Annotated in this window: 72 protein-coding genes and 5 tRNA genes (1 of these 77 only partly in view); 75 read left to right on the top strand and 2 right to left on the bottom strand. The window is 45.5% G+C overall.

Features of this window, described 5'->3' with window-relative positions:
- On the bottom strand, positions 1-593 hold the beginning of the coding sequence (locus A3Q3_RS0110790; protein WP_152604026.1) for a HAMP domain-containing sensor histidine kinase. It extends 1138 nt beyond the left edge of the window; 593 of the gene's 1731 nt are visible here — the first part of the coding sequence; its start codon is at positions 591-593; its stop codon lies beyond the left edge, outside the window.
- A gap of 232 nt (positions 594-825) precedes the next feature.
- On the opposite strand from A3Q3_RS0110790, the gene A3Q3_RS0110795 reads away from it, so the two are divergent.
- From A3Q3_RS0110795 to tatC, 25 genes are all read left to right on the top strand, one after another.
- Positions 826-1467, top strand: coding sequence for a prepilin-type N-terminal cleavage/methylation domain-containing protein (locus A3Q3_RS0110795; protein WP_020183606.1), 642 nt, complete (start codon positions 826-828; stop codon positions 1465-1467).
- A gap of 123 nt (positions 1468-1590) precedes the next feature.
- Entirely contained in the window at positions 1591-2394 is an 804-nt protein-coding gene (locus A3Q3_RS0110800) for an ABC transporter ATP-binding protein (protein ID WP_026361883.1), read from the top strand.
- Positions 2391-3197 (top strand): lipid asymmetry maintenance ABC transporter permease subunit MlaE, encoded by an 807-nt coding sequence (gene mlaE / locus A3Q3_RS0110805; protein ID WP_020183608.1) that lies wholly within the window; start codon positions 2391-2393, stop codon positions 3195-3197. The genes A3Q3_RS0110800 and mlaE overlap by 4 nt, the downstream gene beginning before the upstream one ends.
- 16 nt (positions 3198-3213) lie before the next feature.
- Positions 3214-3783 (top strand): outer membrane lipid asymmetry maintenance protein MlaD, encoded by a 570-nt coding sequence (gene mlaD / locus A3Q3_RS0110810; protein WP_020183609.1) that lies wholly within the window; start codon positions 3214-3216, stop codon positions 3781-3783.
- 36 nt (positions 3784-3819) lie between these two features.
- Positions 3820-4428: a phospholipid-binding protein MlaC gene (locus A3Q3_RS0110815; protein WP_020183610.1), complete on the top strand. Its 609-nt coding sequence runs from the start codon at positions 3820-3822 to the stop codon at positions 4426-4428.
- Between the two features lie 53 nt (positions 4429-4481).
- Positions 4482-4769, top strand: coding sequence for a lipid asymmetry maintenance protein MlaB (locus A3Q3_RS0110820; protein ID WP_020183611.1), 288 nt, complete (start codon positions 4482-4484; stop codon positions 4767-4769).
- Between the two features lie 112 nt (positions 4770-4881).
- Positions 4882-5787 (top strand): ABC transporter ATP-binding protein, encoded by a 906-nt coding sequence (locus A3Q3_RS0110825; protein ID WP_020183612.1) that lies wholly within the window; start codon positions 4882-4884, stop codon positions 5785-5787.
- On the top strand, positions 5784-6572 hold the full coding sequence (locus tag A3Q3_RS0110830; RefSeq protein ID WP_020183613.1) for an ABC transporter permease: 789 nt from the start codon (positions 5784-5786) through the stop codon (positions 6570-6572). The genes A3Q3_RS0110825 and A3Q3_RS0110830 overlap by 4 nt, the downstream gene beginning before the upstream one ends.
- A gap of 38 nt (positions 6573-6610) precedes the next feature.
- Positions 6611-6862, top strand: coding sequence for a BolA family protein (locus A3Q3_RS0110835; RefSeq protein WP_020183614.1), 252 nt, complete (start codon positions 6611-6613; stop codon positions 6860-6862).
- A 44-nt stretch (positions 6863-6906) separates the two neighbouring features.
- Positions 6907-7221: a Grx4 family monothiol glutaredoxin gene (grxD, locus tag A3Q3_RS0110840; RefSeq protein WP_020183615.1), complete on the top strand. Its 315-nt coding sequence runs from the start codon at positions 6907-6909 to the stop codon at positions 7219-7221.
- 22 nt (positions 7222-7243) lie between these two features.
- The gene (gene murA, locus A3Q3_RS0110845; protein ID WP_020183616.1) at positions 7244-8509 is read left to right on the top strand and encodes a UDP-N-acetylglucosamine 1-carboxyvinyltransferase; all 1266 of its coding nucleotides are present in this window, start codon (positions 7244-7246) and stop codon (positions 8507-8509) included.
- Between the two features lies 1 nt (position 8510).
- On the top strand, positions 8511-9146 hold the full coding sequence (gene hisG, locus A3Q3_RS0110850; protein WP_020183617.1) for an ATP phosphoribosyltransferase: 636 nt from the start codon (positions 8511-8513) through the stop codon (positions 9144-9146).
- 19 nt (positions 9147-9165) lie between these two features.
- Positions 9166-10461, top strand: a complete 1296-nt coding sequence (hisD, locus tag A3Q3_RS0110855) for a histidinol dehydrogenase (RefSeq protein WP_020183618.1) — start codon at positions 9166-9168, stop codon at positions 10459-10461.
- A gap of 10 nt (positions 10462-10471) precedes the next feature.
- Positions 10472-11530 carry a histidinol-phosphate transaminase gene (gene hisC / locus A3Q3_RS0110860; protein ID WP_020183619.1) on the top strand — a complete coding sequence of 353 codons (1059 nt, stop codon included), beginning with the start codon at positions 10472-10474 and terminating at the stop codon, positions 11528-11530.
- Positions 11531-11741: 211 nt separating this feature from the next.
- The gene (gene hxlA / locus A3Q3_RS0110865) at positions 11742-12623 is read left to right on the top strand and encodes a 3-hexulose-6-phosphate synthase (protein WP_020183620.1); all 882 of its coding nucleotides are present in this window, start codon (positions 11742-11744) and stop codon (positions 12621-12623) included.
- A 142-nt stretch (positions 12624-12765) separates the two neighbouring features.
- Positions 12766-13353 (top strand): imidazoleglycerol-phosphate dehydratase HisB, encoded by a 588-nt coding sequence (gene hisB / locus A3Q3_RS0110870; RefSeq protein ID WP_026361884.1) that lies wholly within the window; start codon positions 12766-12768, stop codon positions 13351-13353.
- Between the two features lie 17 nt (positions 13354-13370).
- Positions 13371-14015 (top strand): imidazole glycerol phosphate synthase subunit HisH, encoded by a 645-nt coding sequence (hisH, locus tag A3Q3_RS0110875; protein ID WP_020183622.1) that lies wholly within the window; start codon positions 13371-13373, stop codon positions 14013-14015.
- Between the two features lie 49 nt (positions 14016-14064).
- On the top strand, positions 14065-14805 hold the full coding sequence (hisA, locus tag A3Q3_RS0110880; RefSeq protein WP_025223652.1) for a 1-(5-phosphoribosyl)-5-[(5-phosphoribosylamino)methylideneamino]imidazole-4-carboxamide isomerase: 741 nt from the start codon (positions 14065-14067) through the stop codon (positions 14803-14805).
- A complete protein-coding gene (gene hisF, locus A3Q3_RS0110885) occupies positions 14805-15569 on the top strand; it encodes an imidazole glycerol phosphate synthase subunit HisF (protein WP_020183624.1) in 765 nt (254 codons plus the stop codon). The genes hisA and hisF overlap by 1 nt, the downstream gene beginning before the upstream one ends.
- Entirely contained in the window at positions 15569-15952 is a 384-nt protein-coding gene (gene hisI, locus A3Q3_RS0110890) for a phosphoribosyl-AMP cyclohydrolase (protein ID WP_020183625.1), read from the top strand. Before hisF ends, hisI begins: the two co-directional genes overlap by 1 nt.
- Positions 15945-16265, top strand: coding sequence for a phosphoribosyl-ATP diphosphatase (locus A3Q3_RS0110895; protein WP_020183626.1), 321 nt, complete (start codon positions 15945-15947; stop codon positions 16263-16265). The genes hisI and A3Q3_RS0110895 overlap by 8 nt, the downstream gene beginning before the upstream one ends.
- A gap of 69 nt (positions 16266-16334) precedes the next feature.
- The gene (locus A3Q3_RS0110900) at positions 16335-16667 is read left to right on the top strand and encodes a histidine triad nucleotide-binding protein (protein ID WP_020183627.1); all 333 of its coding nucleotides are present in this window, start codon (positions 16335-16337) and stop codon (positions 16665-16667) included.
- A 39-nt stretch (positions 16668-16706) separates the two neighbouring features.
- Positions 16707-16919: a Sec-independent protein translocase subunit TatA gene (gene tatA / locus A3Q3_RS0110905; RefSeq protein WP_020183628.1), complete on the top strand. Its 213-nt coding sequence runs from the start codon at positions 16707-16709 to the stop codon at positions 16917-16919.
- Between the two features lie 5 nt (positions 16920-16924).
- Positions 16925-17344: a Sec-independent protein translocase protein TatB gene (gene tatB, locus A3Q3_RS0110910; RefSeq protein WP_020183629.1), complete on the top strand. Its 420-nt coding sequence runs from the start codon at positions 16925-16927 to the stop codon at positions 17342-17344.
- A 22-nt stretch (positions 17345-17366) separates the two neighbouring features.
- Positions 17367-18098: a twin-arginine translocase subunit TatC gene (gene tatC / locus A3Q3_RS0110915; RefSeq protein WP_020183630.1), complete on the top strand. Its 732-nt coding sequence runs from the start codon at positions 17367-17369 to the stop codon at positions 18096-18098.
- 4 nt (positions 18099-18102) lie between these two features.
- On the opposite strand, the gene A3Q3_RS0110920 is transcribed toward tatC, so the two are convergent.
- Positions 18103-19257, bottom strand: a complete 1155-nt coding sequence (locus tag A3Q3_RS0110920) for a Do family serine endopeptidase (RefSeq protein ID WP_020183631.1) — start codon at positions 19255-19257, stop codon at positions 18103-18105.
- A 45-nt stretch (positions 19258-19302) separates the two neighbouring features.
- Between A3Q3_RS0110920 and A3Q3_RS0110925 the strand changes: the two genes are divergently transcribed.
- The 50 genes from A3Q3_RS0110925 to rpsK all read left to right on the top strand — a co-directional run bounded on the left by A3Q3_RS0110925 (position 19303) and on the right by rpsK (position 54740).
- Positions 19303-20049 carry a Nif3-like dinuclear metal center hexameric protein gene (locus tag A3Q3_RS0110925; RefSeq protein WP_020183632.1) on the top strand — a complete coding sequence of 249 codons (747 nt, stop codon included), beginning with the start codon at positions 19303-19305 and terminating at the stop codon, positions 20047-20049.
- A 116-nt stretch (positions 20050-20165) separates the two neighbouring features.
- Positions 20166-20786, top strand: coding sequence for a ubiquinol-cytochrome c reductase iron-sulfur subunit (gene petA, locus A3Q3_RS0110930; protein ID WP_020183633.1), 621 nt, complete (start codon positions 20166-20168; stop codon positions 20784-20786).
- Between the two features lie 17 nt (positions 20787-20803).
- Positions 20804-22105 (top strand): cytochrome b N-terminal domain-containing protein, encoded by a 1302-nt coding sequence (locus A3Q3_RS0110935; protein WP_088177912.1) that lies wholly within the window; start codon positions 20804-20806, stop codon positions 22103-22105.
- Position 22106: 1 nt separating this feature from the next.
- Positions 22107-22799 carry a cytochrome c1 gene (locus A3Q3_RS0110940; protein WP_020183635.1) on the top strand — a complete coding sequence of 231 codons (693 nt, stop codon included), beginning with the start codon at positions 22107-22109 and terminating at the stop codon, positions 22797-22799.
- Positions 22800-22861: 62 nt separating this feature from the next.
- Positions 22862-23461, top strand: coding sequence for a glutathione S-transferase N-terminal domain-containing protein (locus A3Q3_RS0110945; protein WP_020183636.1), 600 nt, complete (start codon positions 22862-22864; stop codon positions 23459-23461).
- A gap of 119 nt (positions 23462-23580) precedes the next feature.
- Positions 23581-24003 carry a ClpXP protease specificity-enhancing factor gene (locus A3Q3_RS0110950; protein ID WP_020183637.1) on the top strand — a complete coding sequence of 141 codons (423 nt, stop codon included), beginning with the start codon at positions 23581-23583 and terminating at the stop codon, positions 24001-24003.
- 117 nt (positions 24004-24120) lie between these two features.
- A tRNA-Thr gene (locus tag A3Q3_RS0110955) sits at positions 24121-24196 on the top strand.
- A 108-nt stretch (positions 24197-24304) separates the two neighbouring features.
- Positions 24305-24389: transfer RNA gene (locus A3Q3_RS0110960), tRNA-Tyr, on the top strand.
- Between the two features lie 93 nt (positions 24390-24482).
- A tRNA-Gly gene (locus tag A3Q3_RS0110965) sits at positions 24483-24558 on the top strand.
- Positions 24559-24593: 35 nt separating this feature from the next.
- A tRNA-Thr gene (locus A3Q3_RS0110970) sits at positions 24594-24668 on the top strand.
- Positions 24669-24816: 148 nt separating this feature from the next.
- Positions 24817-26007 carry an elongation factor Tu gene (gene tuf / locus A3Q3_RS0110975; RefSeq protein ID WP_020183638.1) on the top strand — a complete coding sequence of 397 codons (1191 nt, stop codon included), beginning with the start codon at positions 24817-24819 and terminating at the stop codon, positions 26005-26007.
- Between the two features lie 63 nt (positions 26008-26070).
- Positions 26071-26146: transfer RNA gene (locus tag A3Q3_RS0110980), tRNA-Trp, on the top strand.
- Between the two features lie 58 nt (positions 26147-26204).
- A complete protein-coding gene (gene secE / locus A3Q3_RS0110985; RefSeq protein ID WP_020183639.1) occupies positions 26205-26552 on the top strand; it encodes a preprotein translocase subunit SecE in 348 nt (115 codons plus the stop codon).
- On the top strand, positions 26552-27088 hold the full coding sequence (nusG, locus tag A3Q3_RS0110990) for a transcription termination/antitermination protein NusG (RefSeq protein WP_020183640.1): 537 nt from the start codon (positions 26552-26554) through the stop codon (positions 27086-27088). Before secE ends, nusG begins: the two co-directional genes overlap by 1 nt.
- A gap of 86 nt (positions 27089-27174) precedes the next feature.
- Positions 27175-27606, top strand: a complete 432-nt coding sequence (gene rplK / locus A3Q3_RS0110995) for a 50S ribosomal protein L11 (protein WP_020183641.1) — start codon at positions 27175-27177, stop codon at positions 27604-27606.
- A gap of 1 nt (position 27607) precedes the next feature.
- Positions 27608-28291: a 50S ribosomal protein L1 gene (rplA, locus tag A3Q3_RS0111000; RefSeq protein WP_020183642.1), complete on the top strand. Its 684-nt coding sequence runs from the start codon at positions 27608-27610 to the stop codon at positions 28289-28291.
- A gap of 288 nt (positions 28292-28579) precedes the next feature.
- A complete protein-coding gene (rplJ, locus tag A3Q3_RS0111005) occupies positions 28580-29071 on the top strand; it encodes a 50S ribosomal protein L10 (protein ID WP_020183643.1) in 492 nt (163 codons plus the stop codon).
- Between the two features lie 38 nt (positions 29072-29109).
- Positions 29110-29487 (top strand): 50S ribosomal protein L7/L12, encoded by a 378-nt coding sequence (gene rplL / locus A3Q3_RS0111010; protein WP_020183644.1) that lies wholly within the window; start codon positions 29110-29112, stop codon positions 29485-29487.
- Between the two features lie 221 nt (positions 29488-29708).
- On the top strand, positions 29709-33881 hold the full coding sequence (gene rpoB, locus A3Q3_RS0111015) for a DNA-directed RNA polymerase subunit beta (protein ID WP_020183645.1): 4173 nt from the start codon (positions 29709-29711) through the stop codon (positions 33879-33881).
- Between the two features lie 11 nt (positions 33882-33892).
- A complete protein-coding gene (gene rpoC, locus A3Q3_RS0111020) occupies positions 33893-38155 on the top strand; it encodes a DNA-directed RNA polymerase subunit beta' (protein ID WP_020183646.1) in 4263 nt (1420 codons plus the stop codon).
- A gap of 174 nt (positions 38156-38329) precedes the next feature.
- A complete protein-coding gene (gene rpsL / locus A3Q3_RS0111025; protein ID WP_020183647.1) occupies positions 38330-38716 on the top strand; it encodes a 30S ribosomal protein S12 in 387 nt (128 codons plus the stop codon).
- 94 nt (positions 38717-38810) lie between these two features.
- Positions 38811-39281, top strand: a complete 471-nt coding sequence (rpsG, locus tag A3Q3_RS0111030; RefSeq protein ID WP_020183648.1) for a 30S ribosomal protein S7 — start codon at positions 38811-38813, stop codon at positions 39279-39281.
- Between the two features lie 76 nt (positions 39282-39357).
- The gene (fusA, locus tag A3Q3_RS0111035) at positions 39358-41448 is read left to right on the top strand and encodes an elongation factor G (RefSeq protein ID WP_020183649.1); all 2091 of its coding nucleotides are present in this window, start codon (positions 39358-39360) and stop codon (positions 41446-41448) included.
- A gap of 37 nt (positions 41449-41485) precedes the next feature.
- Positions 41486-42676 (top strand): elongation factor Tu, encoded by a 1191-nt coding sequence (gene tuf / locus A3Q3_RS0111040; protein ID WP_020183638.1) that lies wholly within the window; start codon positions 41486-41488, stop codon positions 42674-42676.
- A 62-nt stretch (positions 42677-42738) separates the two neighbouring features.
- On the top strand, positions 42739-43047 hold the full coding sequence (rpsJ, locus tag A3Q3_RS0111045; RefSeq protein ID WP_011478646.1) for a 30S ribosomal protein S10: 309 nt from the start codon (positions 42739-42741) through the stop codon (positions 43045-43047).
- A 113-nt stretch (positions 43048-43160) separates the two neighbouring features.
- Positions 43161-43811 (top strand): 50S ribosomal protein L3, encoded by a 651-nt coding sequence (rplC, locus tag A3Q3_RS0111050; protein WP_020183650.1) that lies wholly within the window; start codon positions 43161-43163, stop codon positions 43809-43811.
- Positions 43811-44437 (top strand): 50S ribosomal protein L4, encoded by a 627-nt coding sequence (gene rplD / locus A3Q3_RS0111055; RefSeq protein WP_020183651.1) that lies wholly within the window; start codon positions 43811-43813, stop codon positions 44435-44437. The genes rplC and rplD overlap by 1 nt, the downstream gene beginning before the upstream one ends.
- Complete coding sequence (gene rplW, locus A3Q3_RS0111060) at positions 44434-44748, top strand: 50S ribosomal protein L23 (RefSeq protein WP_020183652.1); 315 nt, start codon at positions 44434-44436, stop codon at positions 44746-44748. The genes rplD and rplW overlap by 4 nt, the downstream gene beginning before the upstream one ends.
- An 11-nt stretch (positions 44749-44759) precedes the next feature.
- On the top strand, positions 44760-45593 hold the full coding sequence (rplB, locus tag A3Q3_RS0111065; protein WP_020183653.1) for a 50S ribosomal protein L2: 834 nt from the start codon (positions 44760-44762) through the stop codon (positions 45591-45593).
- A 5-nt stretch (positions 45594-45598) separates the two neighbouring features.
- The gene (gene rpsS, locus A3Q3_RS0111070; protein ID WP_020183654.1) at positions 45599-45874 is read left to right on the top strand and encodes a 30S ribosomal protein S19; all 276 of its coding nucleotides are present in this window, start codon (positions 45599-45601) and stop codon (positions 45872-45874) included.
- A gap of 10 nt (positions 45875-45884) precedes the next feature.
- The gene (rplV, locus tag A3Q3_RS0111075) at positions 45885-46223 is read left to right on the top strand and encodes a 50S ribosomal protein L22 (RefSeq protein ID WP_020183655.1); all 339 of its coding nucleotides are present in this window, start codon (positions 45885-45887) and stop codon (positions 46221-46223) included.
- A 1-nt stretch (position 46224) separates the two neighbouring features.
- The gene (rpsC, locus tag A3Q3_RS0111080; protein WP_020183656.1) at positions 46225-46947 is read left to right on the top strand and encodes a 30S ribosomal protein S3; all 723 of its coding nucleotides are present in this window, start codon (positions 46225-46227) and stop codon (positions 46945-46947) included.
- Entirely contained in the window at positions 46931-47347 is a 417-nt protein-coding gene (rplP, locus tag A3Q3_RS0111085) for a 50S ribosomal protein L16 (protein ID WP_020166872.1), read from the top strand. The genes rpsC and rplP overlap by 17 nt, the downstream gene beginning before the upstream one ends.
- Before the next feature lie 16 nt (positions 47348-47363).
- Positions 47364-47558 (top strand): 50S ribosomal protein L29, encoded by a 195-nt coding sequence (rpmC, locus tag A3Q3_RS0111090; RefSeq protein WP_015831303.1) that lies wholly within the window; start codon positions 47364-47366, stop codon positions 47556-47558.
- A gap of 2 nt (positions 47559-47560) precedes the next feature.
- A complete protein-coding gene (gene rpsQ / locus A3Q3_RS0111095; protein WP_020183657.1) occupies positions 47561-47818 on the top strand; it encodes a 30S ribosomal protein S17 in 258 nt (85 codons plus the stop codon).
- A gap of 214 nt (positions 47819-48032) precedes the next feature.
- Complete coding sequence (gene rplN / locus A3Q3_RS0111100) at positions 48033-48401, top strand: 50S ribosomal protein L14 (protein ID WP_020183658.1); 369 nt, start codon at positions 48033-48035, stop codon at positions 48399-48401.
- A 23-nt stretch (positions 48402-48424) separates the two neighbouring features.
- Positions 48425-48742: a 50S ribosomal protein L24 gene (gene rplX / locus A3Q3_RS0111105; protein WP_020183659.1), complete on the top strand. Its 318-nt coding sequence runs from the start codon at positions 48425-48427 to the stop codon at positions 48740-48742.
- 8 nt (positions 48743-48750) lie between these two features.
- Positions 48751-49290: a 50S ribosomal protein L5 gene (rplE, locus tag A3Q3_RS0111110; RefSeq protein ID WP_020183660.1), complete on the top strand. Its 540-nt coding sequence runs from the start codon at positions 48751-48753 to the stop codon at positions 49288-49290.
- Between the two features lie 3 nt (positions 49291-49293).
- Positions 49294-49599 (top strand): 30S ribosomal protein S14, encoded by a 306-nt coding sequence (gene rpsN, locus A3Q3_RS0111115; RefSeq protein WP_025223666.1) that lies wholly within the window; start codon positions 49294-49296, stop codon positions 49597-49599.
- A gap of 15 nt (positions 49600-49614) precedes the next feature.
- Positions 49615-50010, top strand: coding sequence for a 30S ribosomal protein S8 (rpsH, locus tag A3Q3_RS0111120; protein WP_020183662.1), 396 nt, complete (start codon positions 49615-49617; stop codon positions 50008-50010).
- Between the two features lie 10 nt (positions 50011-50020).
- On the top strand, positions 50021-50554 hold the full coding sequence (gene rplF, locus A3Q3_RS0111125) for a 50S ribosomal protein L6 (protein WP_020183663.1): 534 nt from the start codon (positions 50021-50023) through the stop codon (positions 50552-50554).
- Positions 50555-50597: 43 nt separating this feature from the next.
- A complete protein-coding gene (gene rplR, locus A3Q3_RS0111130) occupies positions 50598-50951 on the top strand; it encodes a 50S ribosomal protein L18 (protein WP_020183664.1) in 354 nt (117 codons plus the stop codon).
- Positions 50952-50966: 15 nt separating this feature from the next.
- Positions 50967-51476 carry a 30S ribosomal protein S5 gene (gene rpsE / locus A3Q3_RS0111135; RefSeq protein WP_020183665.1) on the top strand — a complete coding sequence of 170 codons (510 nt, stop codon included), beginning with the start codon at positions 50967-50969 and terminating at the stop codon, positions 51474-51476.
- A 2-nt stretch (positions 51477-51478) separates the two neighbouring features.
- Positions 51479-51676: a 50S ribosomal protein L30 gene (rpmD, locus tag A3Q3_RS0111140; RefSeq protein WP_020183666.1), complete on the top strand. Its 198-nt coding sequence runs from the start codon at positions 51479-51481 to the stop codon at positions 51674-51676.
- Positions 51676-52113, top strand: a complete 438-nt coding sequence (rplO, locus tag A3Q3_RS0111145) for a 50S ribosomal protein L15 (protein WP_020183667.1) — start codon at positions 51676-51678, stop codon at positions 52111-52113. The genes rpmD and rplO overlap by 1 nt, the downstream gene beginning before the upstream one ends.
- A 16-nt stretch (positions 52114-52129) precedes the next feature.
- Complete coding sequence (gene secY, locus A3Q3_RS0111150) at positions 52130-53449, top strand: preprotein translocase subunit SecY (RefSeq protein WP_020183668.1); 1320 nt, start codon at positions 52130-52132, stop codon at positions 53447-53449.
- An 11-nt stretch (positions 53450-53460) separates the two neighbouring features.
- Positions 53461-53679, top strand: a complete 219-nt coding sequence (gene infA, locus A3Q3_RS0111155; RefSeq protein WP_020183669.1) for a translation initiation factor IF-1 — start codon at positions 53461-53463, stop codon at positions 53677-53679.
- A 30-nt stretch (positions 53680-53709) separates the two neighbouring features.
- Positions 53710-53823, top strand: a complete 114-nt coding sequence (rpmJ, locus tag A3Q3_RS14340) for a 50S ribosomal protein L36 (protein WP_081620790.1) — start codon at positions 53710-53712, stop codon at positions 53821-53823.
- Positions 53824-53932: 109 nt separating this feature from the next.
- Positions 53933-54295, top strand: coding sequence for a 30S ribosomal protein S13 (gene rpsM / locus A3Q3_RS0111160; RefSeq protein ID WP_020183670.1), 363 nt, complete (start codon positions 53933-53935; stop codon positions 54293-54295).
- A 55-nt stretch (positions 54296-54350) separates the two neighbouring features.
- A complete protein-coding gene (gene rpsK, locus A3Q3_RS0111165) occupies positions 54351-54740 on the top strand; it encodes a 30S ribosomal protein S11 (protein ID WP_020166857.1) in 390 nt (129 codons plus the stop codon).
- The last annotated feature ends 9 nt before the right edge of the window (positions 54741-54749 follow it).

The raw sequence follows: 54749 nt of genomic DNA on the forward strand, positions 1-54749 counted from the left end.
TAGCTGCCTAACACAATAATAATCGCCAGCATAAATAGCACAAGCGTGTAGAAAAAGTCGACTACCGGCGTGTTGTCAGTTGGTCCGGCGCTATTTTTTATAAACAGAATGGCCACAGGCAATAATGGCATAAAGTAGAAAATGACAAACTCAGCAGCTAATAAATCGTTAGATGCATTCAGTAGTTTTGGTACCACCCAAAGTAAGAGCATGGCGAGCAAATAACTCGCAGCCAAAATATGAATCAGTCGATTCTTTTTAGAATCACCCGAGAAAATCCGGCCGCCCAATAAGCCAAATAATATGGCTAACCAAATGGCGGTAAGCCACCAATTAAAGTATAAAAATCCTAATAGCCCCACTCCAACCAGTGCAATAGAAGCAATGATGGAAAGTTTTTGGCTGCCGCGCCAAATCGGCTGCCAAATGAGAAAGATGCCAAACGATAAAAAGTAAAACATTTGCCGATACACTTCATCTTGGTCAAAAAAGATGAGGAATGCATGCAGTGATAGCAACATCAACGCCATGACACGGTGAGAGTTTTTGAGTAGCTGTTGACTAATATTGCGTTTATTTAGAAAATTCATCATAGTGAAAGTGTTATAAATTAAAGTAACTTACGGTCAACAGTTAAAGTTCGGTGTCATCAAGTCAACACTATTGACGAAATTTCAACAAAGCCTGTCATGAAATCTGCGATTTAAGTCCTAATTTTATGCTTTATTTGGTTTTTTGATTGGCATAAAACTTGCAAGTTACGAACTAACAATAATAATGCTTTTAAGTGACATAACTAAAAAAACAAACAATTAGGATACCACAATGAAAAAACAAACAGGGTTTACCTTGATCGAGCTGGCGATTGTGCTAGTGATTATAGGTTTGCTACTAGGCGGAGTGCTGAGGGGGCAGGAGCTAATTAATAGTGCTAAAGTTAAAAACATGGCACGCGATTTTCAAAATGTCCAAGTATATATTTATGGCTATCAAGATAAATATAGAGCGTTACCTGGGGATGATGCAGCCGCTAAGGCGCATTTAGGTACAGCAGCCGATCAAGCTGGTACAGGTTCTGGAAACGGACAAATAGGTGGAAATTGGGACTCGACGACAATCACTGATGAGTCTGTAATTTTTTGGCAGCATGTAAGGCTGGCCGGATTGGCTCCAGGTTCAACAGTGGTGGGGGCTGGTGGGTATTACCCAACTAATGCCGATGGTGGTAAGTTGGGGGTTCAAGGTTTGGCTTCCGCGGCGAATATACCAAGCGGATTGAGCGGTTCTTATGTAGTTTGCTCCGGCGCTATATTGGGGAAATTCGCTAAGCAGTTAGATACTACTTTGGATGATAGTGAAACATCAACTGGATCAATGAGGATTTATGCTGCAGGTAGTGCAACAACTTGGGTTACATCGGCAAATGCTACTGATTCAAGCGTTTTTAATGTTTGCATGGCTTTCTGAAAAGCATAGCTTTTAAATTTAACAAAACCCGCGTAAGCGGGTTTTTTGTTTTCCGAACCTATTTATATTTTTGCGTGTCAGTCATTTTGATTTAGAATAAGTCAAATTCAAATTAACGCACAAATGACTCCCAATATCGTCGAAATAGATAATCTTTCCTTTGGTTACAAAGGACGCATGTTGCATCAAGGCATCAATATGGTGTTCCCACGTGGTAAGGTCACTGCCATTATGGGCGGTAGTGGCAGTGGTAAAACTACGTTATTGCGCCTCATTGGCGGGCAAATCAGACCTACTAAGGGGCAGGTGCGTGTAGATGGTGATGTAGTACATCAGCAGGATCGCACCGGAATTTATCGTATACGCCGTAAAATGGGCATGCTGTTTCAACAAGGTGCTTTATTCACAGATCTGTCTGTGTTTGAAAACGTTGCTTTTCCCATGCGTGAACATACCGATTTACCGGAAAGCATGATTCGCGATTTGGTGTTGATGAAACTGAATGCCGTAGGTTTGCGTGGCGCGCATCAACTGATGCCTACTGAATTGTCAGGGGGAATGGCTAGACGCGTGGCATTAGCACGGGCGATTGCATTAGATCCCAGTATTATTATGTATGATGAACCATTTGCCGGCTTAGACCCTATTTCAATGGGGGTGATTTGTCATTTGATTCGTACACTGAACGATGCGCTTGGAGCAACCTCTATCATTGTCACGCACGATGTTGAAGAAACCTTCCGTTTTGCTGACTATATTTATTTTGTGGCCAATGGCGTGGTAGCGGCAGAGGGTACGCCGGATGAACTCAGAAACTCTAACTTGCCGTTTGTACATCAATTTGTGTATGGCGAGAAAGATGGTCCGGTGCCATTTCACTACGCAGCAGATGATTACGCACGCTCTCTATTGGAACACAAAGCATGATTAAATCAGGATTGTTGATCGGTTTAATCCGGGTGTTCAGAAACATAGGCCACAGATTTGTAGATGGTATTTGGCGTTTAGGCGCTGGTATGCGTTTGTTTTGGCTGACGCTAACATCATCTGGTGAAAGCTTTAGACGTTTTCACCTGACTATTCGTGAAATTTATTTCACTGGGGTGATGTCGCTCATTATTATTCTTGTTTCGGCTTTTTTTGTTGGTATGGTGCTTGGTTTACAGGGATATCATACTTTACAAAGATACGGCTCATCCGAGGCAATTGGTGTGTTGGTAGCATTGGCGCTGGTGCGCGAATTAGGCCCAGTAGTGACGGCTTTATTGTTTGCTGGCCGTGCCGGTACTGCAATTACTGCTGAAATTGGGTTAATGAAAGCCACAGAGCAGCTTTCAGCCATGGAGATGATGGCAGTGAACCCGATTGCGCGTGTGATTGCGCCGCGTTTCTGGGCTGGCGTAATCGCTATGCCAATCTTAGCCACTTTGTTTTCTATGGTCGGTGTTTTGGGCGGCTATCTAGTGGCTGTGCCTGTCATTGGCGTAGATGCGGGTGCATTTTGGTCGCAAATGCAGGCCAATGTGGATTGGCAACATGATATTTTGAATGGGGTAATTAAAAGCATGGTGTTTGGCGTAGCCTGCACCATGATCGCCTTATTTGAAGGATATGATGCACCCCCCACTGCGGAAGGTGTGAGTCACGCCACAACAAGAACAGTAGTGACATCTTCACTCGCAATATTGGGTCTGGATTTTATATTAACCTCATTTATGATCAACGTATAAGCAAGCAGGAGCAGCAATGGATAGAACAACAATTGATTTATGGGTGGGTGTGTTTGTAGCGTTAGGTGTTGCCGCGTTGCTTGGTTTGGCCATGAAAGTGGGCAACCTAACCACTGCTAATATTGGGGAAACCTATACGGTAACAGCCAACTTTGAAAATATTGGCGGCTTAAAGCCAAGAGCCCCAGTGAAAAGTGCGGGCGTGGTGGTGGGGCGCGTAGCGGGGATTACTTTTGATTCTGCAACTTATGAGGCAGTAGTGAGTCTGAACATCGACAAACGATATGCTTTTCCTAAAGATACCTTTGCAAATATTTACACTGCAGGCTTGTTGGGCGAGCAATATGTGGGTCTTGAGGCAGGTGGAGATGACGTACAATTAGCCAATGGCGACAAGATTACACAAACGCAAGATGCCGTTGTGTTGGAAAAAATGATTAGCCAGTTCTTGTATAACAAAGCTTCTGAATCGACAGACGACAAATCTAAGACGTCTTCCGAATCAACCAAATCGGAAGAAGATACGTTAGGTGCAAGTCCATTGGATAAGATTGGCAAGTCTTCTGCAGATAAAGCCGAAAAATAATAAATTTACAGAATCAATGAAAAGGAATTAAACAGCATGAAACAATTAATAGCAGCATTTGGCCTGTTACTGGCCAGTAGCTTAGCAATTGCGGGCGAAGGCCCTGATGAGTTGGTCAAAAGAACTGCAGATGATGTACTTGCGGTAGTAAAGTCCGACAAAGACATTCAAGCAGGTAACCAAGACAAGATTTTCAAATTGGCTGAAGAGAAAATTCTGCCTAACTTCAACTTTGAAAAAGTATCACGTTTGGTATTGGGTAAAAACTGGACCAAAGCGACGCCAGAGCAGCAAGCTGCGTTTCAAAATGAGTTTAAAACCTTATTGTTACGTACTTATGCAACAGCGCTTTCTAAATACAAAAATCAGGTGATTGAGTACAAGCCTTTGCGTTTACCTGAGGGTTCAACTTCTGCAACAGTGAAGACATCCATCGTGCAGCAAGGCGGTCAGCCGATTGCTGTAGATTATGCGCTGGAAAAGAAAGCAGACGACTGGAAAGTGTATGACATTGTGATTGAAGGCGTGAGCTTGGTCACTAACTATCGTAGCCAGTTTGCACAAGAAATCCGTCAAAATGGTTTGGATAGTTTAATTAAAAAGTTGGCCGAGAAAAATGGTGCGTCAGCTGCAAAATCAAGTTAAATGCATTCACTTGATTTGTCGCGCTTAAATTACATGTTTTGGGAGCCCTTGTTTTGATAGACATCACACAAGAAGCCAATCGCTGGCAATTGTCTGGCGATTTGGTGATTCAGAATATCAGCCAGGTATTGGATGCCAGCAGAGCGCTTACCTTAACGGATGCTACAGCGTTGGATTTTGCCAAAGTGACCGATGTGGATACTTCGGCCATCAGCTTGATTCTAGAGTTGAAGCGCCGTGCCAGTGCTGAACATGTAGCGTTGTCATTGGTCAATGTGCCAGCAAATTTGGTGAGCTTAATGCAACTGTATGGTGTAGATGATTTTGTATTGCCAAATTAATTGTAACTGAGTAGTTGTTTTGGGTGACCCCAGTCCTTATTTAAAGGGTTGGGGTTTAGTTTTTTTATCTATGCTTTAACTTTATTAACACCTAAACGGATGAACGTTTGTTTTGAAAACACCAGCAATACAAATACATGATGTACATAAGCAATTTGGGCAACTCAATGCGCTGAATGGCATTGACTTAAGCATTGAGCAGGGCGAGTTTTTTGCACTGTTAGGCCCCAACGGGGCAGGCAAATCTACGCTGATTAATATTATGGCAGGTCTGCTTAGGCCTACTATAGGTCACGTAAGTATTATGGGGCACGATGTTATAGCCGATTATCAACAGGCGCGCATGGCTTTGGGCGTGGTGCCACAGGAGTTGGTGTTCGATCCCTTTTTTAATGTGCGAGAAATGTTGCGATTTCAGGCGGGTTATTTCGGCCACGGTCCTGAAAATGATGCCTGGGTGGATCAGGTGATTGAAGGGCTCGGCCTGACCGATAAAGCACACACCAATATGCGTAAACTATCAGGCGGGATGAAGCGGCGCGCACTGATTGCGCAAGCGCTTGCGCATCGTCCCCCAGTCATTGTGCTAGATGAGCCGACCGCGGGTGTGGATGTGGAGTTGCGTCAAATGTTGTGGGGCTTTATCAAGCAACTCAATCGCGAAGGGCACACCATTATTCTCACCACGCATTATTTGGAAGAAGCGGAAACCTTGTGTGAGCGCGTGGCGATGATGAAACAAGGCAAAATAGTCGCGTTGGATACTACCGCTAATCTACTGAAATCACACGCAGGTAAAAATCTGCGCTTGACGCTCAAAGGCGCACATTTGCCGCCAGCTTTATTGCCTATGCTTAAACACGGCGAGCTTGGCGTGTTTACACTCGCGTTATCAGATTTGACGCAAGTGGAATTTGCCTTGGCGGAGTTACGTAAAGCCAATGTTGACATCGAAGATATGCAATTGATAGAAGCGGATTTGGAAGATGTGTTTATGTCGCTGGTGGGAGGGGTATGAAACTGATTGATGCAAATATTCCGTCTGCTTGGCGCGGCCCTTACACTTTGTTTAAAAAAGAATTGCTGCGTTTTTGGCGTGTTGCGTTCCAAACTGTCGCTTCTCCGGTACTTACGGCGCTGCTGTATTTGCTGATCTTTTCGCATGTACTGGCTGATCATGTGCAGGTGTATAAAGGCGTGCCTTATACCGCATTTTTGGTGCCGGGTTTGATTATGATGTCGCTATTGCAGAATTCGTTTGCCAATAGCTCGTCTAGCCTTATTCAATCTAAAGTAATGGGCAATGTGGTGTTTATTCTGCTCACGCCACTGACCTATCTGCAGTTTTTTTCAGCATTTCTAGCAGCATCTATTATTCGTGGTCTGTTTGTAGGTTTAAGTATCTATCTGGTGTCCATCTGGTTTGTGGATGTGCCACTGGTGCATCCGATGTGGATATTCGTATTTGCCTTATTGGGCAGCGCCTTGCTGGGTACCTTTGGTATTATTGCCGGCATTTGGGCGGATAAGTTTGATCAAATGGCGGCGTTTCAGAACTTTGTTATCATGCCGCTTACTTTTCTGTCGGGCGTGTTTTATTCGATTCACTCTTTGCCGCCATTTTGGCAGGTCGTATCAAAATTCAATCCGTTCTTTTACATGATTGACGGATTCCGCTATGGTTTTTTCGGTCAAGGTGATGTGTCACCATGGATTAGCCTAGTCGTGGTCATGGCATTTTTAATCGCATTAGCATGGGCATGCCTAAAAATGTTAAAATCAGGCTATAAATTGCGCGGCTAATACGTCGCCAAATGTAAATAAATTGAAGAGGTTAACGCGTGTTAAGTGCACAGCAATTAGAAAGTTATATACAGCAAGGCTTGTCCTGTGAGTTTATCCGCGTGCTGGGCGATGATGGCACCCATTTTGAGGCGGTGATTGTCAGTGCCGCGTTTGAAGGTAAACGCATGGTGCAACAACATCAGTTAGTTTATCAAGCCTTGGGCGATCGCATGCGTGCTGAAATTCATGCGTTATCCATGCAAACCTATACCCCACAACAGTGGCAACAATTAAACGCAACCGCATAAAAGCGATTGCGTAATATCAGATTCAGTTCGGAGAGTAAGTAAAAATGGATACACAAGCAAAAATCAAAGAAACCGTTACCACCAATGATGTGGTGCTATATATGAAAGGGAGCCCAAAGTTCCCACAATGTGGCTTTTCTAATTTGGCCACGCAGATTCTAGATGCATGCGGTGCACAATATACTGCGGTGGATGTGTTACAGGATCAGGAAGTTCGCGAAGGCATTAAGCAATATGCTAATTGGCCAACAATCCCACAGTTGTACGTGAAAGGTGAGTTTATCGGCGGGGCTGATATTATGCGTGCCATGTACGAGAGCGGTGAATTGCAAACCTTGCTCGGCGGCACACAAAGCTAAATATCGGAACGGATAAAACATTTTGGATAAACTCATTATTGAAGGCGGCGCCACATTAAACGGCGAGATCGTCATCTCCGGTGCTAAAAATGCAGCATTGCCTATTTTGTGTGCTGCTTTGTTGGCAGAAACACCACTGCACTTAACCAGTGTGGCTGCACTGAAAGATATTGATACCACGCTTAAATTGCTCGATACCATGGGCGTAAAAGTGACGCGCAATGCAGATAAAGTGAGTTTGGACGCAAGTGATGTGACCTCGTTTGAGGCGACCTATGAAATGGTGAAAACCATGCGCGCTTCTATTTTAGTGTTAGGTCCTTTGTTAGCGCGTTTTGGCAGTGCACGTGTGTCTTTGCCAGGCGGCTGCGCCATCGGGTCTCGTCCGGTAGATTTGCATATTAAAGGATTGCAGGCCATGGGTGCCGCGATTCATATTACGCATGGCTATATTCAAGCCAGCACCTTGCATCTGCCTAACCGCAGGTTGCAAGGTGCCAAATACTATATGGATCTGGTCACGGTGACTGGTACAGAGAACTTGATGATGGCGGCGGCGTTGGCACAAGGCACGACCGTGCTAGAAAATGCTGCTAAAGAGCCGGAAGTTGTGGATTTGGCCGAATGCCTAAATAAAATGGGTGCCAACATCAAAGGTGCGGGTACCGACACGATTACCATTGAAGGTGTCGAGCGATTAACCGGTGCAACCCATAATATTGTCTGTGATCGTATTGAGGCGGGCACTTATATGGTGGCTGCTGCCATGACTGGCGGCGATGTGACTTTGCGTAATGCACGCCCTGACTTACTGGAAGCGGTGATTGAAAAGTTGCGCGAAGCAGGGGTAACCGTGACTCAGACGGCTGACAGCATTACGGTAAAAGGTAACGGTAAACTCAAGGCAGTCAATATTCGTACAGCGCCGCATCCAGCCTTCCCAACCGATATGCAGGCGCAATTTATGGCCATGAATACTATTGCAGAAGGCGTGTCGACGGTGGTGGAAACTATCTTTGAAAATCGTTTTATGCATGTGCAAGAGTTGCAACGCATGGGCGCAGATATTAATGTAGAGGGCAATACCGCACTGGTCAAAGGCATTCCACAACTAGAAGGCGCGAATGTGATGGCCACTGACTTGCGCGCCTCTGCTGGTTTGGTATTGGCTGGCTTAGTGGCGGATGGTGAAACGGTGATTGACCGTATTTACCATTTAGACCGTGGCTACGAATTCCTAGAAGAAAAATTAACTAAACTTGGCGCCAAAGTGCGTCGTTCTCACTGATATGATTACCATCGCCTTAAGTAAAGGTCGCATTTTTGAAGAAACCACGCCACTGCTAGCAGCGGCGGGTATCCATGCATTGGAAAATCCGGAATCTTCGCGCAAACTGATTTTACCTACCAACCGTGACGATGTACGCCTGATTATTGTGCGTGCTACCGATGTCCCTACCTATGTGCAATATGGCGCAGCCGATATTGGCATTGCCGGTAAAGATGTACTGGATGAGCATGGTGGCGAAGGTTTGTATCAACCATTGGATTTAAATATTGCCAAATGCAAGATGATGGTCGCGGTGAGAGAAGGCTTTGATTACGAGGCCAGTATCCGTCAAGGTGCACGCCTAAAGGTGGTGACCAAGTACGTGAAAACCGCACGCGAGCACTTTGCAGCCAAAGGCATGCATGTCGATTTGATTAAGTTGTACGGCTCGATGGAATTGGGCCCCTTGGTAGGGTTGGCTGACGCGATTGTAGATTTGGTGAGTACTGGTGGTACTTTACGCGCCAATCATCTACAAGCAGTAGAGGAGATTGGCGCAATCAGCTCACGCTTGGTTGTCAATCAGGCTTCACTTAAGCTCAATCGCGCACAATTGCAGCCGATTATCGATAGCTTTGCACAAGCTATCCAGTAGATTTCGAAAGTAAATAAGCATGAACATCAGACGTTTATCGACCTTAGACACCTCTTTTGACCAAGATTTAAAAGCCTTGCTGGCGTTTGAAACCGCACAAGACGACAGTGTGGATACAGTTGTAGCCAATATCCTAAAGGATGTAAAAGCACGCGGCGATGCTGCGGTGTTGGAATATACCAATCGCTTTGATAAAACCAATGCTCAAGGTATGGCTGAATTAGAGCTATCCCAGGCTGAATTAATTGCGGCGTTAGAAGGTTTGCCCGCAGCGCAGCGCGAAGCTTTGCAAGCGGCTGCAGACCGTGTACGTAGCTATCATGAGAAGCAAGTGATGCAATCATGGAGCTATACAGAAGCCGATGGTACGCTGTTGGGTCAGCAAGTGACTGCATTAGACCGGGTAGGCTTGTACGTGCCCGGTGGTAAAGCGGCATACCCCTCTAGTGTATTGATGAATGCCATCCCTGCCAAAGTGGCGGGCGTAAAAGAGCTCATCATGGTGGTGCCAACGCCTAATGGTGAAAAGAATGCGTTGGTACTAGCAGCGGCAGCTATTGCTGGCGTAGACCGTGTATTCTGTATCGGCGGTGCGCAGGCGGTAGGTGCGTTGGCGTATGGTACAGAAACAGTACCGCAAGTCGATAAAATCACAGGGCCTGGCAATGCCTATGTGGCCGCGGCAAAACGTCGTGTGTTCGGCGTGGTGGGTATTGATATGGTAGCGGGTCCGTCTGAGATTTTAGTCATCTGTGATGGCAAGACTAATCCGGATTGGATTGCGATGGACTTGTTTAGTCAGGCTGAGCATGACGAATTGGCGCAATCCATATTGCTATCACCAGATGCAGACTTTCTGGATGCGGTAGCGGCGAGTATTGAAAAACAAGTGAAAGAGATGCCGCGCCAAGACATCATCCGCACTTCTTTGGAGAATCGCGGCGCACTGATTTTAGTGAAAAGTTTGGAAGAAGCGGCAGACATCAGTAACTACATTGCACCTGAGCATTTGGAGTTGTCTGTGGAGGAGCCATATGCGTTTAGCCAAAAAATCAAACACGCCGGTGCTATCTTTATGGGACGTGATACCTGTGAAGCGCTTGGCGATTACTGCGCTGGGCCTAATCACGTGTTGCCTACTTCGCGCACGGCACGCTTTAGCTCACCGTTGGGTGTATATGATTTCCAAAAGCGCTCAAGCTTGATTATGGTGTCATCTGCTGGCGCACAAACGCTAGGTAAAATCGCCTCCACACTGGCTTATGGTGAGGGCTTGCAAGCGCATGCCCGTTCTGCTGAATATCGTTTGAAGTGAGTTGTGTGTAATGAGTAAGTATTGGAGCCCAATCGTACACCAGCTGACACCTTATGTGCCAGGCGAGCAGCCTAAACTCACTAACTTGGTCAAACTGAATACCAATGAAAATCCTTATGGTCCAAGTCCTAAGGTGATTGCTGCATTGCAGGCAGAGGCGGCAGAGACACTGCGCTTGTATCCGGATCCAAATTCTGACCGGTTAAAAACCGCGATTGCCGAATATCATGGACTGCAAAACAATCAAGTGTTTGTGGGCAATGGTTCGGATGAAGTGCTCGCACACGCTTTTCATGCGCTGTTTCAGCATGAGCAACCTCTATTATTCCCAGATATTACTTATAGCTTTTACCCGGTGTATTGTGGCCTGTATGGTATTGAATATGCGCCAATTGCGCTGAATGAGCGCTTTGAAATCAACATCGACGACTATTTGCGGCCTAATGGTGGCATCATTTTCCCTAACCCGAATGCACCTACTGGCATCCCGCTCGCATTGTCAGAAATAGAGCGCTTACTTAAAGCGAATCAACATTCGGTAGTGCTGGTAGACGAGGCCTATGTCGACTTTGGTACAGAGTCTGCGGTACAGTTGATTCAACAATATCCAAATTTGCTGGTAACACACACGCTTTCTAAAGCGCGCTCGCTTGCAGGTCTGCGGGTAGGTTACGCACTTGGCCATCCGGATTTGATTGAGGCGTTGATTCGAGTAAAAGATAGCTTTAACTCCTACCCGATAGACCGTTTTGCCGAAGCCGGTGCCGTAGCGGCGATGCAAGATCATGCCTATTTTAACCAAGCTTGCGCGCAGGTCGTGGCTACACGCACCCATTTAATTAAAGAACTGCAAGCCTTGGGGTTTGAAGTGCTACCATCGGGCGCTAATTTTATTTTTGCTCAACATCCTGCGCACGCAGGTGAGGCACTCACCGCCAAACTGCGAGAGCAAAATATCATTGTGCGGCACTTCAAAAAACCATCACGTATTGCACCATATTTACGGATTACCATCGGCACCGATGCGCAATCAGAGTATCTAGTGAATGCATTAAAATCAATTGTTTAGTCAAACTGGTCCAGTAAACCGGGCTTTTGCCTTCTATTTGTAACAAAATCTTAATTTGACGTGACTAAATTGTTGAAAAAACACATCAATTGCGGTTATGATGCGAGAATGTACAAAACGTGCAAATGGTATTTTGTAAAATTTAATTCTACATACTACAAAATATTAAATTTTTAATCGAATATTGAGCGAGTTCGGAGGAAGAAGCATCATGGCACAAACCCAAATGGCATTAGATTCACTAGATTTTGACGCAACAGTTGCATTAGCGGCTAAAGTTGCTCCACATGTGGACATTTTAGAAATCGGTACACCTTGCATTAAGCATAACGGTATTGAATTACTTAAGACTTTACGCGCTAAATTCCCAAACAACAAAATCTTAGTTGACTTGAAAACAATGGATGCTGGTTTTTATGAGGCTGAGCCTTTCTACAAAGCTGGTGCAGACATCGTGACAGTATTGGGTACAGCAGATATCGGTACAATCAAAGGCGTAATCGACGTTGCTAACAAATACGGCAAACAAGCACAAGTTGACTTAATCAACGTTGCTGACAAAAAAGCCCGTACATTAGAAGTTGCTAAATTAGGCGCACACATCATTGGCGTACATACTGGTTTAGACCAACAAGCTGCAGGTCAAACACCATTTGCTGACTTAGCATTAATCACTGGCTTGAAAACAGGCGCTAAAGTATCTGTTGCAGGTGGTGTAAAAGCCGCAACTGTAAAACAAGTGGTAGATGCAGGTGCAGATATCGTAGTAGCAGGCGCAGCGATTTACGGTGCAGCAGATCCAGCAGCTTCAGCAAAAGAAATTACTGGTTTAGCACACGGCGCTAGCGCATCAGCAGGTGGTTTTAAATGGTTGCCTTGGGCAATCGCAATCGGTGCAGCATTGTTAGTGTTGTCTTTATTGAACAATAAAGCACCAGAAGAAGCAGCGGCAGAAGCGCCAGCAGCAACTGAGCAAGCGGTAGAAGCAGCTCCAGCTGAAGCGGCACCTGCAGAAGTAGCACCAGCCGAGGCTGCGCCAGCAGCTGAAGCGGCTCCGGCAGAGGCAGCACCTGCAGAAGCAGCAGCACAATAATCGATTATTCGATTGAAAAGCCGACCGGTGGTCGGCTTTTTTATTTGCATTTTGCCAGCGTAGCGCTGTTTAGGTTAAAATGCTGTTAAATGATTGATTATCATAATTTTAGTTTGTAATTTTTTATAAAGATGACATGGCTATGCGTCAAGCAGAAATATCCCGCAATACCTTAGAGACACAAATCACGGTTTCCATTAATCTCGATGGGTCGGGCGTTTCGCAATTTAATACTGGTTTAGGCTTTTTAGATCACATGCTGGACCAGATTGCGCGTCACGGCATGATGGATATTCAAGTGCAAGCGAAAGGTGATTTGCATATTGATGCGCATCACACGGTAGAAGACATTGGCATCACATTGGGCCAAGCTTTCTTAAAGGCATTGGGAGACAAGAAAGGCATTAACCGCTATGGTCATGCCTATGTGCCATTGGATGAAGCATTGAGTCGCGTAGCGTTGGATCTGTCAGGTCGCCCCGGCTTGGAATTTAGCTGTGAATTTACGCGCGCCGCCATTGGTGAGTTTGATGTGGATCTGATTCATGAGTTCTTCCAGGGCTTTGTCAATCACGCACTGGTCACCTTGCATATTGACAATCTCAAGGGGCATAACTCGCACCATCAAGCGGAGACGATTTTTAAGGCGTTTGGCCGTGCTTTGCGCATGGCAGCGACGCATGACCCACGTATGGCAGGCATTATGCCATCCACCAAAGGCAGCTTATAACACTTGTTGCTACTGAAATGAAAAATATCGATATCGCCGTAGTGGACTACGGCATGGGCAATCTGCGTTCGGTGTCTAAAGCACTGGAACATGTAGCGCCTGATTTGAATGTGGTCGTCACCAGTGACCCACAGCAGATTCACCAAGCGAATCGCGTCGTGTTTCCGGGACAAGGGGCGATGCCTGATTGTATCCGTGAGTTGGACTCGCGTGGCTTAAGTCAGGCTGTGATTGAAGCGACGCAACAGAAACCATTTTTAGGTATTTGTATCGGCCTGCAAATGTTGTTTGAGCGCTCAGAAGAAGGGAACGCAGCAGGGTTGGGTGTGTTTGCAGGGCAAGTGAAACGTTTTGCCGCAGTAGATATGCATGATACAGAAGGCCGCAAGCTGAAAGTCCCGCACATGGGATGGAATCAGGTGCAACAACCAAATCAGCACCCTTTATGGCAAGATGTCGCAGACAATGAGCGCTTTTATTACGTGCATAGCTACTATGTATGCCCAGATGAATCTGGGTTGGTCACGGGTATCACGGACTACCCTAAGCCATTTACCTGTGCCATTGCCAAAGATAATTTGTTTGCAGTACAGTTTCACCCTGAAAAAAGTGCAAAAGCGGGGTTACAATTATTACGTAATTTCGTACACTGGAACCCTTAACCGTTTACGCTTGTTTTATTGATTTTTCTAACGCCTATTTATCACTACCATGCTTATCATTCCCGCAATCGATCTCAAAGACGGCCACTGTGTTCGTTTAAAACAAGGTTTAATGGAGGAGTCCACAGTCTTTTCTGAGGACCCCGGCGCTATGGCGCGACACTGGGTGGATCAAGGTGGAAAACGCCTGCACTTGGTGGATTTAAACGGTGCCTTTGCAGGTAAGCCGGTGAACGAAGGGGCGATTAAGTCCATCGTTAGTGCAGTGGGCGGTGACATTCCTATCCAGTTGGGTGGCGGTATTCGCGATTTGGATACGATTGAGCGCTATTTGGATGATGGCATTAGTTACGTCATTATCGGTACTGCGGCTGTCAAAAATCCTGGCTTTTTGCACGAAGCCTGCTATGCATTCCCCGGCCAAATTATGGTAGGGCTAGATGCAAAAGATGGCAAAGTTGCTGTGGATGGTTGGTCCAAGCTCACTGGGCACGATGTGATTGATTTAGCCAAGAAGTTTGAAGATTATGGCGTTGAAAGTATTGTCTATACCGATATTGGACGCGATGGCATGTTGACGGGCGTCAATATCGAAGCGACTGTCGCATTGGCGCAGGCCCTGACGATTCCGGTGATTGCCAGCGGCGGCGTGACCAATTTGGATGATGTGCGCAAATTATGCGCCGTGGCTAAAGAAGGCATCATTGGTACCATCACTGGCCGCGCCATTTATGAAGGCACTTTGAACTTTGCTGCAGCACAAGCCTTAGCGGACGAGCTGAGCGCCTAATGGGATTAGCCAAGCGCATTATTCCTTGTTTAGATGTCACCAATGGTCGTGTGGTCAAGGGCGTTAACTTTCTAGAGCTACGTGATGCAGGTGACCCGGTCGAGATTGCACAGCGCTATAACGATCAAGGTGCGGATGAGCTTACCTTTTTGGATATCACTGCGAGTTCTGATGATCGTGATTTGATTTTACATATCATTGAAGAAGTTGCTTCTCAAGTGTTTATTCCACTTACGGTAGGTGGTGGTGTGCGGCAGGTGGAGGATGTACGTCGTTTATTGAATGCTGGTGCAGACAAGGTCAGTATTAACACGACTGCAGTATTGAATCCCCAAGTGGTTCAGGATGCCGCCAGTCGCTTTGGCTCGCAATGTATCGTGGTCGCCATTGATGCGAAAAAGGTAGATAATCAACCGTTCGAGTGGGAAGTATTTACCCATGGCGGGCGTAAGGCAACAGGCTTGGATGCGGTGAAGTGGGCACAGCATATGGTGAGTTTGGGTGCGGGCGAGTTGCTGGTGACCAGCATGGACCGCGATGGCACCAAAATTGGATTTAACAATCCGCTAAACCGCGCCATTTCAGATGCGGTCGATGTACCGCTCATTGCATCAGGGGGTGTGGGTAACTTGCAACATTTGGTTGATGGTGTCACGCTCGGTGGTGCAGATGCCGTACTTGCTGCCAGCATCTTCCACTATGGTGAATACACAGTAGAGCAAGCAAAAACCTATATGCAGCAACATGGTATTGAGGTGCGATAATGGCTTGGCTGGATGAAGTAAATTGGGATGAAAGTGGCTTGGTGCCTGTGATTGCACAAGAGCACGACACCGGTAAGGTGCTGATGTTTGCTTGGATGAATCGCGAAGCGCTAAGACTCACCGAAGAGACGCAACAAGCAGTGTATTGGTCACGCTCACGTCAAAAATTATGGCATAAAGGTGAAGAATCTGGCCATATACAGAAAATTCATGAAATTCGATTGGACTGCGATGAAGATGTTATTCTGATACGCGTTGAGCAAGTAGGTGGTATTGCTTGCCATACCGGCCGTCATAATTGCTTTTTCAAAAAACTAGATAATCAAACTTGGTTGATTGACCAAGCGGTGAAAAAAGACCCTAAAGAGATTTACCATGAGTGATGTCTTGAATCGGCTGGCAGAATTACTGGAACAGCGGAAATCTGCAGATCCAACCACGTCCTACGTAGCCAAACTGTATACCAAAGGTTTGGACAGCATTCTCAAAAAGATTGGTGAGGAAGCGACCGAGACTGTCATCGCCGCCAAAGATGGACAGCGTGAAGCGATTGTGTACGAAACGGCAGACCTCTGGTTTCATACATTGGTAATGCTGGCGCATCACAATATTCAGCCGCAAGAAATTCTAGATGAGTTGGCGCGCAGAGAAGGGTTGTCCGGCATTGATGAAAAGAATGCCAGACCTAAAGACTAGGTAGTCAAAGATTAAATGTGATTGGTTGTGACTTAACCACAATTGTTTGGCATTAACGGGGTGTAGGACATGGATGAAGATTGCATTTTTTGTAAAATATTTGCGGGTAGTATCCCATCAAAAAAAATCTATGAAGATGAAGACGTAATTGCGTTTTTTGATATCAAACCCATGGCCAAAGTACATTTTTTAATTGTGCCGAAATTACATGTGCCTAGCCTGAAAGAGTGTGATGCAAGTCATCAAGCCTTGTTGGGCAAGATGTTGCTACTGGTGCCCAAGTTGGCAGAGGCGCAAGGCTTGGCAGGGTTTAAAACGCTCATCAATACTGGCCGCGAAGGTGGGCAGGAAGTTTTTCATTTACATATACACGTATTTGGTGGCGGGCCTGCAGGCAGTTGATGCCTGCGCCTAGACGTTACACAAATTAAGGAGATTATCATGGGTTCTTTTAGTTTATGGCACTGGTTGATTGTGTTACTAATTGTTGTGCTGGTATTTGGTACTAAAAAACTACGCAATATTGGTAGCGATGTAGGTGGCGCAGTAAATGAGTTTAAAAAAGCCGTGAAAGATGGTCAGTCACCTGAAGTTGCTGATGAAAGTGCTGGCAAGACGATTGAAGGCGAAGTCACACATAAAACTAAGCAATAGTCGCCGTGTTTGATATTTCATTTTCGGAGTTGATTGTCATTGCAGTTGTGGCACTGTTGGTGATTGGTCCGGAGAAATTACCAAAGCTAGCGCGTACATTGGGTGCTTATACCGGGCGCATGCAGCGATTTGTTGCGCAGGTAAAAGATGAAGTGAATCGCGAAATGCGTTTTGAAGAGTTGCAAAAGCTCCAGCAAGAAGTCAATAGTGCTGCTTTGCAAACTGAATCCAGCATTATGGCGGGCGTACAATCTCTGCAAGACACCACTATGGATGATGGTGTAGCCCCTGTTTCCAAGCCTGCCACTAAAAGAAAAGCAAGCCCCAAAATCAAAAAATCCCAACCTGCCGCCGGTGATGATGCGTTGTCTACGCCTAAGGTAAAACGTGCGCGTGTCAGCAAGAAACCTGCGCAGCCAGAATAGCGCATTAGCAATAGACGCCGATATGACCCCAACAGAATCCTTTATTTCACATTTGATCGAACTCAGAAACCGCTTGTTGCGGATTGTGCTAGGGTTTGTACTGGTGTTTATTGGGCTATTTCCGTTTGCAAACCGTATCTACAGCCTATTGGCAGCGCCCATGCTAGCCAAGCTGCCTGCAGGCGGCCAGATGATTGCCACTGCAGTGACAACACCGTTTTTTGTGCCGATGAAAGTGGCCATGATGGCGGCTTTTGTGATTTCGTTACCGCATACCATTTATCAAGTGTGGTCGTTTATTGCGCCTGGCCTGTATGCGCATGAAAAAAAGTTGATGTTGCCCGTGATTGTTGCCAGCACACTATTGTTCATGCTTGGGATGGCGTTTGCATACTTCTTGGTGTTCCCCGTGGTATTTGGCTTTATTGTGGGGAGCGCGCCAGCCGGGGTCGCGGTGATGACAGATATTTCCGAATATCTGGATTTTGTCATGACTTTGTTTATGGCGTTTGGCCTGGCGTTTGAAGTGCCGATTGCTGTCGTGCTGGTTGCCCGCTTTGGTTGGGTAACGGTAGCTCAGTTACAAGAGGCGCGTGGTTATGTAGTGGTGGGCGCGTTTATTTTAGGCGCTATCTTTACACCACCGGATATCATCTCGCAGTTTATGCTGGCAGTACCGCTGTGGTTGCTTTATGAGTTAGGCGTATTGGTAGTGAAATACACGCAACCTAAAGCCAATAGTATACAAGCTTAACTTACTATCTTTTTGCCGCTACTGGTCTGGGGCGTTTTCCAACCAGCAACTCCACTTCAATCAATTTGCCCGTTCTGACAATGCCTAGCGTTGCTTTCTGCTTTGGCTGTAATACCGCAATCAGATTCAACATAGACTCGCTATCCGTCACCTTGTTGCCATTGATGGACACCAAAATATCGCCGGGCTTTAACCCTGCCGCATCAGCAGGGCTGTCACGCAAAATGCCAGCGATCAGAGAGCCTTCCGCTTTGTCCAGCTTAAAAGACTCAGCCAATTCCGGTGTAATGTCTTGCGCTTCAATCCCAATCCAGCCGCGGGTGACGCTGCCGGTGAGTGTGATTTGCTCCATGACCTGCTTGGCGATGCTGACGGGGATGGCAAAGCCAATGCCCATACTACCGCCGCTGCGAGAGTAAATCGCGCTATTAATGCCGATTAAATTACCATCGGCGTCAATCAGTGCGCCACCAGAGTTGCCTGGGTTGATGGAGGCATCGGTTTGAATGAAATTTTCAAATGTATTAATGCCCAAATGGTTGCGGCCAAGCGCGCTGATAATACCTTGCGTAACAGTTTGGCCAACGCCAAACGGATTGCCGATGGCTAATACCACATCACCCACTTTGAGTTTTTCGCTATTGGCAAACGTAATCGCAGGCAGGTTATCTGCGTCCACTTTGAGTACGGCCAAATCCGTTTCCGGATCTGTGCCCACTACTCTGGCAGAAAGTTTGCGGCCATCGGCTAGTGCAACTTCAATCTCGTCTGCAGTATTGACGACATGGTTGTTGGTCATGATCAGGCCCTGCGCGCTGACAATAACGCCACTACCAAGGCTGCTTTCTGGCTGGGCTTCCTGATTATTCAGCTGATCGCCAAAAAAGTGCCTAAACAAGGGGTCGTCCAGATATTGTTGGTTAGGGTCTGTGCTGGCTACTTTGCTGGAGGTGAAAATATTGACGACGGTGGGCATGGCTTTTTCAGCCGCTAGACTGTAGCCTCCTTTAGTTTCTACTTTTGCTGTAGGCTCGACTTGTTTGATAATGACGGGAGCAGACTTGATGGCAAGCAGTTCCGGGTAGAACATTCTTAATACAAACAAAAGGCCCAAGCAGGCGGTCACAGATTGTGCAAAAATAAGCCAAATTTTACGCATAACACCTTCAGGTAAATAAAGATAACTCAGTATATTGGAAATGATATGAAATTAAGCGCACTTAACTTGTATTTGAAGGATATTTTACAGCCCGCTCGCTTTAATGACTACTGCCCAAATGGTCTGCAGGTAGAGGGAAAATCCGAGATACAACGTATTGTGACTGGGGTGACCGCTTCGCAGGCGCTGATAGATGCGGCGGTTAAGAGAAATGCAGATGCAATTCTGGTGCATCATGGCTATTTTTGGCGCGGCGAGCCGCCAGAAATTTTGGGTATTAAAAAGCAAAGAATCCAAACCCTGCTTCAGCACGACATCAATCTGTTCGCCTATCATTTGCCGCTAGATGCCCACCCACAATTTGGCAATAACGTGATGTTGGGACAGCAACTGGGATTTGATATAGAAGCATGGCTGGATGATAAGCAGATGATCGCCAAAGCGACGCTGGCGCAGCCGCTCTCTATTCAGCAGCTTAGCCTGCATGTGGCTGAAAAATTGGGTAGAGTGCCACAAATTATTCCTAGCACCCGATCTTTAATCAAGACTGTGGCGTGGTGTACCGGGGCGGCGCAGCAGTATATTGATGTGGCGATTGCCGCCGAAGTGGATCTGTTTATCAGTGGTGAGATATCGGAGCAAACCGTCCATGCCGTGCGTGAATCCAATACGGCGTACATGGCAGCGGGCCATCATGCAACCGAGCGATATGGTATTCAGGCCTTGGGCGTTCATTTAGCCAATCAGTTTGGTTTAAGTCACGAATTTGTCGATATTGATAATCCTGTTTAATTGATATTTATCAAATACTTATCCAATAAAATTTGGATGTGCCAATAAAAAAATGTATAATCCTGTTTTTGTTTAACCTGTAAAAATTGCTCCAAAAGAGCAAGTTAAGGAAGCCAATGTCAGACACCAAACATGACGCCAATGGGCTCTCGTTTCAGCCGCCCTCCGAAGTTGATGTAGAAAAACGTAAATTCCTCATTCAGGCGACTGCTGCCACTGGTGCAGTCGGTGTTGCTGCCGTGGCCGTACCTTTTGTTGGCAGTATGTTGCCGAGTGAGCGTGCAAAAGCAGCAGGCGCGCCAGTTGAGGTGGATATTAGTAAAATTGAGGCTGGTAGCATGATGACGGCTGAGTGGCGTGGCCAACCGGTGTGGATTATCCACCGCACTGAAGAAATGCTTGCAAAGTTAGATGCGCACAAGAATCAGTTGTCTGACCCTGACCTGGATGTGCCGCAACAGCCTGAGTATTGTAAAAACAAAGGCCGCGCGATCAATGAAAAATACGCAGTGATGTTGGGTACCTGTACCCATTTGGGCTGCTCGCCTAATGCTAACTTTGCGGAGACGGCAGACTGGGATGGCGGTTTTGTCTGTCCATGTCACGGTTCTAAATTCGATTTATCCGGCCGTGTGTTTAAAGGCTCTCCTGCACCGACTAACTTGGTGGTGCCACCACATCAATATCTCACTGATGCTACATTGTTAATCGGCGTAGATAAAAAGGCGGAGGCCTAGAAATGAAAAATAGTCCTATGGCAGAGCAAAAAGTCACCGCCACTACTACAGGCGGTCTGGCAGGTGTTGTGGATTGGGTGGATGCGCGTTTCCCACTCACCAGTAACATCAAAAATCACCTCACCGAATATTACGCACCTAAGAATTTTAACTTTTGGTACTTCTTTGGTTCGTTAGCATTGTTAGTATTGGTCATGCAAATTGTGACCGGTATTTTTCTGACCATGCATTACAAACCAGATGCGCAACAAGCGTTTGCCTCTGTTGAGTACATCATGCGTGATGTGTTTGGCGGCAATATTATTCGTTATATGCACTCCACCGGTGCTTCCATGTTCTTTGTGGTGGTGTATATGCATATGTTCCGCGGTTTGATCTACGGTTCATACCGCACACCCCGCGAATTGATCTGGTTGTTCGGTGTAGGCATTTTCTTAGTGTTGATGGGTGAGGCATTCTTTGGCTACTTGTTGCCATGGGGTCAAATGTCCTATTGGGGTGCGCAAGTAATTGTGAACCTGTTCTCTACAGTGCCATTCATTGGTCCGGATTTGTCTGAGTGGTTGCGTGGTGACTATTTGGTATCGGATGCGACATTGAACCGTTTCTTTGCCTTTCACGTCATTGCTCTGCCATTGGTGTTGTTGGGCTTGGTAGCTGTGCATTTGATTGCCTTGCATGAAGTGGGTTCAAACAACCCGGATGGTGTAGAAATCAAAGCGCACAAGGATAAGAAAACAGGCATTCCATTAGATGGTATTCCATTCCATCCTTACTACTCTGTTAAAGACTTGGTGGGTGTGGTGGTGTTCTTGATGGTGTTTGCAGCCATTGTGTTCTTTGCGCCGGAGATGGGCGGTTACTTCCTAGAGGCCAATAACTTTGTGCCGGCAGATCCATTGAAAACGCCTGCGCACATTGCCCCTGTTTGGTATTTCACACCTTACTACTCCATCTTGCGTGCTGTGCCACCAATTGGTATCTCACAGTTCCCTGGTGTAGTCGCCATGGGCTTGTCAGTTGTAGTATTTGCATTCTTGCCTTGGTTAGACAGAGGTGCGGTCAAGTCGATTCGCTACCGTGGTGCGCTCTACAAACGCTGGCTAGCTGCATTTGTCGTGAGCTTCTTGATATTGGGTTATTTAGGTACCGTGCCCGCAGATGTTTGGGGTCAGTTTGGCGCGTGGATGGGTAAGGCTGATCGTGCAACCGTGGTCGCACGTATTTGTATGACGGTGTATTTCCTGTTCTTTGCGTTAATGCCTTGGTATACCAAACGTGATAAAACAAAGCCAGTGCCAGAAAGGGTAACGCATTAATATGAAAAGCATTTTATTAAGTTTGTTGCTGTTGCCAGTATTAGCGTTAGCGAATGAGGCTGAAATTACCGTTAAAGCACCTGTGGACTTAGGTAATCATGCGTCTTTACAGCGTGGCGCAAGAACGTTTGTGAATTACTGCCTCAATTGTCACAGTGCCAACTACATGCGTTATAACCGTTTGCAAGATATTGGCTTGTCTGAGAAGCAAATTAAAGACAATCTACTGCTGGCGGGCGATAAAGTAGGCGATACCATGCAAGTGGCGATTGACCCGAAAGACGCGAAAAAGTGGTTTGGTGCAACGCCGCCGGATTTGTCGGTGGAGGTGCGTGCACGCGGTGCAGATTGGCTTTACGCTTATTTACGCGGATTCTATAAAGATGATACGCGTCCTACCGGTTGGAATAATACGGTATATGACAAAGTGGCCATGCCGCATGTGTTGTATGAGTTGCAAGGCGTACAAGTATTGAATCACGAAACCCATGCCTTGGAATTGGTCAAGCCGGGTAAGTTGAGCCCTGCCGAATACAATGAAATGGTAGGTGATTTGACTAACTTTATGGCGTTTATGGCGGAGCCCGCCAAACAAAGCCGCCAGTTCATTGGTATTTTTGTATTGCTGTTCCTTGGGGTGCTATTTGTACTCGTGAAGAAAATTAAAACCGAGTATTGGAAAGACATTAAATAAGATGGAAGGCTGCTCAGTCCTTGAGTAGTCTATCTGTTGATATGAAGAGAGAAGCATAAATTATGATGAAATTATATTCGGGGACAGTTGATCCCTATAGCCATCGCTGCCGTATTGTATTGTTTGAAAAAGGCATGGACTTTGAAGTGATTGATGTGGATTTGGCCAACAAATCCGAAGACTTGGCTGTGCTTAACCCTTACGGTAGCGTGCCAGTGTTGGTGGAGCGTGACCTCATTTTGTCGGAGGCAAACATTATCAATGAATATATTGATGAGCGTTTTCCACATCCACAACTTATGCCTGCAGATCCAGTGATGCGTGCACGTGCAAGATTGTTCTTGTATAACTTTGAAAAAGATCTGTTTGACCACATCAAAGACATTGAGTCCGGTGACGACGCTAAAGCGGATGCTGCGCGTAAAACTATCCGTGATAACTTGACGCAAATTGTGCCGATTTTTAGCAAGCAAAACTATTTGCTGGGTGATGAGTACTCCATGTTGGATGTGGCGGTGACACCATTGCTTTGGCGCTTAGGGCACTACGGTATTGAGTTGCCAAATCAGGCGGCACCATTGTTGAAATATGCTGAGCGTTTGTTCTCACGTCCGCTGTATGCAGATGCGATGACACCATCAGAAAAAGCAATGCGTAAATAAATCGACGTGCTGAATGGAAATGATAAAGCGAGTGCATTGAAAGATGTGCTCGCTTTATACTTTCTGGCTTACTGTCGTACGCAGTAGTATGATCAATAGCAATACCATAGGACACCCTCATGACTGAACTTATTCCCACTAAACCTTATATGATTCGCGCCATTCACGAGTGGTGCGTGGACAATGGCTTGACGCCACATTTATTGGTGGTGGTAGGGCCGCAAACGCGCGTGCCTATGGCCTATGTCAAAGATGGGGAAATTGTACTGAACATCAATTATTCGGCCACCAAAGATTTGCATATCGATAACGAAGCAGTTGTGTTTTCCGCGCGGTTCGGCGGCGTATCACAACATCTCTATATTCCGATTGGCGCTGTCAAAGGCATATTCGCGCGTGAAAACGGACAGGGGATGTTCTTTGAGGTGGAGGATATTGCTGATGCCCCACAGGTGCCAACCCTCGAGCCGCAAGGTCAAATAGACAAAGTGGATGCATCGCCAAATGACAAACGTAAACCCACGCTTAAGATAGTCAAATAGTATAGATGCAGGCCTAAAACGCATCGCTTCAAAAAATTGCAAAAAAATTAAGTTTTTTTGTAAAAAGGGCTAGTCGAAAATTTAAAAATAGTGATATAGTCACGCCTTCAAGAAAATGCCGGGTTAGCTCAGTTGGTAGAGCAGCGCACTTGTAATGCGAAGGTCATCAGTTCGATTCCGATACCCGGCACCAGATCTATACCATTCCAAATGTAAAAAACGCAGTCATAATAAATTGCGTTTTTTTAATGTGAGCATTTGACAGAAAGTTGAAATGTAAGCATAATCGCGGGTTCGGTTAGGAGGGGTGGCCGAGTGGTTAAAGGCGACGGACTGTAAATCCGTTCTCTCAGAGTACGAAGGTTCGAATCCTTCCCCCTCCACCAAAAATAAAGAAGTAAAGTTGTAGGGCTTGTTGGCTTGGCTTCAAGTGATTAAACCGGCGAACAAAGTGTGAATGATGGCGTCGGATTAGTAACGCGGGTGTAGCTCAGTTGGTAGAGCTTCAGTTTTCCAAACTGAATGTCGCGAGTTCGAGCCTCGTCGCCCGCTCCAGATATAGGGCGTTGCCTTAGTTGTGGAAGTAACGGGCCCATGTGGCTCAGTGGTAGAGCACTCCCTTGGTAAGGGAGAGGTCGCGGGTCCGATTCCCGCCATGGGCACCATGTAAAGCGAATCAAAAAGTATGATTTGGGAAGATAAAGTTTTATTAAGTTGAATAAAGCTTTTACAAAAAAACCAATTTTTAAGTTGAAAATTAAGTTAATAAAATTTTAAAGAAATTTAAAGACATTAAGGTAAAGGAAATCAATCATGGCAAAAGGCAAATTTGAACGTACCAAGCCACATGTGAACGTCGGTACGATTGGTCACGTTGACCACGGTAAGACGACATTAACAGCGGCGATTACTACAGTATTGACCAAGAAATTTGGTGGTGAAGCCAAGGCTTACGATCAAATTGACGCGGCGCCAGAAGAAAAAGCACGTGGTATTACCATTAACACAGCACACGTTGAGTACGAGACAGCCACACGTCACTACGCACACGTAGACTGCCCAGGCCACGCCGACTATGTTAAAAACATGATTACCGGTGCTGCACAAATGGACGGCGCAATCTTGGTATGTTCAGCTGCTGACGGCCCTATGCCACAAACACGTGAACACATCCTGTTAGCGCGTCAAGTAGGTGTGCCATACATCGTTGTATTCCTGAACAAAGCAGACATGGTAGATGACGCTGAATTGTTAGAGTTGGTTGAAATGGAAGTGCGTGACCTATTGTCTAAATACGACTTCCCAGGTGACGACACCCCAATCATCAAAGGCTCAGCTAAATTAGCTCTAGAAGGTGACCAATCACCAATCGGCGAACCAGCCATCTTCGCATTGGCTGACGCACTAGACAGCTACATCCCAATGCCAGAGCGTGCAGTTGACGGTACATTCCTGATGCCAGTAGAAGACGTATTCTCTATCTCTGGTCGCGGTACTGTAGTGACTGGCCGTATCGAACGCGGTATCGTTAAAGTAGGTGACGAGATCGAAATCGTTGGTATCAAAGACACATTAAAAACAACCTGTACAGGCGTTGAAATGTTCCGTAAGTTACTTGACCAAGGTCAAGCAGGCGACAACGTAGGTGTATTGTTACGTGGTACAAAACGTGAAGAAGTGGAACGCGGTCAAGTATTGGCTAAATCTGGTTCTATCAAACCACACACAAAATTCACAGCAGAAATCTACGTGTTGGGTAAAGATGAAGGTGGTCGTCATACACCATTCTTCCAAGGTTACCGTCCACAATTCTACTTTCGTACGACAGACGTAACGGGTGCTGTAGAATTGCCAGCAGGTACAGAAATGGTGATGCCAGGTGATAACGTATCTATCACTGTGACATTGATTGCCCCGATTGCGATGGAAGAAGGCTTACGCTTCGCGATTCGTGAAGGTGGTCGTACCGTTGGTGCTGGTGTGGTCGCTAAAGTCATCGCGTAATACGCTTGATATGAAAGCCATGCCAGCAACCCGGTGTGGCTTTTTGAACAGTTAAAGTTGTATAGGCCAATAGCTCAATTGGTAGAGTATCGGTCTCCAAAACCGAGGGTTGGGGGTTCGAGACCCTCTTGGCCTGCCAAATAACAATGCAAACCATTTGAAAAAATGGTTTGCTTTTATAATTAAGTGAAACACTTATGATGGATAAATTAAAACTAGTAGTATCTCTGTTGTTGGTTGTGGCGGGGATTGCTGGTTTTTATCTTTTGGAAGACAAGGCGCTCGTCTTACGCATTTTGGCGGTAATGGCGGGCATCGCGGCGGGCTTGGCAGTGATGTGGACATCGCCGCTGGGTAAGGACGCGCTTGGCTTTGTCGGTGATTCGGTTGCAGAAGCTAAACGCGTGGTGTGGCCGACACGTAAAGAAACGATTCAAACCACCATTGCAGTATTTGTGTTGGTGCTGATTATGGCTGCCTTTTTGGCGGTGGTGGATATTGGCTTCGCTTACATGGTGCAATGGTTAATGGGACGGAGTGCTTAATGAGTATGCGTTGGTATGCAGTCCAAGCCTTTTCCGGAATGGAAAAATCTGTAAAGGCCGGCCTTGAGGAGCGTATTGCGCGCTCAGGCTTGCAAGATCAGTTTGGCGATATTTTGGTGCCTGTGGAAGAAGTGGTGGAAATGAAATCTGGTCAAAAGACCATTTCAGAGCGTCGCTTGTACCCAGGCTATGTGTTAGTGCAAATGGATATGACGGATGAAAGCTGGCACTTGGTGAAAAGTACGCCACGTGTGACTTCTTTCATTGGAGGTACTGCACAAAAGCCAACACCGATTAAAGATAAAGAAGTAGAGATTATTCTGAGACGTATGGATGACAGTAAGTCGAATCCGACGCAAAAACTGACCTTTGAAAAAGGTGAGTCTGTACGTGTGATTGATGGTCCGTTTAAAGACTTCTCTGGTGGTGTGGAAGAAGTGAACTACGAAAAAAGCAAATTGCGTGTTTCCGTGGTCATTTTTGGTCGCGCAACACCAGTAGAGTTGGACTTTAGTCAGATAGAAAAAGAAGTATAGTAAGTAGATTGCCTGCATTAGCGGGCAATTTGTGTTTAACGGGGAGCTTAAGTTAAAGCGTTTGTACCCATTTTAGGAGTGTTGTTATGGCAAAAAAAGTCATCGGCTACATTAAACTGCAAATTCCTGCAGGTAAAGCCAACCCAAGTCCACCCGTAGGTCCAGCATTGGGTCAACGTGGTTTGAATATTATGGAATTCTGTAAAGCGTTCAACGCTGCAACACAAGGTGTTGAGCCAGGGCTTCCAATCCCAGTAGTGATTACAGCGTTTGCGGATAAGAGCTTCACGTTTGTGATGAAAACACCGCCAGCGACGATTTTGATCAAAAAAGCGGCTAAATTGGACAAAGGTTCAGCGCGTCCACATACCGATAAAGTAGGCAAAATCACACGCGCACAAGCGGAAGAAATTGCTAAAACTAAAATGCCTGACCTGACTGCAGCCGACATGGATGCAGCGGTGCGTACGATTGCAGGTAGTGCGCGCAGTATGGGTATCGAAGTGGAGGGTGTATAACATGGCGAAAAGAATTGATGCATTGCGCGCAAAAATTGACCGCAATAAATTGTATCCAGTGCAAGAAGCATTGGGTTTGGTAAAAGAGGGCGCAACTGCCAAATTTAACGAGTCAGTTGATGCTGTGGTTAATTTGGGTATTGACGCACGTAAATCTGACCAATTGGTACGTGGTGCTTTGGTATTGCCAAACGGTACAGGTAAAACAACACGCGTTGCGGTGTTTGCTCAAGGCGCGCAAGCCGAAGCTGCAAAAGCAGCGGGTGCGGATATCGTGGGTTTTGAAGATTTGGCTGAGCAAGTCAAGGCTGGTATGTTGGATTTTGATGTGGCGATTGCCACACCAGATGCGATGCGTATCGTAGGTGCTTTGGGTCAAGTGTTGGGACCACGTGGTTTGATGCCAAACCCAAAAGTGGGCACAGTGACTCCAGACGCGGCAGCTGCAGTTAAAAACGCAAAAGCTGGTCAAGTGCAATACCGTACTGATAAAGGCGGCATTATTCATTGCACCATTGGTCGCGCTTCATTCACATTAGAGCAATTGCAAGGTAACTTGGCTGCATTGGTGGAAGCGTTGAATAAAGCAAAACCAGCCTCGACTAAAGGCGTGTACTTGAAAAAAGTATCTGTCTCTAGCACGATGGGTCCTGGTGTGCGTGTGGATCAAGCCACATTAGTGTAATTAGTAGTTAGGCAAATATTGCCTTAAAAAGAACTTTGGGACTGCTGCATGTTTAAGTTGTTAAACGTGCGGCAGGAACATCAAAGACCGTTGGTATCCTTAGGGATTTAATCAATACGGAAAATAAATGGGTGACGGGGCTTCTATGACCATTTCCTCTGTTTATTTAAAGTAAAGACCAACGCAGATGGCGAACCCGATACAGGATATGAATATGCCCTGAATAAGGACGCCGTGAGCGGTGCAACACAGTCGTGTTGTGCTTTATTAACGGAAGGAGAAAAGACCTTGAGTCTCAATCTTACAGAGAAAAAAGAAGTCGTTGCCGAAGTTAGTGCGCAAGTTGCATCAGCGCAAGCAATTGTTCTTGCTGAGTACCGTGGTATTGGTGTGGCAGATTTGACAGTATTGCGTGCGGAAGCACGTAAAGCTGGCGTTTATTTGCGTGTGTTGAAAAATACACTTGTACGCCGTGCGGTAGAAGGTACGCCATTTTCTGCTTTAGCAGACCAAATGGTAGGTCCATTGGTGTTTGGTATATCTACCGATCCAGTGGCCGCAGCAAAAGTGTTAAACAATTTTGCTAAAACTAACGACAAGTTCGTGATCAAAGCGGGCGCAATGCCAAATCAGGTGATGGATTTAGCTGGGGTACAAGCCTTGGCATCTACATTGGGCAGAGAAGAGTTGCTTGCGAAATTCGCACGTACACTCAACGAAGTGCCAACCAAATTTGCGCGCGCACTTGCAGCGGTTCGTGACGCTAAAGAAGCAGCTTAATTCATACGCAACATTATTAAATTTTAGGGAATATTCAAATGGCAATTTCAAATGCAGATATTTTAGACGCAGTTGGTTCAATGTCAGTGTTGGAGCTTTCAGCACTGATTAAAGAAATCGAAGAGAAATTTGGTGTATCAGCAGCTGCAGTAGCAGTAGCAGCTGGTGGCGCAGCAGGTGCTCCAGCAGCTGCCGCAGCAGAGCAAACAGAGTTCAACGTGATCTTGTTGGCAGCTGGCGAAAGCAAAGTGAACGTGATTAAAGCAGTTCGCGAATTGACAGCTTTAGGCTTGAAAGAAGCGAAAGACTTAGTTGACGGCGCACCAAAAGCAATTAAAGAAGGCGTAAGCAAAGCTGACGCTGACGCAGCATTGAAAAAATTGATTGAAGCTGGCGCAACTGGCGAAATCAAATAATCCTATTTTAGGACTAGGTGAGGCTGACGGGAGACCGTCAGCCTTCGCCGTTTGTAGGTAGGTACTATGTAACAAAATGTAACCTCCACCATATCAACGTATGGGCGGGTCGCATTAGAAGTCAATAATTTCTATTTCACTTAAAAAAGAAGTTAGAAATCAAAACATTGCAGTGGATGAAAAGTGTTTTGTCTTCTACCCTCAAAATTTCAGGAGACGCTATGAGCTATTCCTTTACCGAAAAAAAACGCATTCGTAAAAGCTTTGCTAAACGAGAGAGCGTTCAAGAAGTTCCTTATTTACTCGCGATGCAATTGGAGTCCTACAAGGCCTTTTTGCAGGCAGAGATTCCAACAGACAAACGTACCAATGATGGCCTGGAGTCAACATTCCGTTCCGTATTTCCTATTGTGAGCCACTCAGGTAATGCACGTTTGGATTACGTGAGCTATCAATTAGGCGCAGAGCCATTTGATGTCAAAGAGTGTCAACAACGTGGCTTGACTTACGCTGCACCATTGCGCGTAAAAGTGCGTTTGACCATCATGGACAAAGAGGCTTCTAAGCCGACCGTGAAAGAAGTGAAAGAGCAGGAAGTGTACATGGGCGAATTGCCTTTGATGACTGAAAATGGCTCGTTCGTGATTAACGGTACAGAGCGTGTGATTGTTTCACAATTGCACCGTAGCCCAGGTGTGTTCTTTGAGCATGACCGCGGTAAAACACATAGCTCAGGTAAATTGCTGTTCTCAGCACGTATCATTCCTTACCGTGGTTCATGGTTAGATTTTGAGTTCGATCCTAAAGATTACTTGTACTTCCGTGTGGATCGTCGTCGTAAGATGCCAGTGACCATTTTGCTGAAAGCATTGGGTTACACCCCAGAACAAATTCTGCAAACATTTAACGATACCGATACGTTCCATATTGGCCCGAAAGGCGTGGAATTTACATTGGTGGCTGACCGCTTACGTGGTGAAGTGGCTAAATTCGACATCGCTGATAAAGCAGGTGAAGTACTCGTTGCTAAAGACAAGCGCATTACGGTGAAACACATCCGTGATATTGAAAAAGCTGGCGTGACCAAAATTGTGGTGCCAACTGACTTTATTTTGGGTCGTGCAATCGTTGCCAATATCATCGACAAAGAAACTGGTGAAGTCATTGCGAATGCCAATGATGAAATTACAGAAACATTGTTGGATAAACTGATTGAAGCAAAAGTGTCTGAAATCAACACGTTATATACCAATGATTTAGACCACGGTGATTTTATTTCTCAAACATTGCGTATTGATGAAATCCCTGACCAATACAGCGCGCGCGTAGCCATCTACCGTATGATGCGTCCAGGCGAACCGCCAACCGAAGAAGCTGTAGAAGCGTTATTCAATGGCTTGTTCTTCTCTGAAGAGCGCTATGACTTGTCAGTGGTAGGCCGTATGAAATTTAACCGTCGTGCCTATCCAACCAAACAAGAAGAACGCAGTGCTAACTGGTTGCGTAATTTCTATGCCATGACAGGTGAGCAAGGCGACACAGGCGCTAACATCCTCAATACACACGACATTCTTGCTGTGATTGGCGTATTGATTGAATTGCGCAATGGTCGTGGCGAGATTGATGATATTGATCACTTAGGTAATCGTCGTATCCGTTCAGTAGGTGAGCTTGCTGAGAACCAATTCCGTGCCGGTTTGGTGCGTGTGGAGCGTGCTGTAAAAGAGCGTTTATCACAAGCTGAATCAGACAATCTGATGCCGCACGATTTGATTAATGCGAAACCAGTGTCTAGCGCGATTCGTGAATTCTTTGGTTCTAGCCAATTGTCACAATTTATGGACCAAACCAACCCATTATCAGAAATTACGCACAAACGTCGTATTTCTGCATTAGGGCCTGGCGGTTTAACGCGTGAGCGTGCAGGCTTTGAGGTACGTGACGTACATACAACACACTATGGTCGCGTATGTCCAATTGAAACGCCAGAGGGCCCAAACATTGGTTTGATCAACTCACTAGCGCTGTATGCACGTACTAACCAATATGGTTTCTTAGAAACACCATATCGCCGTGTAGACGACAATAAAGTCACAGATAACATTGAGTTTTTATCTGCCATTGAAGAAAGCCAATACATGATCGCGCAAGCGAATACAGCATTGGATGCCAAAGGTGGCTTTAAAGAAGAGTTAGTGTCTTCACGTCATCACAATGAGTTTACGATGACGCAGCCTGAACGTGTGCAGTACATGGACGTGGCGCCAAGTCAAATTGTGTCAGTGGCGGCTTCATTGATTCCGTTCCTAGAACACGATGACGCGAACCGTGCATTGATGGGTGCCAACATGCAACGTCAAGCCGTGCCATGTCTGCGCGCTGAAAAAGCCGTGGTGGGTACAGGCATTGAGCGTACGGTAGCGGTTGACTCCGGTACGACAGTACAAGCACGCCGTGGCGGTATTGTGGATTACGTGGATTCAAGCCGTATTGTGGTCCGTGTACACGATGCTGAAGCGCAAGCTGGCGAAGTAGGTGTAGATATTTACAACTTAATCAAATATACGCGTTCTAACCAAAATACCAATATTAACCAACGTCCGTTGGTGAAGGTGGGTGAAGTGATTTCACGTGGTGATGTGGTCGCAGATGGTGCGTCAACAGACATGGGTGAGTTAGCACTTGGCCAAAATATGTTGGTAGGCTTTATGCCTTGGAACGGTTACAACTACGAAGACTCGATCTTGATTTCAGAGCGCGTAGTGGCTGATGATCGCTATACTTCAATCCATATTGAAGAGCTGTCAGTAGTAGCACGTGATACTAAATTAGGCCCTGAAGAAATTACGCGTGATATCTCCAACTTGTCAGAGCGCATGCTCGGTCGTTTGGATGACTCAGGCATTATTTACATTGGTGCTGAAGTAGAAGCTGGCGATGTGCTTGTAGGTAAAGTGACACCAAAAGGTGAAACTACACTGACACCGGAAGAAAAATTGCTGCGTGCGATTTTCGGCGAGAAAGCCTCTGACGTAAAAGATACTTCATTGCGTGTGCCTTCTGGCATGAGCGGTACAGTCATTGACGTGCAAGTATTTACGCGTGAAGGTATTGACCGTGATGCACGTGCACAACAAATTATTGATGACCAGCTTAATGATTACAAACAAGACTTGGCTGACCAAATGCGTATTGTGGAAGACGACACCTTTGGCCGTATCAGTCGTTTGTTAGCGGGAAAAGCCGCCACTGGCGGTCCTAATAAGCTAAAAAAAGGGGATGCATTAACACCCGAGTATTTAGCCTCTGTCGGTCGCTATGACTGGTTTGATATTCGTTTAAGCGACGAAGATGCAGCACGTCAATTAGAGCAATTGAAAGACAGCTTAAGCCAAGCACGTATCGAATTTGACAACAAGTTTGAAGAGAAAAAACGTAAATTGACGCAAGGTGACGAATTGCCACCAGGCGTACAAAAAATGGTAAAAGTATACTTAGCCGTTAAACGTCGTATTCAGCCTGGTGACAAAATGGCCGGCCGTCACGGTAACAAGGGTGTGATTTCAAAAATCTGCCCGGTAGAAGATATGCCACACATGGCAGACGGTACACCATTGGATATCGTGCTGAACCCACTAGGTGTTCCATCACGGATGAACATTGGTCAAATTTTGGAAACCCACTTAGGTTGGGCTGCCAAAGGGTTGGGCAAACGCATTGGTGATATGTTGCAAGCTGAAACCAAGGTGGCTGAGATTCGTCAGTTCTTAGACAAAATCTACAACAGCAGCACAGGGAAAAAAGAAGACATTGCATCATTCACGGATAAAGAAATATTAGAACTTGCGCAAAACTTGAAATACGGTGTGCCATTTGCAACGCCAGTGTTTGACGGTGCAGCCGAGTCTGATATTAAAGCGATGTTGGATTTAGCATTCCCTGATGATGACGAACACACGAAGAAACTGCAATTCCACGCGGGTAAAACCCAAGTGAAATTATTTGATGGCCGTACTGGCGATGCGTTTGAGCGTCCAGTGACTGTAGGTTACATGCATGTATTGAAATTGCACCACTTGGTGGATGACAAGATGCATGCACGTTCTACTGGTCCTTACTCACTTGTGACACAACAACCATTGGGCGGTAAAGCGCAATTCGGTGGTCAACGTTTTGGTGAGATGGAGGTTTGGGCATTGGAAGCGTATGGTGCGTCATACACCTTACAAGAAATGCTGACCGTCAAGTCAGATGACGTCAACGGCCGTACCAAAGTGTATGAAAATATTGTGAAGGGCGAACACAAAATCGATGCTGGTATGCCAGAGTCATTCAATGTGTTGGTGAAAGAAATTCGTTCACTCGCTATCGACATCGATTTAGATCGTAATTAAGGAGAATTCAGATGAAAGCTCTATTAGACTTATTTAAACAGGTAACACAAGAAGAAGAGTTTGATGCAATTAAGATTGCATTGGCTTCGCCTGAAAAAATTCGCTCATGGTCTTATGGTGAAGTTAAAAAGCCAGAAACTATTAACTACCGTACCTTCAAGCCTGAGCGTGATGGTTTGTTCTGCTCAAAAATCTTTGGCCCGATCAAAGATTACGAGTGCTTATGCGGTAAATACAAACGCTTAAAACACCGTGGTGTGATTTGTGAAAAGTGTGGCGTTGAAGTCACGCTTTCTAAAGTGCGTCGTGAGCGTATGGGCCATATTGAATTGGCTTCACCAGTTGCGCATATCTGGTTCTTAAAATCACTCCCAAGCCGTCTGGGTATGGTGTTAGACATTGCGTTGCGTGACATTGAGCGTGTGCTTTACTTTGAAGCATTCATTGTGATTGACCCAGGCATGACACCGCTGACACGTGGTCAATTGCTGACGGAAGATGACTACCTTGCTAAAGTAGAAGAGTACGGTGATGAGTTCAATGCAGTGATGGGTGCAGAAGCGATTCGTGAATTGCTCCGCACTATGGACATCAATGACCAGATCGAAATCCTGCGCCGCGATCTAAGCGAAACTGGTTCAGAAGCGAAAATCAAGAAAATCGCTAAACGCTTGAAAGTGCTAGAAGCCTTCCAAAAATCTGGCATTAAACCAGAGTGGATGATTCTTGAAATCTTGCCAGTGTTGCCACCAGAGCTACGTCCATTGGTACCATTGGATGGCGGTCGTTTTGCAACGTCTGACTTGAACGATTTGTATCGTCGCGTGATTAACCGTAACAACCGTTTAAAACGCTTGTTGGAGTTAAAAGCACCTGAAATCATCGTACGTAACGAAAAACGTATGTTGCAAGAAGCGGTGGACTCATTATTAGACAATGGCCGTCGCGGTAAAGTGATGACAGGCGCTAACAAGCGTCCGTTAAAATCACTCGCAGACATGATTAAAGGTAAAGGCGGTCGTTTCCGCCAAAACTTGCTTGGTAAGCGTGTGGACTACTCAGGTCGTTCAGTGATTGTGGTTGGTCCGCAATTGAAATTGCACCAATGCGGTTTACCGAAAAAAATGGCGTTGGAATTATTCAAACCATTCATCTTCCATAAGTTGGAAGTGTTGGGTTTAGCGACCACCATTAAAGCAGCGAAGAAAAAAGTAGAAGAAGAAGGACCAGAAGTATGGGATATCCTCGAGGACGTGATCCGCGAGCATCCGGTACTATTGAACCGTGCGCCTACTTTACACCGTTTAGGTATTCAAGCGTTTGAGCCAGTATTGATTGAAGGTAAAGCCATTCAATTGCACCCACTCGTGTGTTCAGCGTTCAACGCCGACTTCGACGGTGACCAAATGGCGGTACACGTGCCATTGAGCTTAGAAGCGCAAATGGAAGCACGCACTTTAATGTTGGCATCCAACAACGTATTGTCTCCAGCCAACGGCGAACCAATCATTGTGCCTTCACAAGATATCGTGTTGGGTCTTTACTACATGACGCGCGAAAAAGTGGCGGCACGTGGCGAAGGCATGATTTTCAGTGATGTGAAAGAAGTGCAGCGTGTATTCGATCAAGGTTTGATTGATTTGCATGCCAAAGTCACTGTACGTATCCGTGAATTCGAGATGGACGTAGAAGGCAATAAAACTGAAAAAATCAACCGTTATGAAACGACGGTGGGTCGTGCCTTATTGTCACAAATCTTGCCTGCTGGTTTGTCTTACAGTTTGATTGACAAAGCATTGAAGAAAAAAGAGATTTCAAAACTGATCAATGCGAGCTTCCGTAAAGTAGGTATTCGTGAAACTGTTATTTTTGCTGATAAATTGATGTACACAGGCTATACCTATGCGACTAAAGCAGGTATCTCCATCAGTATTAATGACATGTTGGTACCACCAGAAAAAGGTCAATTGATTGCTGCTGCAGATGCAGAAGTGAAAGAAATTGAAGACCAATACGTGTCTGGCTTGGTCACGCAAGGTGAGCGCTATAACAAAGTGGTCGATATCTGGGGTCGTGCAGGTGATAAAGTGGCAGATGCCATGATGAAACAACTGCGTGAAGAAGATGTGTTAGACAACGATGGCAACACAGTCAAAAAAGATGGTAAAGCCTTACGTCAAGAATCATTTAATGCGATTTACATGATGGCTGACTCAGGTGCGCGTGGTTCTGCAGCGCAGGTACGTCAGCTGGCCGGTATGCGTGGCTTGATGGCGAAACCAGATGGTTCGATCATTGAAACACCGATTAAAGCGAACTTCCGTGATGGCTTGAACGTGTTGCAGTACTTTATTTCAACCCACGGTGCACGTAAAGGCTTGGCCGATACTGCGTTGAAGACAGCGAACTCTGGTTACTTGACACGTCGTTTGGTGGATGTAACGCAAGACTTGGTGGTGACTGAGACTGATTGTGGTACGGTTGAAGGTTTAGTGACTAAAGCCTTGGTAAAAGGCGGTGAAGTGGTTGAGCCATTGCATGACCGTATCTTGGGTCGTACAGCCGCTTTAGACATCATCCATCCAGAGACGCAAGCTGTGGTATACCCAGCCGGCACACTGTTGACTGAAGATGAAGTAGAGAAAATCGATGCGTTAGGCATTGATGAAGTGAAAGTGCGTACAGCGCTGACTTGCGATACACGTTACGGTATTTGTGCAACATGTTATGGTCGTGACTTAGGCCGTGGTAAGTTGATTAGCATGGGCGAAGCGGTAGGCGTGATTGCAGCACAATCTATTGGTGAGCCTGGTACACAGTTGACCATGCGTACGTTCCACATCGGTGGTGCTGTATCGCGTGCAGCTTCAGTATCACAAGTAGAAAGTAAATCTAACGGTATATTAAGCTTTACCTCTACGATGCGTTACGTGACTAACTCACGTGGCGAGCAAATTGTGATCTCACGTAATGGTGAAGTCATTATTGCGGATGATAATGGTCGTGAGCGTGAGCGTCATAAAGTGCCTTACGGTGCTACATTGACAGTGACCGATGGTAAAACAGTCAAAGCCGGTCAAGCGTTAGCAACATGGGATCCACATACCCGTCCAATTATTACGGAATATGCGGGCCGCATTAAGTTTGAGAACGTAGAAGAAGGCGTGACCGTTGCGAAGCAAATTGATGATGTGACTGGTTTGTCATCCTTGGTGGTGATTGATCCGAAACAACGTGCTGGCCAATCTAAAGGCTTACGTCCACAAGTGAAATTGCTGGATGCTGTTGGTAATGAAGTGAAGATTGCCGGTACAGAGACAAGCGTGAACGTGACGTTCCAACTGGGTTGTATTATTACGGTGAAAGATGGTCAAGATGTAGGCGTGGGTGAAGTATTGGCCCGTATCCCACAAGAGTCATCTAAAACGCGTGATATTACCGGGGGTCTTCCACGTGTGGCTGAGTTGTTTGAAGCGCGCTCACCAAAAGATGCCGGTATGTTGGCGGAAGTCACTGGTACCGTATCGTTTGGTAAAGATACCAAAGGTAAGCAACGTTTAGTGATTACAGACTTAGATGGTCAATCTAGCGAATTCTTGATTGCTAAAGATAAGCACGTGACAGCACATGATGGTCAAGTGGTGACTAAAGGTGAGACGATTGTGGACGGCCCAGCTGATCCGCAAGATATCTTGCGCTTACAAGGTCGTGAAGCATTGGCGCGTTACATTATCGATGAAGTGCAAGACGTATATCGCTTACAAGGCGTAAAAATTAACGATAAACACATTGAAGTGATTGTGCGTCAAATGTTGCGTCGTGTACGTGTGACAGATGCAGGTGATACCAGCTTCATTCAAGGTGAGCAAGTAGAACGTGCAGACTTGTTGTCAGAGAATGAACGCGTGATTGCGCAAGATAAACGCCCAGCAACGTTTGAGTATGTGTTGTTAGGTATTACTAAAGCATCGTTGTCTACAGATTCATTCATCTCAGCCGCATCGTTCCAAGAGACTACACGTGTCTTGACCGAGGCAGCGATTTTAGGCAAACGTGATGATTTGCGTGGCTTGAAAGAGAACGTAATTGTGGGTCGTTTGATTCCAGCCGGTACCGGCTTGGCCTACCACGAAGCGCGTAAACGTGCGGCGATTGCAGCGTTGACGCCAACAGTAGCAGAGCCGTCGGCAGCAGCGATTGCAGCGGAAGCCCTGTTCACTGGAACAGATGAGGTTGTAGAAGAAACACAAGTGATTGAAACGCCAGCCGAGTAATTGAATGTTTGGGATGTGTTTAGTGGAATTAGCGCTTGACACATCCTGCTGCACTAAATAGAATGCTTGGTTTTTTAGAATAGCCTTATTGTCCGCAATGAGGCCGTTCTGTTTTGATTTAAATATATTTTTTGTAAAAGTTATTTTTATAGATATTCATAGAGGTTATAGGCAATGCCAACCATTAATCAGTTAATTCGCAAACCACGCGTTCAAGTGGTCACCAAAAGCAAGGTGCCTGCATTAGAAGCGTGTCCGCAAAAACGTGGTGTGTGTACCCGTGTGTATACCACAACTCCTAAAAAGCCTAACTCTGCGTTACGTAAGGTGGCTAAAGTGCGTCTTACCAACGGCTACGAAGTCATTAGCTATATCGGTGGTGAAGGCCATAACTTGCAAGAGCATAGCGTGGTGCTTATCCGTGGTGGTCGTGTAAAAGACTTGCCGGGTGTGCGTTATCACATGGTGCGTGGTAGTTTGGATACGGCCGGTGTTAAAGACCGTAAACAATCACGTTCTAAATACGGTGCTAAACGTCCAAAAGCTGCTAAAGCAGCATAGTTACTGTTTGTGTAGTGTTATTACATTGAAAGCGGCTGAGATGCCTTGCTAAAGCATTTGCTAGCAAAACTTATTAAATTGAATAGAGAAAATTATGCCAAGACGTAGAGAAGTCCCCAAACGTAACATTCTTCCGGATCCAAAATTCGGTAGCCAAGAAGTGTCAAAGTTTGTCAATGTGCTGATGACTGGTGGTAAAAAGTCAGTTGCAGAACGTATTTTATACGGCGCATTTGATCAAGTGACCGCAAAAAGTGGTAAAGACGCGTTGGAAGTGTTTACAGTTGCATTGAATAACTTGCGTCCATTGGTTGAGGTAAAAAGCCGTCGCGTAGGTGGTGCTAACTATCAGGTGCCTGTTGAGGTGCGTCCAAGCCGTCGTAGTGCGTTGGCGATGCGTTGGTTACGTGATGCTGCACGTAAGCGTGGTGAGAAATCAATGGGTCTGCGTTTAGCGGCTGAGTTGGTGGAAGCTTCTGAAGGTCGTGGTTCTGCAATGAAGAAACGTGAAGAAGTTCACCGTATGGCAGAAGCGAACAAGGCGTTCTCACACTTCAGATTCTAAGTGTCTAAGTGTGGTTGAAAATTGGTTGTTCGCTCTTTAAGAATTTAGATTGAATTGATAGCAAAGGTATAGAATCGTGGCTCGTAAAACCCCTATTGAACGCTACCGTAATATTGGTATTTCTGCACACATTGACGCTGGTAAAACAACGACAACTGAGCGTATTCTTTTTTACACAGGCGTAAACCACAAAATTGGTGAAGTGCATGATGGTGCGGCCACCATGGACTGGATGGAGCAAGAGCAAGAGCGTGGTATCACGATTACCTCTGCGGCCACGACCTGTTTCTGGAAAGGGATGGCTGGTCAATTCGATCAACACCGTATTAACATCATTGACACCCCTGGGCACGTAGACTTCACGATTGAAGTGGAGCGTTCTATGCGTGTACTGGATGGCGCATGTATGGTGTACTGTGCGGTAGGTGGTGTGCAGCCACAATCTGAAACTGTTTGGCGTCAAGCCAACAAGTATAAAGTGCCGCGTTTAGCGTTCGTCAACAAGATGGACCGTGCTGGCGCTAACTTCTTCAAAGTGTACGATCAAATGCGTGCACGTCTTAAAGCTAATCCTGTGCCGCTTCAAGTGCCTATCGGTGCTGAAGACAAATTCGAAGGTGTGGTTGACTTGATCAAGATGAAGGCCATCTTCTGGGATGAGGCTTCACAGGGCATGAAGTTCGACTATCGTGATATCCCTGCCGATTTAAAAGCAGATTGCGACAAATGGCGCTCAAATATGGTGGAAGCGGCAGCGGAAGCCAATGAAGATCTGATGAATAAATACCTAGAAGAAGGTGAGTTATCAGAAGAAGACATCTTGCTGGGTTTGCGTACACGTACCATCGCTTCTGAAATCGTACCAATGATGTGTGGCTCAGCCTTTAAAAACAAAGGCGTGCAAGCCATGTTGGATAAGGTGATTGAATTGATGCCTGCGCCAACCGATATTCCGCCAACACGTGCAGAAGATGAAGATGGTAAAGAAATGTTCTTGAAGGCGTCTGATGATGAGAAATTCTCAGCATTGGCTTTCAAAATCATGACAGACCCGTTTGTTGGTCAGTTGATCTTCTTCCGCGTGTACTCTGGCGTGGTGAATGCTGGTGACACTGTATACAACCCGCTAAAAGGTAAAAAAGAGCGTATTGGCCGTATTGTGCAAATGCATGCGAATACGCGTGAGCCGCTTGAAGAAGTGCGTGCGGGTGACATTGCAGCTGCAGTTGGTTTGAAAGAAGCAACCACAGGCGATACCTTGTGTGCATTGGGTCAAGAAATTATTCTTGAGCGTATGATTTTCCCTGAGCCTGTGATTCACGTTGCGGTTGAGCCAAAAACAAAAGCTGACCAAGAAAAAATGGGTATTGCTTTAAACCGTTTGGCACAAGAGGATCCTTCTTTCCGTGTGAAAACAGATGAAGAGACTAACCAAACCATTATTTCTGGTATGGGTGAGTTGCACTTGGAAATTCTGGTGGACCGTATGAAGCGCGAGTTTGGCGTGGAAGCTAACGTGGGCGCACCACAAGTGGCTTACCGTGAAGCATTCAAGAAAACGATTGAAATCGAAGGTAAATTCGTTAAGCAATCCGGCGGTAAAGGTCAATACGGTCACGTTTGGCTCAAAATGGAACCAAATGAAGCTGGTAAAGGCTTTGAGTTCGTGGATGCGATTAAAGGCGGTACCGTGCCGCGCGAGTTCATCCCGGCAGTTGAAAAAGGTTTGCGAGAAACCATTCCTTCAGGCGTGTTGGCAGGCTTCCCGGTTGTGGATGCAAAAGTCACCTTGTTTGACGGTTCTTACCATGACGTTGACTCGAACGAAAACGCTTTCAAAATGGCTGCTTCGATTGCATTTAAAGATGGTATGCGTAAAGCAGACCCAATCTTGCTTGAGCCGATGATGGCGGTTGAGGTGGAAACGCCAGAAGACTACATGGGTGATGTGATGGGTGACTTGTCATCACGTCGTGGCATGATTCAAGGGATGGATGACAGCGCCTCTGGCAAAATTATCCGTGCAGAAGTGCCATTGGCTGAGATGTTCGGTTATTCAACTGTAGTGCGTTCATTGTCGCAAGGTCGCGCAAGCTACAGCATGGAATTCAAGCATTACTCTGAAGCACCAAGAAATGTGGCTGATGCCATTATGAACAAGAAATAATTTAATTTTAAAGACATCAAGGTAAAGGAAATCAATCATGGCAAAAGGCAAATTTGAACGTACCAAGCCACATGTGAACGTCGGTACGATTGGTCACGTTGACCACGGTAAGACGACATTAACAGCGGCGATTACTACAGTATTGACCAAGAAATTTGGTGGTGAAGCCAAGGCTTACGATCAAATTGACGCGGCGCCAGAAGAAAAAGCACGTGGTATTACCATTAACACAGCACACGTTGAGTACGAGACAGCCACACGTCACTACGCACACGTAGACTGCCCAGGCCACGCCGACTATGTTAAAAACATGATTACCGGTGCTGCGCAAATGGACGGCGCAATCTTAGTATGTTCAGCTGCTGACGGCCCAATGCCACAAACACGTGAACACATCCTGTTAGCGCGCCAAGTAGGTGTGCCATACATCGTTGTATTCCTGAACAAAGCAGACATGGTAGATGACGCTGAATTGTTAGAGTTGGTTGAAATGGAAGTACGTGACCTATTGTCTAAATACGACTTCCCAGGTGACGACACCCCAATCATCAAAGGCTCAGCTAAATTAGCTCTAGAAGGTGACCAATCACCAATCGGTGAACCAGCCATCTTCGCATTGGCTGACGCACTAGACAGCTACATCCCAATGCCAGAGCGTGCAGTTGACGGTACATTCCTGATGCCAGTAGAAGACGTATTCTCTATCTCTGGTCGCGGTACTGTAGTGACTGGCCGTATCGAACGCGGTATCGTTAAAGTAGGTGACGAGATCGAAATCGTTGGTATCAAAGACACATTAAAAACAACCTGTACAGGCGTTGAAATGTTCCGTAAGTTACTTGACCAAGGTCAAGCAGGCGACAACGTAGGTGTATTGTTACGTGGTACAAAACGTGAAGAAGTGGAACGCGGTCAAGTATTGGCTAAATCTGGTTCTATCAAACCACACACAAAATTCACAGCAGAAATCTACGTGTTGGGTAAAGATGAAGGTGGTCGTCATACACCATTCTTCCAAGGTTACCGTCCACAATTCTACTTCCGTACGACAGACGTAACGGGTGCTGTAGAATTGCCAGCAGGTACAGAAATGGTGATGCCAGGTGATAACGTATCTATCACTGTGACATTGATTGCCCCGATTGCGATGGAAGAAGGCTTACGCTTCGCGATTCGTGAAGGTGGTCGTACCGTTGGTGCTGGTGTGGTCGCTAAAGTCATCGCGTAATTTGTAGTTTAATTAAAGCGGCAGGCTGAAGTCTGCCGTTTCGCTCTTTATAAGGAAAAAACATGGCTGCTCAAAAAATTCGTATTCGCTTAAAAGCATTTGACTATCGTTTGATTGATCAATCTGCTCTAGAGATTGTTGAAACTGCTAAGCGTACTGGCGCTGTGGTAAAAGGTCCTGTGCCATTGCCAACACGCATTGAACGCTTTGATATTTTGCGTTCACCACACGTGAACAAAACATCGCGTGACCAATTTGAAATCCGTACCCACCAACGTTTGATGGATATTGTGGATCCAACAGATAAAACTGTAGATGCTTTGATGAAATTGGATTTGCCAGCAGGTGTAGATGTAGAAATTAAGCTGTAATTACAACTAAATAATAGTTGTAAAATTTATGGGGGTTCGGTATAATCCGGCCTCTTTCATGGAAGTCGGTCAATTGTAATCGGCTTTTTTAACTAATAAATAAGGAATCGATCATGAGCTTAGGGCTTATTGGTCGCAAGGTGGGGATGACCCGCATCTTTACTGAGGAAGGCGCAAGCATTCCAGTAACGGTGCTAGAGGTTGTACCTAACCGTGTGACACAGATCAAGACTGTCGAAAGCGATGGCTATACAGGCCTTCAAGTTGCTTACGGCGAACGTCGTGCAAGCCGCATCAACAAAGCGCTAACTGGGCATTATGCCAAGGCTGGCGTGGCTGCTGGTGCAGGTATCAAAGAATTCAATGTTTCAGCAGATGTGCTTGGCAACTATCAGGTTGGTGGCAACGTCACTGTTGAAATTTTCTCTGCCGGCCAAATGGTGGATGTGACTGGGACATCGATTGGTAAAGGGTTTGCTGGTGCTATCAAGCGCCACCACTTTAGCTCTAATCGTGCGTCACACGGTAACTCACGTTCACATAATGTGCCTGGTTCTATCGGTATGGCGCAAGATCCTGGTCGAGTATTCCCAGGTAAGCGTATGCCGGGTCATTTAGGTGACGTTAAAGTGACTACACAAAATCTAGAAGTAGTACGTGTGGATGCTGAGCGTAACCTCTTGTTGATTAAAGGTGCAATTCCTGGCTCTAAAGGTGGCGATGTTATTGTTCGCCCAGCTGTTAAAGCGAAAGGGGCTAAATAATGGAACTGAAATTAATCGATCAAAACGGTAAGGTTGCTAAAAAAGGCGTCGCTGTTTCTGATGTGACTTTTGGCCGGGAGTTTAACGAAGCTTTGGTGCATCAAGTGGTAGTAGCCTATATGGCGAATGCCCGTACAGCAACACGTGCTCAAAAAGGCCGTGATACTGTGGCGCATACTACACACAAACCTTATGCGCAAAAAGGCACTGGTAACGCACGTGCGGGTATGACTTCAAGCCCGATCTGGCGTGGAGGTGGTCGTGCATTCCCTAACTCCCCAAATGAAAACTTCAGTCACAAAGTGAACCGTAAGGCTTACCGTGCTGGTATGCAAACGATTCTGTCTGAGTTGGCACGTCAAGAGCGTATCGTTGTGGTGGAAGACTTTAAAGTCGAATCACCAAAAACCAAACAGTTCGTTGAGAAAATCAAAGGTCTTGGTTATGCGGAAGGTGTACTTCTGTTGACGGATGGTTTTGATGAAAACTTATATCTGTCATCACGTAATTTAACTAACGTGATGGTGGTGGAAGCGCAATATGCTGACCCAGTGAGCTTGGTGCGCTTTCCAAAAGTATTGGCCACTGCTGGTGCAGTGAAGAAACTTGAGGAGCTGTTAGCATGATGAACGCTATTACGAAAACTCAAGACCGTCTGTTGCAAGTGATCTTAGCGCCACAAATTACTGAAAAAGCAACTTATATTGCTGATAAGCATCAGCAAATCGCATTTAAAGTGCGCACAGATGCAACTAAAACTGAAATTAAAGCGGCTGTAGAGTTGGTCTTTAAAGTAGAAGTTGAAAAAGTTGCTGTGATTAATGTTGCAGGTAAGACAAAACGTGCCGGCCGCCGTATGGGTCAGCGTAGCGACTGGAAAAAAGCTTATGTAAGCTTGAAGCCAGGTCAAGAAATTAACTTCGCAGCGGGCGAATAAGGAGAGAAGACATGGCATTAGTTAAAGTCAAACCAACTTCCCCCGGCCGTCGTGGTGTATTGAAAGTTGTTACACCAGATTTGTACAAAGGCAAGCCGCACGCGCCGCTGTTGGAAAGTCAAAGTAAAAACGCAGGCCGTAATAACAACGGTCGTATTACTACACGTCATCAAGGTGGTGGTCATAAACAGCATTACCGTTTAATCGACTTCCGTCGTAACAAAGATGGCATTCCGGCAACAGTTGAGCGTATTGAGTACGATCCAAATCGTACGGCTAATATTGCTTTATTGTGCTACGCAGATGGTGAGCGCCGTTACATTATTGCGCCGCGTGGTGTAGCTGCTGGCTCACAATTGGTGAGTGGTGCTGAAGCGCCAATCAAAGTGGGTAATGCATTGCCGTTGCGTAATATTCCTGTAGGTAGCACGATTCATTGTATTGAATTGCAGCCTGGTAAAGGTGCGCAAATTGCGCGTTCTGCAGGTACTTCTGTACAGTTATTAGCACGTGAAGGTGCCTATGCGCAGTTGCGTTTGCGTTCTGGTGAAGTGCGTCGCGTACATGTTGACTGTAAAGCAACATTAGGCGAAGTGGGTAATGAAGAGCATTCACTACGTTCAATTGGTAAAGCTGGTGCAATGCGCTGGCGTGGTGTTCGCCCAACCGTTCGCGGTGTGGTGATGAACCCGGTTGATCACCCGCACGGTGGTGGTGAAGGTAAAACAGCTGCTGGTATGAATCCAGTAAGCCCATGGGGTCTTAAAACTAAGGGTTATCGTACACGTAGTAATAAGCGTACTGATAACATGCGCGTTAGTCGTCGTCCAAGAAACGTAAGGTAATCGATATGGCACGTTCAATTAAAAAAGGCCCATTTGTAGATGGGCATTTGGTAAAAAAAGTAGAAGTTGCTGCGGCAGCTCGTGATCGCAAGCCAATTAAAACTTGGTCACGTCGTTCTACCATCTTGCCAAATTTTATTGGTTTAACCATCGCAGTGCACAATGGTAAGCAACATGTGCCTGTGTTGATTTCTGAAAACATGGTTGGTCACAAGCTCGGTGAATTTGCGTTAACACGTACATTCAAGGGTCACGCGGCTGATAAAAAAGCGAAGAAATAAGAGGCTAATGATGCAAGTAACTGCAATATTAAAAGGCGTTCACCTCTCTCCGCAAAAAGCGCGTTTGGTGGCCGATTTAGTACGTGGCAAGAAAGTAGATCATGCTTTGAATATTCTTAACTTCACCCCTAAAAAAGGTGCTGAGATTATTAAAAAAGTAGTGGAATCTGCAATTGCTAACGCTGAACACAATAATGGTGCTGATATTGATGAATTGAAGGTCACTTCAATTTATGTGGATAAAGGTATTGTGTTGAAAAGAATCCGTGCTCGCGCAAAAGGCCGCGCTGGGCGTATTACTAAACCAACCTGTCACATTCATGTGACAGTCGGCGACTCAAAGGCATAACATGGGACAAAAAATTCATCCAATTGGGTTCCGTTTGAGTGTTCAAAAAAATTGGGCCTCACGTTGGTACTCTAATAGCAAAAACTTTCCAGCGATGCTGCAGAGTGATATCAAAGTACGCGAATTCTTAAACAAGAAATTAGCAAGTGCAGCAGTGAGCAAGATTATTATTGAGCGTCCTGCAAAAAATGCAAAAATCACCATTTACAGTGCACGCCCAGGCGTGGTGATCGGTAAAAAAGGTGAAGACATTGAGTCATTGCGTTCTAGCTTGCAAGGTTTGATGGGCGTACCTGTTCATTTAAATATCGAAGAAGTGCGTAAGCCGGAAATTGATGCGACATTGATTGCACAATCGATTGCACAACAACTAGAAAAGCGTGTGATGTTCCGTCGTGCCATGAAGCGTGCGATGCAAAATGCAATGCGTTTAGGCGCACAAGGCATCAAGATCATGAGTTCTGGTCGTTTGAACGGTATCGAGATTGCGCGTACTGAATGGTATCGCGAAGGTCGTGTGCCACTTCATACATTGCGTGCTGATATTGATTACGGTGTTGCTGAAGCGTCAACAACATACGGTATTATCGGTATTAAAGTATGGGTATTCAAAGGTGAAATTTTTGGTGATAACGCACAAGCACAAGCTGCGCAAGTGACTGCTGATGCTGAGCCAGAAAAAAAAGTAAGAAAGCCGAGGGCTAAAGATGCTACAACCGTCTAGACAAAAATACCGCAAGATGCAGAAAGGCCGTAACAAAGGCATTGCAACAACCGGTAATAAAGTAAGTTTTGGTGATTTTGGTTTAAAAGCCATTGGCCGCGGTCGTTTGACTGCACGTCAAATTGAGGCTGCACGTCGTGTGATGACACGTCACATTAAACGTGGTGGTCGTGTATGGATCCGTATTTTCCCAGATCAGCCAATTTCTAAAAAACCTGCTGAAGTACGTATGGGTAACGGCAAAGGTAGTACCGAGTACTACGTAGCACAAATCCAGCCAGGTAAAATGTTGTACGAAATGGATGGCGTGAGTGAAGAGTTGGCGCGCGAAGCGTTCAGACTGGCTGCTGCAAAGTTACCAATCGAAACGACCTTTATGACACGTCAAATTGGTAGTTAAGGAAAGGTAAGCTAAGATGAAAGCCACCGATTTAAGAGCAAAAAGTGTTGATGAGTTAAATGCTGAGTTGATTGAGTTGCGCCGTGCACAATTCTCTCTACGTATGCAATTGGCAACGCAACAATTAAATAAAGTAGATCAGCTAGGTAAAGTGCGTAAAGATGTTGCGCGCGTTAAAACTGTATTGGCTGAGAAAGCGAAACAGGCATAAACATGACGGAAACAGCAAAAGTTGTACGTAGCTTAAGCGGTCGCGTAGTCAGCGATAAAATGGATAAAACCGTTACCGTGTTGGTTGAGCGTAAAGTGAAGCACCCAATGATTGGTAAAGTGGTTGTGAAATCAAATAAATTTCATGCCCATGATGAAAATAACGAGTGTAAAGAAGGTGACCTCGTGACTATCGTTGAGAGCCGTCCATTGTCTAAAACAAAGACATGGGTAGTGAGTAAAGTAGACGTAAAGGCTTAAGCCTTGAATGCCTAAAAATAGTTAGATATTCATCTTGCTATAGATGAAATCTATCAGTTATAATGTTGGACTTTTCGGCGCTCGTGTAACTTAATTTTAAGAAGCACATAAAGCAAGCGCCCCAATACTGACCGTGGTCTACTGGCCGTACTAAGATGCTAAGTCTTGTAACGGCCGGTGTTGGTTAAAACGGATTAAGTTGGAGATTATTCTCATGATTCAAATGCAGTCTCGGTTAGAAGTGGCCGATAACACTGGTGCGCGTTCAGTACAGTGCATTAAAGTGCTTGGCGGTTCAAAACGTCGTTACGCTAGCATAGGTGACATTATCAAGGTCAGCATCAAAGATGCTGCGCCGCGTGGTCGTGTAAAAAAAGGTGAGGTCTATAGTGCTGTAGTTGTACGTACAGCCAAAGGCGTGCGTCGTCCAGACGGTTCACTTGTAAAATTTGACACCAATGCCGCGGTTTTACTAAACAACAAATTAGAGCCAATTGGCACACGTATCTTTGGGCCGGTCACACGCGAATTGCGTAGTGAGCGTTTCATGAAGATTGTGTCTCTTGCGCCTGAAGTGTTGTAGTTCTAGGCATAAGGATAGTTAAGATGAGCAAAATTCATAAAGGCGACCAAGTAATCGTCAATACAGGTAAAGACAAAGGCAAGCGCGGTACAGTATTGCGCACGCTCGATTCTGGCCATGTGGTGGTTGAGGGCATTAATGTTGCAAAAAAACATGCCAAGCCAAATCCGATGAAGGGTATCACTGGCGGTATCGTTAGCAAAGAAATGCCGATTGATGTTTCAAATGTTGCATTGTTCAATCCGGCGACGCAAAAAGCGGATCGCGTGGGTTTTAAAGTGTTAGAGGATGGCCGTAAGATTCGTGTTTACAAATCTAATGGCGAATCAGTGGACGCATAGGATAAATTATGGCGCGTTTAAAACAATTTTATAAAGACTCAGTTGTAAGCAAGATGACTGAGCAATTTGGTTACACTTCAGTGATGCAAGTGCCTCGCATTGAAAAAATCACCTTGAATATGGGTGTTGGCGAAGCGGTTGCTGATAAAAAAGTGATGGAACACGCAGTAGGCGACATGGAGAAGATTGCTGGTCAAAAAGCGATCGTGACCAAAGCTAAAAAATCAGTAGCTGCATTTAAGATTCGTGATGATTATCCTGTCGGTTGCAAAGTGACTTTGCGTCGTGAGCGTATGTACGAATTCTTAGATCGTCTGATTACTGTTGCTATTCCACGTATTCGTGACTTCCGTGGTATTTCTGGTAAATCTTTTGATGGCCGTGGTAATTACAACATGGGTGTAAAAGAGCAGATCATTTTCCCTGAAATCGAATACGATAAAATCGATGCCCTTCGCGGTATGAATATTACGATTACTACAACGGCTAAAACTGACGAAGAAGCGAAGGCATTGCTTGCTGCGTTTAGTTTCCCTTTTAGAGGTTAAGACATGGCTAAAACATGTATGACAGAACGCGAATTAAAACGTCGCGAAACCGTAAAGAAATTTGCAGCAAAGCGCGATGCTTTGAATGCCATCATCAATGATCAGCAAGCAAGTGCTGAAGATCGTCGTGATGCGCGTTTGAAATTGCAAGGTCTGCCACGTAACTCAAGCCCTGTGCGTTTGCGTAACCGTTGCGCATTAACAGGTCGCCCACGTGGTGTTTTCAGTAAATTTGGTATTGCGCGTAGTAAATTGCGCGATTTGATGATGAGTGGCCAAGTGCCAGGCGTCACCAAAGCTAGCTGGTAACGGAGGAGTAGATTTATGAGTATGAGTGATCCGATTGCCGATATGCTAACGCGTATTCGTAATGCGCAAAGTGTAAACAAATTAACCGTTTCTATGCCAGCATCAAAACTCAAAGGCGCTATTGCTAATGTGTTAAAAGATGAAGGTTACATCGAAGATTTTGCTGTACAAGCAAACGATGGTAAACCGGTGTTGAATATCAGCTTGAAATACTACGCAGGTCGTCCCGTAATTGAGAAGATTGAGCGCGTAAGTAAGCCTGGTTTGCGTATTTACAAGGGTAGCCAAAACATCCCTAAAGTAATGAATGGTCTTGGTGTGACAATTGTGTCTACATCCAAGGGTGTAATGACAGATCGTAAAGCACAAGCAGCCGGTATCGGTGGCGAAGTGTTGTGCGTAGTGGCTTAAGGAGAAGCAAATGTCTCGTGTTGCTAAGAATCCTGTCGCCATTCCTGAAAAAGTGGAAGTGGTGTTAAATCCAACTCAAATTAACGTGAGTGGTCCATTGGGCAAGTTGTCTCATACGTTAACAGATGTGGTGACATTGACGCGTGATGGCGATGTGATCACAGTAAAAGCAAATAATGATACGCAGCATGCGCGTGCAATGTCAGGTACTTTACGTGCTTTGGTTGCCAACATGGTGCAAGGTGTGTCTGTAGGCTTTACTCGCAAACTAACTTTGGTTGGTGTTGGTTATAAAGCAAGTGCACAAGGTGCTGTGTTGAACTTGGAATTGGGTTATTCACACCCGATTAACCACAAGATGCCAGCCGGTGTCACCGTGCAAACGCCAACAGCAACAGAAGTTGTGTTGACTGGTGCAGACAAACAAGTGGTTGGTCAAGTAGCTGCACAAATTCGCTCATACAGAGCACCAGAGCCTTACAAAGGCAAGGGTGTGCGTTATGCAGATGAAGTGGTAGCTATTAAAGAAACCAAGAAAAAATAAGTAATTAGACTTAAAAACCTAAATTTAAACTAGGGCTTAGAAAATGAATAACGTAAATAACCGCTTGCGCCGTGCACGTAAAACCCGTGCCAAAATCGCCGAGTTAAAAGTTACACGTTTGAGCGTGCATCGAACAAATACGCATATTTATGCGCAAATTATTGCTGAAAGTGGCGATAAAGTGATTGTCAGTGCTTCAACAGTTGAGGCAGATGTGCGTAAAAAAGTTAAAAATGGTGGCAATGTAGAAGCTGCCGCTTTAATTGGCAAGCGTATTGCAGAGAAAGCAGTCAAAGCTGGTGTTACCACCGTTGCTTTTGATCGTTCAGGCTACAAATATCACGGCCGTATCAAAGCGTTGGCAGATGCTGCACGCGAAAACGGTTTGTCATTCTAAAAAGCGAGACAGATAATGGCTAGAGAAGTTGAACAACAACAGCAAACTGATGGTTTGCGTGAAAAAATGATCACAGTCAACCGTGTAAGCAAAACGGTTAAGGGTGGTCGTATCATGAGTTTCGCAGCATTGACTGTAGTCGGTGACGGCGATGGTGCTGTAGGCATGGGTAAAGGTAAAGCGCGTGAAGTGCCGGTTGCTGTACAAAAAGCAATGGACGAAGCACGTCGCGGCATGCTGAAAGTGAACTTGAACAACGGTACATTGCATCACGCAGTGACTGGTGTACACGGTGCGGCAAAAGTATTTATTCAGCCGGCTTCTGAAGGTACAGGCATTATCGCTGGTGGTGCAATGCGCGCTATCTTTGAGGTGATGGGTGTAACTAACGTGGTTGCTAAATGTATTGGTTCTACTAACCCTTACAACTTGGTGCGTGCGACTTTGAATGGTTTAGAGTCTATGAATACGCCAGCTGAAATTGCTGCTAAACGCGGTAAGTCTGTTGAAGATATTAGAGGTTAATCATGGCTAAAGCAAAAAAAGAAGTCTCCACTATCAAAGTGACGTTAGTACGTAGCTTGATTGGTCGTATTGAGGCGCATAAAGCCACTGTAAAAGGTTTGGGTTTACGTCGTATGCACCATACTGTGGAAGTTCAAGATACTCCAGCAATTCGCGGCATGATTAACGCCGTTAGCTATCTCTTAAAGGTAGAAGCATAATGCAATTAAATACGATTAAGCCTGCAGAAGGCGCAAAAAAAGAACGTCGCCGCGTTGGTCGTGGTATTGGTTCTGGTTTAGGTAAAACCGCAGGCCGTGGCCATAAAGGTCAAAAATCACGTACAGGTGGCTTTCATAAAGTAGGTTTTGAGGGCGGTCAAATGCCATTGCAACGCCGTTTACCAAAGCGTGGTTTTAATTCCCTGACTAAAGGCAACACAGCGCGCGTACGCACTAGTGAGCTGTTGGAATTGGATGCAGACGTCATTGATATGTTGGCATTAAAAGCCGCTAAATTGGTATCTGGCAGTGTAAAAGCTGTCAAAGTATACCTGTCTGGTGAACTCAACAAAAAAGTGAAAGTACAAGGCTTGTTATTGACCAAGGGTGCACGTGCAGCCATTGAGTCAGCTGGCGGCCAAGTGATTGAAGCGTAATTAAAGAGACTCAGCTTTGGCACAAGACGGTATTTTAAGTACGATGAGTAAAATGAGTGAGCTGAAAAGCCGCTTATGGTTCGTGTTGGGCGCATTGGTTGTTTATCGATTGGGCGCCCATATTCCAGTGCCAGGTATTGATCCAACAATACTTAAGCAGCTGTTCGACTCTCAAAAAGACGGTATCTTGGGCATGTTCAACATGTTCTCGGGTGGTGCGTTGTCACGCTTTACCGTCTTTGCGTTAGGGATCATGCCTTACATTTCTGCATCTATTATCATGCAGTTGCTAACGGTGGTGTCACCTAAGTTGGAGCAGTTAAAAAAAGAAGGTGAAGCTGGCAGACGTCAGATTACTAAATATACGCGTTACGGTACTGTAGCGTTAGCAACCTTTCAGGCCTTGGGTATTGCCATTGCTTTGGAAGGTCAAGCTGGTCTTGTGTTAGACCCTGGCTTTAGTTTCAGATTGACTGCAGTGGTTACTTTAGTATGCGGTACGATGTTTTTGATGTGGCTGGGCGAACAAATTACTGAGCGTGGGATTGGTAATGGTATTTCTATTATCATTTTTGCCGGGATTGTAGCGGGCTTGCCGCATGCAGTAGGCAGCACATTGGAGTTAGCCAAAACGGGTGCGTTTTCAATCCCATTGGTGATGTTCTTGTTTGTGGCTATTTTATTGGTAACGGCGTTAGTGGTGTTTGTGGAACGTGGTCAACGTAAGATCACTGTGAATTACGCTAAACGTCAAGTAGGTAATAAGGTATTTGGTGGGCAAACAACACATTTGCCATTGAAGCTGAATATGGCAGGTGTGATTCCTCCAATCTTTGCTTCAAGTATAATTTTGTTCCCAGCCACACTTGCTGGTTGGTTTGGTAGTAGCGAAAGTATGTATTGGTTGAAGGATATCAGCAGCAAGCTTGCACCTGGGCAACCGATTTATATTTTACTGTTCGCAGCAGCGATTATATTCTTCTGCTTCTTTTATACGGCGTTGGTATTCAACCCAAAAGAAACGGCAGATAACTTGAAGAAAAGTGGTGCTTTTGTACCTGGTATTCGTCCTGGTGAGCAGACCGCCAAGTACATCGATAAGATTATGGGGCGTTTGACTTTGGTAGGCGCGTTTTATATCACTTTAGTATGCTTGTTGCCTGAGTTTTTGATTTTGAAATTTAATACGCCGTTTTATTTTGGCGGGACGTCGTTGTTGATTATCGTTGTGGTAACGATGGACTTTATGACGCAAGTGCAATCTCATTTAATGTCTCATCAATATGAGGGGTTGCTCAAAAAAGCTAATTTTAAAGGTGGCGCCACAGCGCGTTAGCTAGAAGAAATATGGCGAAAGAAGACCGTATTGAGATGCAAGGTGAGATTCTTGAGAATCTCCCAAACGCCACTTTCAAGGTAAAACTAGAAAATGGTCACACAGTATTAGGTTATATTTCCGGAAAAATGCGCATGCATTACATTCGCATCCTACCGGGAGATAAGGTGACAGTTGAAATGACACCTTATGACTTAACAAGAGCGCGAATTACATTCCGCGTGAAGTAACTAAATTGATTTGGTAGCGAGAGGTAAATTATGAGAGTTCGTGCATCAGTAAAAACATTATGCCGTAACTGTAAAGTTGTGCGTCGTCGTGGCGTAGTACGTATTATTTGTACAGATCCACGCCATAAACAACGTCAAGGTTAATTGATGGTAACAGGCTGTTGTTAAGAATTGAATTATTCGTTACAACCTGTTAAAATTTAAGGCTTTTTATTTGGTCGCTAGACATTGCGATTCGTTTTGGAGTTAAAGTATGGCTCGTATTGCTGGGGTAAATATCCCTAATAACAAACACGCAGAAATCGCGCTTACCGCGATTTATGGCATTGGTAGAAACACTGCTCAAAAAATTTGTGCGGCAGCAGGTGTTCTGGCAACTACTAAAGTAAAAGATCTGAATGACGCAGATGTTGAGAAACTTCGTGATGAAGTGGCAAAAGTTAAAGTTGAAGGTGACTTACGCCGTGAAATTTCTATGAATATCAAACGTCTGATGGACTTGGGTTGCTACCGTGGTGTGCGTCACCGCCGTGGGTTACCAGTACGTGGTCAACGTACTAAAACCAATGCACGTACACGCAAAGGCCCTGTTAAAGCTATTAAGCAAGCTAAATAGTGCATACATTAATCGTATAAATTTAAGTTAGATACATAGGTAAGGACAGTACAACATGGCAAAAGCTAATGTACGTGTAAGAAAAAAGGTTAAAAAGAACATTGCTGAAGGCATTGCCCACGTGCATGCTTCTTTTAACAATACAATTATTACAATCACTGATCGTCAAGGTAATGCGCTTTCATGGGCAACTTCAGGCGGTCAAGGCTTTAAAGGTTCACGTAAAAGTACGCCTTTTGCAGCACAGGTTGCGGCAGAAGTAGCTGGTAAATCAGCACAAGAATCTGGTGTTAAAAACTTAGAAGTGCGTATTAAAGGGCCAGGCCCTGGTCGTGAGTCAGCCGTGCGTGCATTAAATGCAGCAGGATTCAAAATCACGAGCATTACCGACGTGACACCTGTGCCACACAATGGCTGCCGTCCACCGAAAAAACGTCGCATTTAAGCGAATAAA

The sequence above is a fragment of the Methylotenera sp. 1P/1 genome, from assembly GCF_000384355.1.
GTDB lineage: Bacteria > Pseudomonadota > Gammaproteobacteria > Burkholderiales > Methylophilaceae > Methylophilus.

Excerpts from the sequence above, each read along its gene's own strand:
- A3Q3_RS0110795 (WP_020183606.1), top strand. The coding sequence starts at position 826 with ATGAAAAAACAAACAGGGTTTACCTTGATCGAGCTGGCGATTGTGCTA.
- A3Q3_RS0110800 (WP_026361883.1), top strand. The coding sequence starts at position 1,591 with ATGACTCCCAATATCGTCGAAATAGATAATCTTTCCTTTGGTTACAAA.
- mlaE (WP_020183608.1), top strand. The coding sequence starts at position 2,391 with ATGATTAAATCAGGATTGTTGATCGGTTTAATCCGGGTGTTCAGAAAC.
- mlaD (WP_020183609.1), top strand. The coding sequence starts at position 3,214 with ATGGATAGAACAACAATTGATTTATGGGTGGGTGTGTTTGTAGCGTTA.
- A3Q3_RS0110815 (WP_020183610.1), top strand. The coding sequence starts at position 3,820 with ATGAAACAATTAATAGCAGCATTTGGCCTGTTACTGGCCAGTAGCTTA.
- A3Q3_RS0110830 (WP_020183613.1), top strand. The coding sequence starts at position 5,784 with ATGAAACTGATTGATGCAAATATTCCGTCTGCTTGGCGCGGCCCTTAC.
- grxD (WP_020183615.1), top strand. The coding sequence starts at position 6,907 with ATGGATACACAAGCAAAAATCAAAGAAACCGTTACCACCAATGATGTG.
- hisG (WP_020183617.1), top strand. The coding sequence starts at position 8,511 with ATGATTACCATCGCCTTAAGTAAAGGTCGCATTTTTGAAGAAACCACG.
- hisD (WP_020183618.1), top strand. The coding sequence starts at position 9,166 with ATGAACATCAGACGTTTATCGACCTTAGACACCTCTTTTGACCAAGAT.
- hisC (WP_020183619.1), top strand. The coding sequence starts at position 10,472 with ATGAGTAAGTATTGGAGCCCAATCGTACACCAGCTGACACCTTATGTG.
- hxlA (WP_020183620.1), top strand. The coding sequence starts at position 11,742 with ATGGCACAAACCCAAATGGCATTAGATTCACTAGATTTTGACGCAACA.
- hisB (WP_026361884.1), top strand. The coding sequence starts at position 12,766 with ATGCGTCAAGCAGAAATATCCCGCAATACCTTAGAGACACAAATCACG.
- hisH (WP_020183622.1), top strand. The coding sequence starts at position 13,371 with ATGAAAAATATCGATATCGCCGTAGTGGACTACGGCATGGGCAATCTG.
- hisA (WP_025223652.1), top strand. The coding sequence starts at position 14,065 with ATGCTTATCATTCCCGCAATCGATCTCAAAGACGGCCACTGTGTTCGT.
- hisF (WP_020183624.1), top strand. The coding sequence starts at position 14,805 with ATGGGATTAGCCAAGCGCATTATTCCTTGTTTAGATGTCACCAATGGT.
- hisI (WP_020183625.1), top strand. The coding sequence starts at position 15,569 with ATGGCTTGGCTGGATGAAGTAAATTGGGATGAAAGTGGCTTGGTGCCT.
- A3Q3_RS0110895 (WP_020183626.1), top strand. The coding sequence starts at position 15,945 with ATGAGTGATGTCTTGAATCGGCTGGCAGAATTACTGGAACAGCGGAAA.
- A3Q3_RS0110900 (WP_020183627.1), top strand. The coding sequence starts at position 16,335 with ATGGATGAAGATTGCATTTTTTGTAAAATATTTGCGGGTAGTATCCCA.
- tatA (WP_020183628.1), top strand. The coding sequence starts at position 16,707 with ATGGGTTCTTTTAGTTTATGGCACTGGTTGATTGTGTTACTAATTGTT.
- tatC (WP_020183630.1), top strand. The coding sequence starts at position 17,367 with ATGACCCCAACAGAATCCTTTATTTCACATTTGATCGAACTCAGAAAC.
- A3Q3_RS0110920 (WP_020183631.1), bottom strand. The coding sequence starts at position 19,257 with ATGCGTAAAATTTGGCTTATTTTTGCACAATCTGTGACCGCCTGCTTG.
- A3Q3_RS0110925 (WP_020183632.1), top strand. The coding sequence starts at position 19,303 with ATGAAATTAAGCGCACTTAACTTGTATTTGAAGGATATTTTACAGCCC.
- petA (WP_020183633.1), top strand. The coding sequence starts at position 20,166 with ATGTCAGACACCAAACATGACGCCAATGGGCTCTCGTTTCAGCCGCCC.
- A3Q3_RS0110935 (WP_088177912.1), top strand. The coding sequence starts at position 20,804 with ATGGCAGAGCAAAAAGTCACCGCCACTACTACAGGCGGTCTGGCAGGT.
- A3Q3_RS0110940 (WP_020183635.1), top strand. The coding sequence starts at position 22,107 with ATGAAAAGCATTTTATTAAGTTTGTTGCTGTTGCCAGTATTAGCGTTA.
- A3Q3_RS0110945 (WP_020183636.1), top strand. The coding sequence starts at position 22,862 with ATGATGAAATTATATTCGGGGACAGTTGATCCCTATAGCCATCGCTGC.
- A3Q3_RS0110950 (WP_020183637.1), top strand. The coding sequence starts at position 23,581 with ATGACTGAACTTATTCCCACTAAACCTTATATGATTCGCGCCATTCAC.
- tuf (WP_020183638.1), top strand. The coding sequence starts at position 24,817 with ATGGCAAAAGGCAAATTTGAACGTACCAAGCCACATGTGAACGTCGGT.
- secE (WP_020183639.1), top strand. The coding sequence starts at position 26,205 with ATGATGGATAAATTAAAACTAGTAGTATCTCTGTTGTTGGTTGTGGCG.
- nusG (WP_020183640.1), top strand. The coding sequence starts at position 26,552 with ATGAGTATGCGTTGGTATGCAGTCCAAGCCTTTTCCGGAATGGAAAAA.
- rplK (WP_020183641.1), top strand. The coding sequence starts at position 27,175 with ATGGCAAAAAAAGTCATCGGCTACATTAAACTGCAAATTCCTGCAGGT.
- rplA (WP_020183642.1), top strand. The coding sequence starts at position 27,608 with ATGGCGAAAAGAATTGATGCATTGCGCGCAAAAATTGACCGCAATAAA.
- rplL (WP_020183644.1), top strand. The coding sequence starts at position 29,110 with ATGGCAATTTCAAATGCAGATATTTTAGACGCAGTTGGTTCAATGTCA.
- rpoB (WP_020183645.1), top strand. The coding sequence starts at position 29,709 with ATGAGCTATTCCTTTACCGAAAAAAAACGCATTCGTAAAAGCTTTGCT.
- rpoC (WP_020183646.1), top strand. The coding sequence starts at position 33,893 with ATGAAAGCTCTATTAGACTTATTTAAACAGGTAACACAAGAAGAAGAG.
- rpsL (WP_020183647.1), top strand. The coding sequence starts at position 38,330 with ATGCCAACCATTAATCAGTTAATTCGCAAACCACGCGTTCAAGTGGTC.
- rpsG (WP_020183648.1), top strand. The coding sequence starts at position 38,811 with ATGCCAAGACGTAGAGAAGTCCCCAAACGTAACATTCTTCCGGATCCA.
- tuf (WP_020183638.1), top strand. The coding sequence starts at position 41,486 with ATGGCAAAAGGCAAATTTGAACGTACCAAGCCACATGTGAACGTCGGT.
- rpsJ (WP_011478646.1), top strand. The coding sequence starts at position 42,739 with ATGGCTGCTCAAAAAATTCGTATTCGCTTAAAAGCATTTGACTATCGT.
- rplC (WP_020183650.1), top strand. The coding sequence starts at position 43,161 with ATGAGCTTAGGGCTTATTGGTCGCAAGGTGGGGATGACCCGCATCTTT.
- rplD (WP_020183651.1), top strand. The coding sequence starts at position 43,811 with ATGGAACTGAAATTAATCGATCAAAACGGTAAGGTTGCTAAAAAAGGC.
- rplW (WP_020183652.1), top strand. The coding sequence starts at position 44,434 with ATGATGAACGCTATTACGAAAACTCAAGACCGTCTGTTGCAAGTGATC.
- rplB (WP_020183653.1), top strand. The coding sequence starts at position 44,760 with ATGGCATTAGTTAAAGTCAAACCAACTTCCCCCGGCCGTCGTGGTGTA.
- rpsS (WP_020183654.1), top strand. The coding sequence starts at position 45,599 with ATGGCACGTTCAATTAAAAAAGGCCCATTTGTAGATGGGCATTTGGTA.
- rplV (WP_020183655.1), top strand. The coding sequence starts at position 45,885 with ATGCAAGTAACTGCAATATTAAAAGGCGTTCACCTCTCTCCGCAAAAA.
- rpsC (WP_020183656.1), top strand. The coding sequence starts at position 46,225 with ATGGGACAAAAAATTCATCCAATTGGGTTCCGTTTGAGTGTTCAAAAA.
- rplP (WP_020166872.1), top strand. The coding sequence starts at position 46,931 with ATGCTACAACCGTCTAGACAAAAATACCGCAAGATGCAGAAAGGCCGT.
- rpmC (WP_015831303.1), top strand. The coding sequence starts at position 47,364 with ATGAAAGCCACCGATTTAAGAGCAAAAAGTGTTGATGAGTTAAATGCT.
- rpsQ (WP_020183657.1), top strand. The coding sequence starts at position 47,561 with ATGACGGAAACAGCAAAAGTTGTACGTAGCTTAAGCGGTCGCGTAGTC.
- rplN (WP_020183658.1), top strand. The coding sequence starts at position 48,033 with ATGATTCAAATGCAGTCTCGGTTAGAAGTGGCCGATAACACTGGTGCG.
- rplX (WP_020183659.1), top strand. The coding sequence starts at position 48,425 with ATGAGCAAAATTCATAAAGGCGACCAAGTAATCGTCAATACAGGTAAA.
- rplE (WP_020183660.1), top strand. The coding sequence starts at position 48,751 with ATGGCGCGTTTAAAACAATTTTATAAAGACTCAGTTGTAAGCAAGATG.
- rpsN (WP_025223666.1), top strand. The coding sequence starts at position 49,294 with ATGGCTAAAACATGTATGACAGAACGCGAATTAAAACGTCGCGAAACC.
- rpsH (WP_020183662.1), top strand. The coding sequence starts at position 49,615 with ATGAGTATGAGTGATCCGATTGCCGATATGCTAACGCGTATTCGTAAT.
- rplF (WP_020183663.1), top strand. The coding sequence starts at position 50,021 with ATGTCTCGTGTTGCTAAGAATCCTGTCGCCATTCCTGAAAAAGTGGAA.
- rplR (WP_020183664.1), top strand. The coding sequence starts at position 50,598 with ATGAATAACGTAAATAACCGCTTGCGCCGTGCACGTAAAACCCGTGCC.
- rpsE (WP_020183665.1), top strand. The coding sequence starts at position 50,967 with ATGGCTAGAGAAGTTGAACAACAACAGCAAACTGATGGTTTGCGTGAA.
- rpmD (WP_020183666.1), top strand. The coding sequence starts at position 51,479 with ATGGCTAAAGCAAAAAAAGAAGTCTCCACTATCAAAGTGACGTTAGTA.
- rplO (WP_020183667.1), top strand. The coding sequence starts at position 51,676 with ATGCAATTAAATACGATTAAGCCTGCAGAAGGCGCAAAAAAAGAACGT.
- infA (WP_020183669.1), top strand. The coding sequence starts at position 53,461 with ATGGCGAAAGAAGACCGTATTGAGATGCAAGGTGAGATTCTTGAGAAT.
- rpmJ (WP_081620790.1), top strand. The coding sequence starts at position 53,710 with ATGAGAGTTCGTGCATCAGTAAAAACATTATGCCGTAACTGTAAAGTT.
- rpsM (WP_020183670.1), top strand. The coding sequence starts at position 53,933 with ATGGCTCGTATTGCTGGGGTAAATATCCCTAATAACAAACACGCAGAA.
- rpsK (WP_020166857.1), top strand. The coding sequence starts at position 54,351 with ATGGCAAAAGCTAATGTACGTGTAAGAAAAAAGGTTAAAAAGAACATT.